The following is a 56,865-nucleotide window of genomic DNA, read 5'->3' as shown; positions in this document are numbered from 1 at the left end:
GCGGATAAGCTGTGGGCGGTGCACAGCAACGAATACGACTACGCCAGCCTCAAGCCGGATGTGGACCCGGCCAAGCTCGAACGCTACCGCCAGGTGTTCACCTCGACGGTGTACGAGACCGAGCACCCGGTGGTGCGGGTACACCCGATCAGTGGCGAGCGCGCGCTGCAGCTGGGGCATTTCGTGAAACGCATCAAGGGGTATTCGCTGGCGGATTCGCAGCACTTGTTCGCGGTGCTGCAGGGGCACGTGACGCGCCTGGAGAACACCGTGCGCTGGCGCTGGGAAGCGGGGGATGTGGCGATCTGGGACAACCGCGCGACGCAGCATTATGCGGTGGATGACTACGGTACCCAGCCGCGCATCGTGCGGCGGGTGACGTTGGCAGGTGAGGTGCCGGTCGGGATCGATGGGCAGTTGAGCCGGACGACGCGTAAAGGCTGATATTGCCGGGGCCGCTATGCGGCCCTTTCGCGACACAAGGCCGCTCCTACAGGACTGCGCGGTTTCTGTAGGAGCGGCCTTGTGTCGCGAAACGGGGGCAAAGCCCCCGCCAATCACACCTCGGTATCACAGGCAATCAACTGCCTGACCATCCCCTGCGCCAACGGCGACAACCCATACCCCACCCGGCTCACCACCCCATAGCGGGTATAGAACGACTCCTCCTGCTCCGGCGCCAGATCCGCCAGCTCCAGCGCCACCAGCCCCGCCTGATACGGCCGCAAGTTGGCGCCGCAAGCAATGCCGATGGTGTCCGAGTGCATCACCACATTCAGCAGCGCGTAGCCATGCTCGCATTCCACCGTCGGCAAAAAGTCCTGCCGGCCGCTGAGGTCGCTGAGCACCTTGCGGATGTTCGGCGGGCGAAAGGTGGTTGCCAGCGGGTAATCGAACAGGTCCCGTGCATTGACCTGGCTGCGCTCGGTCAGCGGATGGCCCGCGCGGCAGCAGAAATGCCAGCGCTGGGCGGCCAGCTTGTGCACCCGGTAGTCCGGGTCGGACTCGAACTGGCGGGTGTCGGCGACGAAGAACTCGATCTCCTCGGCGATCAGCTTGCGGTTCAGGGCCTGCCAGTTATCCACCTGAAAGCACGTGCGCGCCGCCGGGTACTCGGCGACGAAACGCGCCACGGCCCGAGGGACCAGACCGCCGGCCGGCGCCGGGCCGGAGCCGAAGCGCACCACCCCCGTGGTGGCGCCATTGAACTGGTGGATCTCGTTGACCAGGTTGTGCGCCCCATGCACCAGCCGCCGCGAGTGCTCCAGTACCAGCAAGCCCTGACGGGTGGGCGACAGCTCCTTGCTGGCGCGGTCGACCAGACGGCAGCCAACGTTGTGCTCCAAGGTCTGGATGCTGCGGCTGAAGGCCGATTGCGACAGGTTCACCGCGGCCGCCGCAGCGACAAAACTGCGGTGCTCGACAAGGGCGATGAAGTGGCGGAGCTGACGGAGATCTATATGCATTTTCTACATGAAAACTATCGGTCGAATGCAATTGATGAAGAGAGTGAGCCCCCTTATAAAGGGTGTTACTTATTCCACAAAATATGAATTATAAATATTTATATCGCTTAAAAGAATATAAGCCCGACTGACCGCGATTCGGTTCCGCCAACGGAAATGCTCGCCAGGGCCCATGCCTCAAGGAGCATTTGCATGTCCCGAACTTTCCGTTGGCCTGCGCACGTGTCGCGGTCCGTCTTGCAACCTCTGGCCGCTGGCGTGTTGCTGGCGGCTTCCGGTGCCAGCTTTGCCGAAGAATCCCCCAGCACTACCCCCGCCGTGGAACAGGACGCCAAGCTCGGCACCGTCACGGTCAACGCCCGCCGTCGCGAGGAAACCGCCCAGGACGTGCCCACGCCGATCAGCGTGCTCGACAGCGAAACCCTGGAAACCCAGCGCATCTACCGTGTGCAGGATCTGCAACAGCTGGTGCCCAGCACCAACGTGGCCTATGTGCATGCGCGCCAGTCGAGCATCTCGATTCGCGGCCTTGGCAACAACCCGGCCAGCGACGGCCTGGAAGGCAGCGTCGGCATCTACCTGGACAACGTCTACCTGGGAAGGCCGGGCATGGCGGTGTTCGATCTGCTCGACGTGGAGCAGCTGGAAGTGCTGCGCGGCCCGCAAGGCACCTTGTTCGGCAAGAACACCACGGCGGGGGTGCTGAACATCACCACGCGCAAGCCGACCTTTCACCGCGAGGGCAGCATTCAGCAGTCCATCGGTGAAGACGGTTACCTGCAAACTCAGGGCAGTTTCTCCGGGCCGATCAGCGAGACCTTGGCCGGGCGCATCAGTGCCTACCACACCGAAGACGACGGCTATGTGAAGAACATCCACAACGGCGAAGACCTCAACGGCGGCAAGCGCCAGGGCTTTCGTACCCAGCTGCTGTTCCAGCCCAGCGAAACCTTCAACCTGCGCTGGATCGGCGAGTACAACGAGGAAGACTCCAACAACGGCATCCTCAGCCTGTACAGCACCGGGCCGACCATCAATGGCGTCAACCGCTATGAAAGCCTGGCGGCCCAGGCCGGCGCGACGCTGGTCTCGGGCAAGGACCGCAAGGTCAATTTCGACGCCGAGCAACGGGTGACGGTGTTCCAGGGTGGCACCTCGGTGGAGGCCAACTGGACGTTGCCCAACGACTTCACCCTGACCTCGATCACCGCCTACCGCTGGTGGGACTTCACCCCGCGCAACGACGATGGCCTCAACGTGCCGGTGTTCTACAGTGCCGGGGTATCGGTGCGCGACAAGCAGTATTCCCAGGAGATCCGCCTGGCGTCGCCCACCGGTGGTGCCTTCGACTACGTGCTGGGCGCGTATTACTTCAAGCAGGATCTGGACAACAAGTCCTTCACCTATCACGGCCCGCAGGCAGACATCTGGAACCTCACCCCGGCCGGTGCCCTGAACAACGTCAACACCATTGGCGACGGGCACATCGACACCGACAGCTATGCGCTGTTCGCCCAGGGCACCTGGCACCTTACCGACCGCCTGGACTTCACCGCCGGCGTGCGCGGCACCTATGAAGAGAAGAGCGCCTGGGTGACCCGCGATGCGCCAACGGGCGGCGCAGCAGTGACCGGTGCCGCCGCGGCCGCGCGCCAGGGCAGGGTGGGGGCCTACGACTCGGGCGACCTCAACCAGTACAGCTTCAGCCCATCGGGCCTGCTCGGCCTCAGCTACCGCTTCAACGAACAGTTGCTCGGCTATGCCACGCTCACCCATGGCGAGAAGTCCGGTGGCATCAACCTGACCGTCGGTGCGGCGCCGCGCCTGGGCACCGACTCGCTGCTGGTCGGCACCGAGCGGGTCAACAACGCCGAAGTGGGCCTCAAGAGCACCCTGTTCGACGACCGCCTGCAGCTCAACACCAACCTGTTCTGGGCCGAGGTGCATGGCTACCAGGCCAACGTCTACGACCAGATCAACCGCGTGCAGTACCTGGCCAACGCCGGCCGCGTGCGCTCGCGGGGCCTGGAGTTCGAGGCCACGGCGCTGCCGATTCGCGGCCTGACGGTGAACTTCAACGGCTCGTGGAACGACGTGCGCTACACCGAGTACGACGACGCCCCGTGCCCACCTGAAGTGAGCCTGGCCAATGCCACCGCCACGTGCGACCTGTCCGGCCACCAGGTGGTCGGGGCCTCCAAGTACATCGCCAACCTCAACGGCCAGTACAAGTGGCAGCTGAGCCAGCACGTCGAGCCCTACGTCACCGCCAGCTACGCGTTCCGCTCCAAGGCGGTGGGCACCATCGACGATTCCGACTTCGGCCAGATCCCCAGCTACGCGCTGGTCAACCTGTCCACCGGCGTGCGCCTGGACCAGGGCGACGGCGTGCTCGACCTGTCGCTGTGGGTGAAAAACGCCGGCGACAAGACCTACTTCACCAGCCTGTGGAACTCCGCCAACGGTGGTTATGCCGGCGTGCTCGGTACCCCGCGCACCTACGGCGCCACCGCCCGTTACGACTTCTGAGCACAAGGAGCTTTGCCATGAATGCCAAGACCGAAACCCCTGCACTGCCTGAAGGCGCCTGCCTCACTGCCAAGGTGCCCGAGCGTGATGAAGCGCTGCTCGGCGATGTGCTGGTCAACCCGTATCGCCTGGCGCCGCTGACCGCCATCATTCGTGACGGCGGGCGCGCCCTGAGCGCGGCCCATGTCCGCGTGCTGGGCCGTGGTGAGCGCGGCGTGGACATCACCTACGAGGTGTCCGACCGTTCGCTGTGGACCTACGGCGGCATCCCGGTGTTCGGGCTGTACCCGGACTACGTCAACCAGGTGGAAGTGACCTACAAGCTGGACGGTGAGCGCATTCGCGAGCGCTACCAGATCTACGCCCCGGCCGTGCGCCTGCCGGTGGTGGCGAAGCAGACGGCTGCGTTGCCGGAGGTCGAGCCGGTCAAGGTCGCGCCTGGTTTCGAGAACCGCCTGTACCTGTTCAACCACTTGCAAGGTGACATTCCCGGTGGCCGTGCCTTCAAGTGGAACGGCCTGGGCGGTGCCGCCGAATGGGATCAGGTGGGCAACAACTGGATCGCCGACAGCAATGGCGACGTGCGCTGGTACCTGGATATCGAGCAGATCCACGACTCCAACCGCCGCGATGGCCTGGGCGGCACCATGGGCTTCCAGCAGACCCGTGACGGCAAGCTGATCTGGGGCCAGGGCCAGACCTATTCGAAGTACGACCTGCTCGGCCGGCGCATCTGGCAACGCAGCCTGCCGGACAAGTTCGCCGACTTCTCCCACGAAATCCGCGAGACGGCCAACGGCACTTACTTGCTGCGGGTCGGCACCAGCGACTACCGCCGACCGGATGGCAAGCGCGTGCGCTCGATCCGCGACCACATCATCGAGGTAAACGAAGCGGGGGATGTCCTGGACTTCTGGGACCTGAACCAGATCCTCGACCCTTACCGCGGCGACCTGCTGGAAACCCTGGGCAAGGCTGCGTTGCAGTTACCTGAGGGTGTACAGAAACAGGACGACCGGCTGGCCAACGAACTGGCCGAAGGCGACCTGCCGTTCGGCGACACGCCGGGCGTCGGCACCGGACGCAACTGGGCGCATGTGAATGCCATCGACTACGACGCCGATGACGACAGCATTATCGTTTCAGCTCGGCATCAAGGCGTGGCGAAGATTGGTCGTGACAAGCAGGTGAAGTGGATTCTGGCTTCGCCACAAGGCTGGCCGCAGCGCTTGCAGGAAAAAGTACTCAAGCCGATTGCCAGCGAAGGCTTCGACTGGTCGTGGACTCAGCACACCGCCTGGTTGACCGGCAAAGGCACGCTGACGGTGTTCGACAATGGCTGGGGGCGGGATTTCGCGCCGACCAAGCTGACCGGCAACTACAGCCGGGCGGTGGAGTACAGGATCGACGAGGCCAAGGGCACGGTCGAGCAGGTGTGGGAGTACGGCAAGGAGCGTGGCGACGAGTGGTACAGCCCGGTGACCTCGGTGGTGGCGTATCGGCCGGAGACCGATACCCAGTTCATCTATTCGGCTTCGGTGAATTTCCTGACGGCCGAGAAGCTGACCACCACGGTGCTCAACGAGGTGCGGCGGGGGACTCAGGAAGTGCTGGTGGAGTTGAAGGTGCATAGCCGCCAGCCGGGCAGCGTGGGTTATCGGGCGCTGGTGATCGACCTGGCCAAGGCCTTTTGAATCCATCGCTTCGGGAGGGCCGTCGGTCCTCCTTTCACATTCTCTTCAGTTCATTCGTCTAACCTGTACTGGCCCTATCGCCGGCAAGCCGGCTCCCACAGGTACTCCACCGAGCCTGAGAATCGTGGGGTCCCTGTGGGAGCCGGCTTGCCGGCGATAGGGCCAGTTGCTGCTACAAAAAACATGAAATCCCCACCGGCGTGTTCAACCATTCGTTCTTTTTTTCGAACAGCCTATTGTCCTACACCCCAGCAGCCGCTTAGCATTCGTTTGAGATTTCAAACGCTCGATGCCCTGTTATGGGCGCTTTTCAATAATTCAACAATTCGGGAAGCCGACATGCAGCTCAAAGACGCTCAGTTGTTCCGCCAGCAAGCCTTCATCAACGGTGAGTGGCTGGATGCGGACAGCGGCCAGACCATCAAGGTGACCAACCCGGCCACCGGTGAAGTCATCGGTACCGTGCCGAAGATGGGCACCGCGGAAACCCGCCGCGCCATCGAAGCCGCCGACAAGGCCCTGCCGGCCTGGCGTGCACTGACCGCCAAGGAGCGTTCGGCCAAGCTGCGTCGCTGGTTCGAACTGATGATCGAAAACCAGGACGACCTGGCTCGCCTGATGACCACCGAGCAAGGCAAGCCACTGGCCGAAGCCAAGGGCGAAATCGCCTACGCCGCCTCGTTCATCGAGTGGTTCGCCGAAGAAGCCAAGCGCATCTACGGTGACACCATCCCGGGCCACCAGGCAGACAAGCGCCTGATCGTCATCAAGCAGCCGATCGGCGTCACCGCCGCCATCACCCCGTGGAACTTCCCGGCCGCGATGATCACCCGTAAAGCCGGCCCGGCCCTGGCCGCCGGTTGCACCATGGTGCTCAAGCCTGCTTCGCAAACCCCGTACTCCGCCCTGGCCCTGGTCGAGCTGGCTACCCGTGCCGGCATCCCGGCTGGCGTGCTGAGCGTGGTGACCGGCAGCGCTGGCGAAGTCGGTGGCGAGCTGACCGGCAACTCCCTGGTACGCAAACTGTCCTTCACCGGCTCGACCGAAATCGGTCGCCAGCTGATGGAAGAATGCGCCAAGGACATCAAGAAAGTTTCCCTGGAGCTGGGTGGCAACGCCCCGTTCATCGTGTTCGACGACGCCGACCTGGACAAGGCGGTCGAGGGCGCGATCATCTCCAAGTACCGCAACAACGGTCAGACCTGCGTCTGCGCCAACCGCATCTACGTGCAGGACGGTGTCTACGACGTCTTCGCCGAGAAGCTGGCCGCTGCAGTGCGCAAGCTGAAGATCGGTAACGGCCTGGAAGAAGGCACCACCACTGGCCCGCTGATCGACGGCAAGGCTGTCGCCAAGGTCCAGGAGCACATCGAGGACGCCGTTTCGAAAGGCGCCAAGGTACTGGCCGGCGGCAAGATCATCGAAGGCAACTTCTTCGAGCCGACCATTCTGGTCGACGTGCCGAAGTCTGCCGCTGTCGCCAAGGAAGAGACCTTCGGCCCACTGGCGCCGCTGTTCCGCTTCAAGGACGAGGCCGAAGTCATCGCCATGTCCAACGACACCGAGTTCGGCCTGGCCTCGTACTTCTACGCCCGTGACATGAGCCGTGTGTTCCGTGTCGCCGAGGCCCTGGAATACGGCATGGTCGGCATCAATACCGGCCTGATTTCCAACGAAGTCGCGCCGTTCGGCGGCATCAAGGCCTCGGGCCTGGGCCGTGAAGGTTCCAAGTACGGTATCGAGGACTACCTCGAGATCAAGTACCTGTGCATCAGCATCTGATGCGCTAAAGGTTTTACCTCTGCCAGCGGGGCGCGAGAGCGACGTCTCGCTGGCCTTTTTGACATAGCAGTACCTGGTGGCCAGGGCGCCTTTGACAGTCGATCAACGAATACTGATCAAGGGCACTCCCAGCCACCCCCGAGTAAAGGCGCCGCTGACCGGCGCAAATGAGGGCATTATGAGCAAGACCAACGAATCCTTGATGCAACGTCGTGTCGCCGCCGTCCCACGTGGCGTTGGCCAGATCCACCCGATCTTCGTCGATACCGCGAAGAACTCGACCGTGATCGACGTTGAAGGCCGCGAACTGATCGACTTCGCCGGTGGCATCGCAGTACTGAACACCGGCCACCTGCACCCGAAAGTGGTTGCGGCCGTGCAAGAGCAGCTGACCAAAGTTAGCCACACCTGCTTCCAGGTTCTGGCCTACGAGCCCTACGTAGAGCTGTGCGAGAAGATCAACAAGCTGGTCCCAGGCGACTTCGACAAGAAGACCCTGCTGGTCACCACCGGCTCTGAAGCAGTTGAAAACGCCATCAAGATCGCCCGTGCTGCCACCGGCCGTGCTGGCGTGATCGCCTTCACCGGCGCTTACCACGGCCGTACCATGATGACCCTGGGCCTGACCGGCAAGGTCGTTCCGTACTCCGCTGGCATGGGCCTGATGCCAGGCGGCATCTTCCGCGCACTGTTCCCGAACGAACTGCACGGTGTGAGCGTTGACGACGCCATCGCTTCGATCGAGCGCATCTTCAAGAACGACGCCGAGCCTAAGGACATCGCCGCGATCATCCTCGAGCCCGTTCAGGGCGAGGGTGGCTTCATCCCTGCTCCGAAAGAGCTGATGAAGCGTCTGCGCGCCCTGTGCGACCAGCACGGCATTCTGCTGATCGCCGACGAAGTACAGACCGGCGCTGGCCGTACTGGCACCTTCTTCGCCATGGAGCAGATGGGCGTCGCGCCTGACCTGACCACCTTCGCCAAGTCCATCGCTGGCGGCTTCCCGCTGGCCGGTGTGTGCGGCAAGGCCGAGTACATGGACGCCATCGCCCCAGGCGGCCTGGGCGGTACCTATGCCGGTTCGCCGATCGCTTGCGCTGCGGCCCTGGCCGTGATCGAAGTGTTCGAAGAAGAAAAACTGCTCGACCGCAGCAAGGCTGTTGGCGAGCGTCTGGTTGCCGGCCTGAAGCAGATCCAAGCCAAAAACCCAATCATCGGCGACGTTCGCGCCATGGGCTCGATGATCGCTGTGGAAGTCTTCGAGAAAGGCACCCACACCCCGAACGCTGCTGCCGTCGCCCAAGTGGTTGCCAAGGCACGTGACAAGGGTCTGATCCTGCTGTCCTGCGGCACCTACGGCAACGTCCTGCGTATCCTGGTTCCGCTGACCGCCGAAGACGCACTGCTGGACAAAGGCCTGGCCATCATCGAAGAGTGCTTCGCTGAACTCGCTTGATGTGACGCGCTTCATAAAAAAACCCGCCTAGGCGGGTTTTTTTTGTGCCCAACAAAGGCCCGTGACGCTATGGTTGTGGCAGGACTTGCCTTGGAAGCTGCGACGGATTGCGTGTCAGGGATATTAGGAGTTGGCCATGAGCGCTGCAGACCCCACACCACCTAGCGTACTGATTGCCGAAGGCGATCCGTGGGTACGCGACATGCTTCGCGAAATGCTCCTCAGCGTACGCTGCGATGCCCGGCTACAAGTGTGTGCCGACGGTTCACAGGCGCTGACCGCCCTGGCCAGCAAACCCGACCTGATCATTGCCGCCCGTGAACTGGCGGGTGTCGATGGCCTCGACTTGCTGCGCAAGGTGCGCGCCAAGGGGCCGGGCCTGCCGTTCATCCTCATGAGCAGCCGCAGCGACAGTGCCAGCGTGCGCGAAGCGCTGCCGTTGCATCCCACGGCTTACCTGAGCAAGCCGTTGAACATGGACAACCTGCGCAAGCGTCTGGAAGAGCTGCTGCTGGCCGTAGGCGAACAGATCGCCTGCCCCGTGCCGCCCTTGAAACCGGATGCCAGCTTGCCGGCCTTCCTCGAACAGCGCCGGGCCAGCGCCGACGGTGGCCCGCTGTTTGCCGATGTGCAGCTGGCGATCAAGCGTGCGCTCAACCCCCAAGGCCTGAACCTCAAGGTGCTGGAGGAGGAAGTGCGCAACGACCCGCAGATCACTGCGGTTTTGATCGCGGCCGCCAACAGCGCCGCCCTGCACCGCGACGCGCCGGTGCAAACCTTGCTGCAGGCGCTGAACAAGCTAGGCAGCACCCAGAGCATGAACCTGATCCTGGGCCTGACCCTCAAGCGCAGCGCGCGCCTGAGTGACCCCTTGCTGGCGAAGCACGCCGCGCACTTCTGGAACCTGTCGCTGCATACCGCCGAGTACGCCCGTTCCCTGGCGCGCATGCTCGAACTGGATCAGGAGCGGTGCTATTGCGCGGGCCTTTTGCATTGCCTGGGTGACCTGGCGGTGCTGCGCTGCCTGCAGGAATGGCGCCTTGCCGGGGGAGAGCTGGACGAGGCGCGGGTGAAGTCGGCGTTGGATGAGTTCGGCGCAGCGTTCGGCTCGGCCTTGCGTACCCGCTGGCGCTTGCCGCTGAGCCTGCGTGAACTGATCGCGGCGATCTACCAGCTGGGCGGCGGGGTGTATTCGCGCGAGATCCTGGCCATGAACCTGGCTGGGCAATTGGCGCGGCTGCCGGCGGACCAAGGGCTGGAGAGGATGGCCGACAACAAGACGGCGCGGTTGCTCAAAGTAGGGTTGCCGGAGTTGAACCGGCTGCGCAAGGTGGACGCCAAAGAGCCACCGGTTTCTGAAGAAGATATTTCGACTTGAGACCCTGGGGCCGCTTTGCGGCCCTTTCGCGACACAAGGCCGCTCCTACCGAGGTACGCGATCTCCTGTAGGAGCGGCCTTGTGTCGCGAAAGGGGCGCAAAGCGCCCCCAGCTACCCCAGCACTATCTGATTCTTGCCCTGCCGCTTGGCCTGATACATCGCCGCATCGGCCCGGCCAAACAAGCTGTCCAGCGATTCGTCCTCACCGGTCAGCTCGGTCACCCCCTGGCTCACCGTCACCCCGTATTGCTGCCCGCCATGGCAGAAGCTCAATCGCTGAATCTCCCGCTGCAGCCGCTCGGCAATCTGCGCGGCAACCTGTGCAGTGCAACCGGGGAACACGGCGGCGAATTCTTCACCGCCAATGCGCCCGAACAAATCGCCGCGACGGAGCACGGCCTTGCCGGTGTCAGCGATGCGCTGCAGCACCTGGTCACCCTCCTGGTGGCCGTAGCTGTCGTTGATCTGCTTGAAGTCATCGATGTCCAGCAGCAGGAACGCCAGCGGCGTGCCACCCTCGCGGGCGCTGTCGAAGGCCTGGCGGGCGCAGTCGAAGAAGTACCGGCGGTTGCTGCTCTGGGTCAGCGCATCGGTGGTGGCCAGGCGCTGCAGTTCGCCTTCGAACTGCTTCTTCTCGGTGATGTCTTCGGCGATGCCGACGATGATCACCCGGTCGCCTTCGCGTTGCTGGTTGATGTAGCACTTGTCGCTCAGCCAGCGCACCTGGCCGCTGGCGTTGAGAATGCGGTACTCGCGGTCTTCCACCGCGCCCTTGAGCAGCACCTGGGCGAGGCTGCGCTCGGCATATTCCAGGTCGTCGGGATAGATGCTGTCGCGCCACTCGTTGTAGTCGGCCAGCACCAGGCTGGCCGGGCGACCGAAGATGCGCTCGTAGGCGGGGCTGACGTAGAGCACCTTGCGGGTTTCCCAATCGAACGCCCAGAGTACGGCGTTGACGCTGTCCAGCAGGGCGCTGTAGAGCTGCTCGCGTTCGCTGAGTCGGGCCACTTCGCCCTGGGCGTGGAGCAGGGCAAGCAAGGTCTGGGCGGCTACGGGTGGTGAATTGCCGGGCAGGGATGAATTGATGTTCTTGGCCATGTGCACGGAGCGGTTCTCGACGGGAAAGCGCGCGGCCACGAACCGGCCCGCCACGCAGGCGATGTGCCGAATTCGAGTGTGTTGGAGGGGCTGAAGTTCCGAAGCGGCACGCCCTGGAACGGGGCGTGCCGATCAACGGCTTCAGGCGCCGGTGGGGCGCAGGGAGTAGGTCTTGAGTTGCCCGGCGAAGTCGCGAAGGGCATGGATGCCGCTGGCCTCGGCCTCGTGTACCCAGTCTTTCATCGCCGCCAGCATGTCGTGGCCGTTGGCGCTGGTGCGGGCCCAGATCTGTTGCAGTGCCAGGCGTTTCTCGTAGATGGTCTTGAGCGCCTGGCTGTGGGCAAGCATGGACTCGATGCGCACATGGTGGCGGTCTTGCAGCAGGCTGGTTTCCCGCGACAGCAGGCGCTTGGCGCGGCGGAAACGGTGGCGCATCGAAGCGTCGACCTTGTCCAGCTCCTGCTTGACCAGCGGGCCGATCACCAGCTTGCGGTACTGGGCCATGATCTGGAAGCGGTTGTTGAGGATGGCCATGGCGGTGTCCATGTCCAGGTTGGCCTTGCCCTCGACGCGATGGGCGATGGGTGCCACGCGCTGCACCTTGGCCAGGCGCAGCATGCACAGGATGCGTATCCACGCCCAGCCCATGTCGAACTCCCAGCGCTTGACCGACAGCTTGGCGGAGTTGGGGTAGGTGTGGTGATTGTTGTGCAGCTCTTCGCCGCCAATGATGATGCCCCAGGGCACCAGGTTGGTGGCGGCGTCGCGGCATTCGAAGTTGCGGTAGCCGACCGCGTGCCCCAGGCCGTTGACCACGCCAGCGGCCCAGAACGGAATCCACATCATCTGGATGGCCCACACGGTGATGCCGAGGGTGCCGAACAGCAGCAGGTCGATGACCGCCATCAGGACGATGCCGCCGAGCTTGTAGCGCGAATAGAGGTTGCGCTCGATCCAGTCTTCCGGGCAGTTCTTGCCGTAGATGCGCAGCGTCTCAGGGTTTCGTGCTTCTTCACGGTAAAGTTCGGCCCCTTTGCGCAGCACCGTGCTCAAGCCTTTGTGCACCGGGCTGTGCGGGTCATCGGGGGTTTCGCACTTGGCGTGGTGCTTGCGGTGCACGGCAGTCCACTCGCGGGTGTTCTGCGCCGTGGTCAGCCACAGCCAGAAGCGGAAGAAGTGCTTGAGCGCGCCGTTGAGCTCCAGCGCTCGGTGGGCGGAGTAGCGGTGCAGGTAGATGGTGACGCTGACGATGGTCACATGGGTCATCAGCAGGGTGACGCCGACCAGTTGCCAGACCGACAAGTCGAGTAGACCGTTGTACCACATAGGTAAGGAAACCCTCGAAAATGCAGGGGAAGGTTCTGATTATCCCTTGGTAGGGAAATAAAACCAGTCACCCTTTCAGATAGGACGTCACGGTATGTTTCTGCCTTTATAATGCCCCATCCTTTTTCATGGGCTTTTCCCCCCGACATGTCTGTTTCCGTTCGCGACGCCTTGCGCATGGCCGCGCTTTACGTGGTGCTCTCGTTCCTGTGGCTGGTGCTGGCCGAGCTGGTGCTGCGCAGCCTGACCGATGACCCCCTGGCGCTGACCGTGGGCCGGCAGATCAATGTGGTGGTCTGGGTACTGGTCAGTGCCTTGCTGATCTTTTTTTCCCGTGCTCGCCTGCTCAATTTCATCGGTATCGGCGCGCGCCTGCGTCGCGATGATCGCGAGCGCCTGCGCATGGCCGCAGCGGTATTCGACAGCACCCTGGAAGGCGTGCTGGTCACCGACCGCCAAGGCGTGATCGTGCACGTCAACCGCGCCTTCATGCGCATCACGGGCTATCAGCAGGACGAAGTGCTCGGCCAGCGCCCGAGCAAGTTCAAGTCGGGCCGCCACGGGGTGGCGTTCTACCAGCAGATCTACACCACCCTGGCCGAGAAGGGCGAGTGGAGCGGGGAAATCTGGAATCGGCGCAAGAGCGGCGAGATCTACCCGCAGTGGCAGACCATCTGTGCCATCCGCGACGACAGCGGCGAGCTGACCCATTATGTGGCCGTGTTCAGTGACATCAGCGCAATCAAGCACTCCGAGCAGGAACTGGCCTTCCTCGCCCACCACGACCCGCTCACCGGCCTGCCCAACCGCCTGCTGTTCAACGATCGCGTCGAGCAGGCGCTGGCCGCAGCCGAGGCCAACAAACGTGGCTGCGCCTTGCTGCTGCTCGACCTGGACCATTTCCAGAGCATCAACGACGGCCTGGGCCACACCATTGGCGACCAGTTGCTCAAGCTGGTGGGCGACCGCCTGCGCGACCTGCTGGGCAACGGCGTGACCCTGGCGCGCCTGGGCGGTGACGAGTTTGCCATGCTGGCCGAGAACTGCCAGGAGGTCGGCCAGGCCGGCAAGCTGGCGCAGAGCATCATCGAGCGCCTGCGCGAACCGTTCGAGTTCGAAGGTCACCGGCTGTTCATCAGTGCCAGTGTCGGAATCAGCCTGTTTCCCAGTGATGCGCTGGGTGCCGAGCAGTTGCTGCGCAACGCCGATTCGGCTTTGTTCAAGGCCAAGACCAATGGCCGTGCCTGTTACGCGCTGTACACCGAAGAGCTCACCGCCCACGCCCAGCACCGAGTGGAAACCGCAGGCGAGCTGCGCCGTGCCCTGGAGCAGGATGAACTGCGGGTGTTCTACCAGCCGGTTTTCGACCTGTTCAGCACGCGCATGGTCGGGGTCGAGGCGCTGGTGCGCTGGCAGCACCCGCAGCGGGGCCTGGTGCCGCCGGGTGAATTCATCCCCATCGCCGAGCGGACTGGCTTGATCGCCGATATCGATGCCTGGGTGCTGCGCCGGGCGTGCCGGCAGATGGTCCAGTGGCAGGAGGAGGGGCGCGATCTGGCGTTTGTCGCCGTCAACCTGTCCAGCCGGCTGTTCGGTCAGCGCGAGTTGTATCGGCAGGTGGCCGAGGTGCTGCACGCAACCGGTCTGGACCCTGCATTGCTGGAGCTGGAAGTGACCGAAAGTGCGGTGATGGAAGATCCGGAGGTGGCGCTGGAGCAATTGCACCGCTTGCGCGAGTTGGGCCTGAGCCTGGCGATCGACGACTTTGGCACCGGCTATTCGTCGCTGCTGCGGCTCAAGCGCTTGCCGGTGCAGAAGCTGAAGATCGACCAGGGCTTCGTTGCCGGTCTGCCGCTGGATGACGACGACATCGCGATCGTGCGGGTGATCATTGCATTGGCGCGGAGCATGGGCATGCAGGTGCATGCCGAGGGCATCGAGCAGGCGGAGCAGGCCAGGTTCCTGCTGGAGCAGCAGTGCCAGCTGGGGCAGGGGTATTGGTTTGGGCGGCCGGTGCCGGCTGAGGATCTGCGTTGGGGTTGAGGCCCAATAGCCGGCAAGCCGGCGATAGGGCCAGTGAGTTATTCGGAAGCCGCAGTCCCGAGAAACTTGCGCAAGAACTGCCGGGTCCGCTCTTCCCTGGGACTGGCGAACAGCGCCTTGGCCTCGCCTTGCTCGACGATCACCCCTTTGTCGAAAAAGATCACCCGGTTCGCCACATCACGGGCAAAGCTCATCTCGTGGGTGACGATGATCATGGTGCGCTTTTCTTCAGCCAGCCCCCGGATGGTCGCCAGTACTTCACCGACCAGTTCCGGGTCGAGCGCCGAGGTGGGTTCGTCGAACAGGATTACCTCCGGCTCCATGGCCAAAGCACGGGCGATGGCCACGCGCTGCTGCTGGCCGCCCGAAAGACGCCGGGGGTAGGCGTCTTCCTTGCCCGCCAGGCCAACCTTGGCCATCAAGCGCCGGCCCAGCTCGATGGCCTGCTCGCGAGGGGTCTTCTTGACGATCACCGGCCCTTCGATGACGTTCTCCAGGGCCGTGCGATGGGGAAACAGGTTGAAGTTCTGGAACACGAACCCGGCCTGCTGGCGCAAACGGCGGATCGCACTTTGCTGCCCACCCAGCGGGCGGTTGGCATCGATGCTGATGTCGCCGATGCGGATGCGCCCGGCGTCCGGGGTTTCCAGCAGGTTCAGGCAGCGCAGGAAGGTGGTCTTGCCCGAGCCACTGGGGCCGATGATGGCCACCACTTCGCCGGGCTGCACGGTCAGGTCGATGCCGTTGAGCACGGTCTGGCCCTTGAACTGCTTGGACAGGCCTTCTACGACGATCATCTTCAGTGCTCCTGGTCGTGCTGGTTGACCCGCGCTTCCATGCGGTTCTGGAAGTGCGCGAGGATGCTGCAGAGGATCCAGTAGATCACCGCCACCGCCAGGTACATGGTGAACACTTCGAAGGTGCGCGCCGTAATCAGCTGCGCCTGGCGGAACAGCTCCGGCACCTGGATGGTTGCCGCCAGGGCGGTGTCCTTGACCAGCGAGATGAAGCTGTTGCCCAAAGGCGGCAGCGCGGTGCGCAGGGCCTGCGGCAGGATGGTGCGGCGCATGGCCTGGGTGCGGGTCATGCCGATGCTGGCACAGGCTTCCCACTGACCACGGTCGATGGAAGAAATCGCCGCACGGAGAATTTCGCAGATGTAGGCGGCCATGTTCAGCGACAGGCCGATCAGCGAGGCCGGGATCGGATCGAGCTCGATGCCGATCTGCGGCATGCCGAAGTAGATCACGAACAGCTGCACCAGCAGCGGCGTGCCCCGGAAGAACGAGACATAGATGCGTGCCAGCCAGTTCAGCGGCAGGATCTTCGACAGCCGCATCAGCGCCAGGGCAAAGCCCAGCACCAGGCCGAAGAACATGCCGCCGACACTCAGCAGCACGGTATAACCCGCGCCCTTCAGGAGGAAGGGCGTGGAGTCGACTACCAGTTGCAGGCTTTCAGCGATCATTGGGTGACATCGGCACCGAAGTATTTCTCGGACAGTTTGGCCAGCGTGCCATCAGCCTTGAGCTTGTCGATGGCCTTGTTGATGGCCGCCAGCAGTTCAGGCTCGCCTTTGCGCAGGGCCACGCCGCTTTCCAGGCGCGAGAAGGCATCGCCGGCCAGTTCGGTGTCCTTGGCTTTCTGCGCGTACTCCAGCGCGGCCAGGCGGTCGATCAGGATGGCGTCGATGCGGCCGTTGCGCAGGTCGGCGAACTTGCTCGGGTCATCCTCGTAGGTGCGCACTTCTGCTTTCGGTACGTCCTGCTTGACCCACTGTTCGTAGTTGGTGCCCAGGCCCACGCCGACTTTCTTGCCGGCCAGGTCTTGTGCTGTCTTGATCTTCAGCTCATCGGCCTTTTTCTTCAGGACCAGCGCCTGGATACCGGAAACGGTGTAGGGCTCGGAGAAGTCGTACTTCTTCTTGCGCTCCTCGGAGATGGTCACCTGGTTGACCACCACGTCCAGGCGCTTGGATTCCAGCGCGGCGAGAATGCCGTCCCACTTGGTCGGCTGGATCTTGGCCTCGACCCCCAGCTCCTTGGCCAGCAGCTCCGACAGCTCGACCTCGAAGCCGGCCAGCTTGCCGTTTTCATCCTGGAAGCTGAAGGGCGGGTAGGTGCCTTCGAGGCCGACGTTGATCACGCCTTTTTCCTGGATGGTCTTCAATTGCTCGCCGGCGAATGCCTGGCTGAGCAGGCCGGCGCCCAGAAGGATGGCCAGGCTGGCGTTGAGAAGCGGTTTGGCGAATTTCGACATGTCAGGCCCCGCGCTTGTTGTGGAAGTAGTGGGTGGCGACTATAGAGTTGGCTTCATAGGCCAGGAAATAATAAAAACTTATTTTCTTATGCGTTTTTGAAAATATTCAGGATTCGGCTGTTTTGAGGGTAGGCGAGGATGCCCGGTTCGTCATCGCCGCTTATGCCTGACTTAGCGCAGGATGGAATAAAGCGTTGTTTTTTCCAAGGGACGGATTTGCCGTAGAGTGGATTGCAAAACCACAGATTGCCCCACTGGCAGGAGAACCCCGTGAGCGAACAACCATCATCCGCGCATTGGCAGTTGCACAGCATCGTCAGCGGCCTGCGCGGTGCCCGTGAGCAGTGGCGCAGCCGCAATGGCCGCAGCATTGGCGAGCAGGGCGGTCGCGAGTTGCCCTCGCGCGAGGCGATGCGCCAGATCCTCGAGCAACTGTGCGGGGCGCTGTTCCCGATGCGCCTGGGCCCGGTGGACCTGCGCGAGGAGAGCGAAGATTTCTACGTGGGCCATACCCTGGATGCGGCGCTGACCGCCTTGCTGGCCCAGGCACGCCTTGAGCTGCGTTACGCCGCACGCCAAAGCAAGGGCGACTCGGTTGCAGTCGATGGCCAGGCCCTGCGCCTGATCCAGGATTTCGCCGCGGCGCTACCGGGCCTGCGGGTGCTGCTCGATACCGACGTGCTGGCGGCTTACCACGGTGATCCGGCGGCGCGCAGCGTCGATGAAGTCCTGCTGTGCTACCCGGGGATTCTGGCGATCATCCATCACCGCCTGGCCCACCACCTGTACCAGGCCGGTTTGCCGTTGCTGGCGCGGATCAGTTCGGAGCTGGCGCACTCGGCCACGGGCATCGACATTCACCCCGGCGCGCAGATCGGCCAGAGTTTCTTCATCGACCATGGCACCGGCGTGGTGATCGGCGAGACCGCGATCATCGGCGAGCGGGTGCGCATCTACCAGGCGGTCACGCTGGGTGCCAAGCGCTTCCCTAGCGATGAGTCGGGGACGCTGCACAAGGGCCTGCCGCGCCACCCGATCGTCGAGGACGATGTGGTGATCTATGCGGGGGCGACGATCCTGGGGCGTATCACCATCGGCAAGGGCTCGACCATTGGCGGTAACGTTTGGCTGACCCGCAGCGTGCCGGCGGAGAGCAACATCACCCAGGCGAATTTGCAGCTGGATTGCCAGGACAAGAACTGAGCTGAGGGCTGTACTGGCTTCATCGCGGATAAATCCGCTCCTACAGTTTCACCTCCGCTTGTAGGAGCGGATTTATCCGCGATGAGGGCAGACCTGCCAGGCACCGATCAGCCCCCCGGTTCGCATTGAAATCCAATCCATGTTTAACTTGAACGCTTGTTCAACGAAAAACGCTGGTCCGCTGCCGGTGTTCAACAGGAGGATTCCTTTGCTGAACCCGTTCAACCCGAACCTCACGTCAATCGACGAGGTGCATGCAAAATGAGTGCACCGAACCCCTCTCTTGCCACCGGCAAGATGCGCATGAACCCCCCGGTTTTCTACTTCGCGGCAAGTTTCATCCTTCTCTTCGGCCTGGTGGTCATCGCCTTCCCGCAAGCCGCCGGCGAATGGCTGATGGCGGCGCAGAACTGGGCGGCCAACACGGTCGGCTGGTACTACATGCTGGCCATGACGCTGTACCTGGTCTTCGTGGTGGTCACCGCCTTGTCCGGCTACGGCAAGATCAAGCTCGGTGCCGACCACGACGAACCCGAGTTCAGCTACCTGTCGTGGGCCGGGATGCTGTTCGCCGCCGGCATCAGCATCACCCTGTTCTTCTTCTGCGTCTCCGAACCGCTGACGCACATGCTGCAGCCGCCGCAAGGCGAGGCCGGTACCGCGGAAGCCGGGCGCCAGGCGATGCAGATCCTGTTCCTGCACTGGGGCCTGCATGGCTGGGGCGTGTTCGCCTTCGTCGGCATGGCGCTGGCCTATTTCGCCTACCGCCACAACCTGCCGCTGGCCTTGCGCTCGGCGCTGTACCCGCTGATCGGCAAGCGCATCAACGGGCCGATCGGCTACGCGGTGGATGGCTTCGGCATCATCGCCACGGTGTTCGGCCTGGGGGCCGACATGGGCTTCGGCGTGCTGCACCTCAATGCCGGCCTCGATTACCTGTTCGGTATCAGCCACAGCCAGTGGGTGCAGGTGATGCTCATCGCCTTGATGATGGGCGCGGCGGTGGCCGTGGCGGTCGCCGGGGTGGAGAAGGGCGTGCGGGTGATGAGCGACATCAACCTGTTCTTGGCCTGCGCGCTGCTGCTGTTCGTGCTGTTCGCAGGGCCCACCCAGCATTTGTTCAACACCTTGATCCAGAACCTCGGCGATTACCTGGGGGCCTTGCCGCGCAAGAGTTTCGACGTGTACGCCTACGGCGAGAATCGCGACTGGCTGGGTGGCTGGACGGTGTTCTACTGGGCCTGGTGGATTGCCTGGGCGCCGTTCGTGGGGCTGTTCATCGCGCGTATTTCCCGTGGCCGCACCATCCGTGAGTTCGTCTTCGGCGTGCTGCTGATTCCGCTCGGCTTCACCCTGGCGTGGATGTCGATCTTCGGCAACAGCGCGCTCGACCAGGTGATCAACCACGGCATGACAGCCCTCGGGCAGTCGGCCTTGGACAACCCCTCGATGAGTTTGTACCTGCTGCTGGAAACCTACCCGTGGAGCAAGACAGTCATCGCGGTGACGGTGTTCATCAGCTTCGTGTTCTTCGTCACCTCGGCCGACTCCGGCACGGTGGTGCTGTCGACCTTGTCGGCCAAGGGCGGTGACGCCGACGAAGACGGCCCGAACTGGCTGCGTATCTTCTGGGGCGTGATGACCGCGCTGATCACCAGCGGCCTGCTGTTCGCCGGCAGCATCGATTCGCTGAAATCGGCGGTGGTGCTGACGTCGCTGCCGTTCTCGCTGATCCTGCTGTGCATGATGTGGGGGCTGCACAAGGCCTTCTACCTGGAGAGCCAGCGGCAGATCGCGCAGATGCACTCGCTGGCGCCGTTCGCCCAGTCCCGTCGCGGTCGTGGTGGTTGGCGGCAGCGCTTGAGCCAGGCCGTGCACTTCCCGTCACGGGATGAGGTGTACCGCTTCATGGACGACGTGGTGCGCCCGGCGATTGCCGACGTGCGCGAAGTGTTCGAGCAGAAGGGGTTGGTGCTGGTGACCCAGGATGACCCGAGCCATGACAACGTCAGCCTGAAGGTCGGCCATGGCGAGGAACAGCCGTTCATCTACCAGGTGCAGATGCGTGGCTACTTCACGCCGTCGTTCGCGCTGGGTGGGTTGGGGACTCAGGAGTTGAAGAACCGTCGCTATTACCGGGCGGAGGTGCACTTGAGCGAAGGCAGCCAGAATTATGATCTGGTGGGCTACAGCAAGGAGCAGATCATCAACGACATCCTCGACCAGTACGAGCGGCACATGCAGTACCTGCATCTGGTCAGGTAGATCGCTGGGGCCGCTTTGCGGCCCTTTCGCGACACAAGGCCGCTCCTGCAGACCACGCGGTCACCTGTAGGAGCGGCCTTGTGTCGCGAAAGGAGGCCAAAGGCCTCCCCAAGGCCCTTCAGAACGGCGCATCCCCAAGGATGGTCGCCCGATGCATCACCCGCCGATTCGGCCGGTAGTCATCCACCGCAAAATGCTGCGTCACGCGGTTATCCCAGAACGCCACGTCATTCTCCTGCCAACGCCAGCGAATGCTGAATTCCGGCCGCGTCGCATGGGCGAACAGCAGCTTCAGCAGCGCCTCGCTCTCCAGCTCGCTCAATTCGTTGATCCGCGTGGTGAACCCTTCGTTGACGAACAGCGCCTTGCGCCCGCTCACCGGGTGGATGCGCACCACCGGGTGCGACAGCGGTGGGTTCTTGCGCCGGGTTTCTTCCCAGCGCGCGAGGTCCTCTGGGGTGGTACCGAAACGCTCCAGCGGGAATGATTTGGTGAAATCATGCGTCGCGCTCAGCCCGTCGAGCATCTCGCGCAGCGGCGCCGACAGCGCCTCGAACGCGGCGATGCCGCTGGCCCACAAGGTGTCGCCACCGTAGGCCGGCAGCTGCTTGGCGCTGAGCACCGCACCCAGCGCAGGGGTGGGCAGGAAGGTCACGTCGGTGTGCCACACGGCGTTGTCGCGCACGTCGGTGACGGCGGTATCGAGCACCAGCACCTGTGGGGTTTCCGGCACGTTGGGGTAGATCGGGTGAATGTGCAAATCACCGAAGCGGGCAGCGAAGCGCGCTTGCTGCTCAGGCGTAATCGGTTGGTCACGGAAGAACAGCACCTGGTGCTGGAGCAGCGCCTGCTCGATGGCGTCGCGCTGCTCGGCGGTGATCTCGCGGCTGATATCCACGCCGCTGATCTGGGCGCCAAGCGCCGGGCTGAGTGGGGTAATGGTCAGGCTCATGGCATATCTCGTGCTAGGCGCCGGGTTGCCGGCGTGGTCAGTCCAATTCAGTGGCTTTGCCCGTGCCAGGGCACCAGCTTGCGTTGCAGGGCGCGCAGGCCCATCTCCAGGGCAAAGGCGATCAGGGCGATCAGCAGGATGCCCAGCACCACCACATCGGTGACCAGGAACTGCGCCGCCGACTGCACCATGAAGCCCAGGCCGCTGGTAGCGGCGATCAGTTCGGCGGCGACCAGGGTCGACCAGCCGACCCCCAGGCCGATGCGGATACCGGTGAGGATGTCGGGCAGCGCGCTGGGCAGGATCACATGGCGAATCAGTTGGGCCCGGGTGGCGCCCAGCGACTGGGCGGCGCGCAGCTTGGCCGGGTCGACGGTGCGCACGCCGGTGGCGGTGGCGATGGCGATCGGGGCGAAGATCGCCAGGTAGATCAGCAGCACCTTGGACAGCTCGCCGATCCCGCACCAGATGACGATCAGCGGCAGGTAGGCCAGCGGCGGAATCGGCCGGTAGAACTCGATCAGCGGGTCGAGGATGCCGCGTGCCACGCGGTTGTAGCCAATGGCGATGCCGACCGGGATGGCAGTCAGGGTGGCGGCGGCCAGGGCCAGGCCGATACGGCCCAGGCTGGCGCCCAGGTGCTGCCACAGGCTGGCGTCCATGTAGCCCTGGGTGAGCAGGGTCCAGCCCTTGGCCAGGATATCGCTGGGCGAGGGCAGGAACAGCGGTTCGATCCAGCCGGCAGCGGTCACCAGCCACCAGACCAGCAGCAGGCTGGCCAGGGTCAATGTGCTGATCCAGCGGGTGGAAAGCGGGCGGCGGGCCCTGATGGCTGGCCGGGTATGGGCGTCGCGCTTGCCGGCGGCCGGCAGATCGATGCTGCTCATGCGGGCTCCTGCAGGCTTTGGCGTTGGGAGAACACCCGCGCCAGCACATGCTCGCGGGTTTCGATGAAGCGTGGATCGGACTTGATCGCCCGAGCCGGCTCGCCGGCGGCGTAGCGCTGGCCGAAGTCCAGTTGCAGGCGCTCGACCACACGGCCCGGGTTGGGCGCCAGCAGTACCAGCTCGCTGGCCAGGAACACTGCTTCTTCGATGTCGTGGGTGATCAGGAACACCGGCTTGGCTGTGCGCTGCCACACCTGCAGCAGCAGTTCCTGCATCTGTTCGCGGGTAAAGGCGTCGAGTGCGCCGAACGGCTCGTCCATCAACAGCACCCGTGGGTCGGCTGCCAGCGCGCGGGCCAGGCCCACGCGTTGCTTCTGACCGCCGGACAATTGCCAGATGCGCCGCTCGCCGAAACCGGCGAGATCGACCAGGGCCAGCATTTCGCGCGCCTTGGCTTCACGTTCTGCGCGTGGCACGCCGGCAAGTTCGAGGCCGAAGGCAACATTGCCCAGCACGTTCTGCCAGGGCAGCAGGGCGTCGTCCTGGAACACTACGCCGCGTTCGGCGCCGGGGCCTTGCACCGGCACGCCATCGAGGCTGATGCGCCCGCCGCTGGGGGCGACGAAACCGGCGATCAGGTTGAGCAGCGAGGTCTTGCCGCTGCCCGATGGCCCGAGGGCCACCAGCAGTTGCCGAGGCCCCAGGCTCAGGTTGATGTCGGCCAGCACCGGGGTGTTGGCGCCGGGGTACTGTGCGCTGATGCGCTCCAGTTCGAGCAAGGCCATGACGGGCTCCGGATCAGGTTCAGTTAGGCAGGAATTTGGCGCTGACGTAGGGCGAGTAGTCCGGCAGTACCGCGTCGACCTTGCCTTGTTGCTTGAGGAACGTGGCGGTGTCGGTCAACGCCTTGGTGGTCGGGGCGCCCAGGGCATTGGCCTGGTCGGCGGCCAGCGGGTAGACGTTGCCTTCCAGCAGCACCGGGATGTCGCTGGCCTTGGCGCCGGACAGCTTCACCAGCTTGGCCACGTTGCCTTGGTTGGCCAGCCAGGCTTTGGGGTCTTTGCGGTAGTCGGCGTAGGCGTCGAGGGTGACCTTGGCGAAGGCTTTGACCACGTCCGGGTGCTTGTCGGCGAAGTCCTTGCGCACGATCCAGGCGTCGAAGGTCGGTGCGCCTTTGTTGGCCAGTTCGCCCGAGGTGATGAGCACCTTGCCGTTTTCCTTGGCCACACCCAGGGCCGGGTCCCAGACGTAGGTGGCGTCGATGTCGCCGCGCTTCCAGGCGGCGATGATCGCCGGTGGCGCAAGGTTGAGGATCTGCACCTTGGACGGGTCGATGTTCCAGCTTTTCAGCGCGGCCAGCAGGCTGTAGTGGCCGGTGGACACGAACGGCACGGCGACTTTCTTACCGATCAGGTCTTGTGGCGTCTTGATGCTGTCACGGGCGACCAGTGCTTCGCCGGCGCCAATCTGGGTGGCGATCAGGAAGGTTTCGACCGGCAGCTTGCGGGTGGCGGCTGCGGCCAGTGGGCTTGAACCCAGGTAGCCGATCTGCACGTCGCCGCTGGCCACCGCCGTGATGACATCGGCGCCGTTGTCGAATTTGCGCCAGGCGATGTCGGCCTTGCTGGCTTTTTCATAGGCACCATCGACTTGAGCCACCTTGGCCGGGTCAACGGTGGTCTGGTAGGCGACCGTGAGGTCGGCGGCCTGGGCCAACCCGCTGGCGCTGGCGAGAGACAGGGCGGCGAACAGGCGCAGCGGGGCATGCGGGATCATGGTGAACCTCTCGTCAGGCAATTGGGCTTTGATGGCGAGAAGACTAGATGATCTAAGAAATCAAAAATAAATAACTTTTTAGAATTAGCTTAGGAGCCAAACGCTTTAACCCACGGAAGGTGTCGAAGATGACGACTGGCAGATCACTGGACCGCTGCTAGCCTTTGATCCCTCGTCATAAGGTGGCTTGGCGCGTAGCGGGTCAGCAAACGTTTGCACATAACCTAAAGGTATGATTGACGGCGTCGATACAACTTTTCGCAGTGAAGGTTTCATTGATATTCCTTAAAGGTCTTACAAATTCATAAAACAGTCATTTTGGATTTATAGAATTGTCATTATCCTGTAGCGCAGGAGATGTCCTTAGACCAAAGTCGCGAAACGTTTAGAAACGATTGACTTATTGGTCACGCTTTGGGACTAAATCGCCCATCCACGGTGAGCGGGGCAGCAGATCCCGCCGCCAGAGATACACAAGAATTAGAACGTAGAGGAGCAAAACATGTACAAGTCCAGCCTGGCTCTGGCCGTGGCACTGGGGGTTTTCGCCCAACAAGCAGCTGCTGCAGGTTTCGTTGAAGACAGCAAACTGGCGCTGAGCTCGCGCACCATGTACTTCAACGACGATAACCGTGAAGGCGGCGCTGACCAGAACGAAACCGGTCAGGGCTTCAAGCTCGACTACCTGTCCGGCTTCACTGAAGGCACCGTTGGTTTCGGCGTCGATATCCAGGCGCTGTGGGGTATTCATCTGGATGGCGGTCGTGGCAGCCGTCCGGATGCCAACAACACCTTCTTCCCTAGTGACTCCGATGGCTCCGCCGTCCACGACTGGGCACGCATTGGCGGTAACGCCAAGGCTCGCTTCTCCAAGACGGAAGCTCACTTCGGTAGCGCCCTGGCGCCGAACCTGCCGATTCTGGTAGCCAACGATGGCCGTCTGCTGCCGCAGACCTTCGAAGGCGGCACCATCCAGAGCAAGGAAATCGACAACCTGACCCTGAACGCCGGTCAGTTGACTCACGCCATGGGCCGTGCTTCGAGCAACCGTACTGGCCTGTCTGTCGCAGGTTCCGCAGTCGACAGCAACAAGTTCTACTACGGCGGTCTGGACTACAAGCTCACCCCGGACCTGACCCTGCAGTACTACTACTCGAACCTGAAGGACTTCTACAAGCAGCACTTCCTGGGTGCGACCCACGTCTACAAGATTTCCGACGACTCTTCGTTCAAGACTGACCTGCGCTATTTTGACAGCAGCAGCGACGGCAAGAACGGTGACGGCGGCGAGTACTTCTTCAACAACAACGGCGGTTATGCCAAGCATGCTGGCGAGATCGACAACAAGACCTGGTCTGCCATGTTCACCTACGCCCTGGGTGGCCATGCGTTGATGCTCGGCCACCAACAGGTCAGCGATGACGGTGGTTTCGTCTGGCTGAACCAAGGTAACGTCGAAGACGGCAATGGCAACCTGGAAGGTGCTGGCGGTGCAAGCTTCTACCTGTTCACCGACAGCATGATCAACCAGTTCGCCCGTGCCGGCACCAACACCACCTTCGGTCAGTACAGCTATGACTTCGCCCGCATTGGCGCGCCTGGCCTGAAGGCTTCCATTGCGTACCTGCGTGGTACCGATATCCGCAATACTTCCGGCAACGGCACCTACCACGAGTGGGAACGTGATGCCCGTATCGACTACGTGATCCAGGAAGGCACCCTCAAAGGTCTGGGCGCCAGCCTGCGTCATGGTGTCTACCGCGGTGAAGGCCAAGCGCCGGCCGACAAGGATCAGACCCGTCTGATCTTCAACTACACTTACAACTTCCTGTAAGCCGTAGCTGATCGAAAAGCCTCGCCTAGTGCGAGGCTTTTTTGTGCCTGCAATTCCGTATGCCGTATGGTTATAAGTAAATCAGTATTTATTCTTTTTATTTTGATCAGGATGCAGGCACATTGAACCCCACAAGGCCAGAACACAGCACAGGAGCCGCACCCCATGAGCCTCAAACTCGGCGACATCGCCCCGGATTTCGAACAGGACTCCAGCGAAGGCAAGATTCGCTTCCACGAATGGCTGGGCAGCAGCTGGGGTGTGCTGTTCTCCCACCCAGCCGACTTCACTCCGGTGTGCACCACCGAGCTGGGCCTGACCGCCAAGCTCAAGGACGATTTCGCCAAGCGTGGGGTCAAGGCGATCGCCCTCTCGGTGGACCCGGTCGACTCCCACCACCGCTGGATCGATGACATCAATGAAACCCAGAACACGGTGGTCAATTTCCCAATCATCGCCGACGCCGACCGCAAGGTGTCCGACCTGTACGACCTGATCCACCCGAACGCCAGCGACACCCTGACGGTGCGCTCGCTGTTCGTCATCGACCCGAACAAGAAAGTGCGCCTGACCATCACCTATCCAGCCAGTACCGGGCGCAATTTCAATGAAATCCTGCGGGTCATCGACTCGCTGCAACTGACCGACAACCACAAGGTCGCAACGCCAGGTAACTGGCAGGACGGCGACGAGGTGGTGATCGTGCCTTCGCTGAAGGACGAGGACGAAATCAAGCAGCGCTTCCCCAAAGGTTATCGGGCGGTCAAACCCTATCTGCGGCTGACCCCGCAACCTAACCGCTGACGCATTCCTCGTTGCATTGCTCTTAGCCATAGCAGGGATATTCGGGCCGTTTCGACGGCCCTTTTTTATGCCAGCCAGGGCCTCATCGCCGGCAAGCCGGCGCCCTCAGGCGGCGATGAGGCCCTTGATAATAGAAAGGCAAAAATGGAATAAACAAATGAAAAAATATGATTTCTAGGTATATGAGAACGCTGGTACTGTCACTTCCACAGATCGTTTGATCCCCGTCCTACCGCTGTATCACCTTACTCGCCCGCCAACGAGGCAAGCAGGTGCAACCCGAACCCAATCGCACAGGAGAGCGCCATGCGCACAGTCTTCTTGCGTCGTGGTCTGGTCGCCCTGTTTGCGGCGGCTGTGTCCTTCGGCGCCATTACCCAAGCCCAGGCCGAGAGCCTGCGTATCGGTTACCAGAAATACGGCACCCTGGTGCTGCTCAAGGCCAAAGGCACGCTGGAAAAGCGCCTGGCCGAGCAGGGCGTACAGGTGCAGTGGACCGAATTCCCCGGAGGCCCTCAGCTGCTCGAAGGGCTGAACGTCGGCTCCATCGACTTCGGTGTCACCGGCGAGACCCCGCCCGTGTTTGCCCAGGCCGCCGGTGCCGATCTGCTCTACGTTGCTTATGAGCCGCCTGCGCCGCACAGCGAGGCCATTCTCGTGCCGAAGGGTTCGCCGATCCAGTCGGTTAAAGAGCTCAAAGGCAAGAAAGTCGCCTTCAACAAAGGCTCCAATGTCCACTACCTGCTGGTCCGCGCCCTGCAGGACGCCGGCCTCACCTACAGCGATATCCAGCCGGTGTACCTGCCACCTGCCGACGCTCGCGCCGCCTTCGAGCGTGGCAGTGTCGATGCCTGGGTGATCTGGGACCCGTACCAGGCCGCCGCCGAGCAACAGCTGCAGGCTCGCACCCTGCGTGATGGCAAGGGCCTGGTCGACAACCACCAGTTCTACCTGGCCACCCGCAACTACGCGACCCAGCACCCGGCTGTGATCAACACCCTGATCGAAGAGGTACGCGCCGTGGGTGAATGGTCCCAGGCCAACCCACAGCAGGTGACCGACCAGGTTTCGCCGCTGCTCGGTCTGCCCGCCGACATCACCCTGACTTCGGTCAAGCGCCAAGGCTACGGTGCCGCCCCGCTGACCCCTGAAGTCGTGGCTGCACAACAGAAAATCGCCGACACCTTCCAGGCGCTCAAGCTGATTCCCAAGCCGCTGAGCATCAAGGACGTGATCTGGACACCCCCGGCCAAGGTCGCCAGCGCGCCTTGATTGATTCGCCTGCGCCGGGGCGCCGCTCCGGCCTGAGCCACCCTTGAGGAGACAACTCCAATGAGCCTTAACATTTTCTGGTTCCTCCCGACCCACGGTGACGGCAAGTACCTGGGCACTTCCGACGGCGCCCGCGCGGTCGATCACGGTTACCTGCAGCAGATTGCACAGGCCGCCGACCGCCTTGGCTTTGGTGGTGTGCTGATCCCTACCGGGCGCTCCTGCGAGGATTCCTGGCTGGTGGCGGCGTCGCTGATTCCTGTGACCCAGCGCCTGAAATTCCTGGTCGCCCTGCGACCCGGCATCATTTCGCCGACCGTGGCCGCGCGCCAGGCCGCCACCCTGGACCGCCTGTCCAACGGCCGTGCGTTGTTCAACCTGGTAACCGGTGGCGACCCGGACGAGCTGGCCGGTGATGGCCTGCACCTGAACCACCAGGAACGCTATGAAGCGTCGGTCGAATTCACCCGCATCTGGCGCAAGGTGCTGGAAGGCGAAAACGTCGACTACGACGGCAAGCACATCCAGGTGAAGGGCGCCAAGCTGCTCTATCCACCGATTCAACAGCCACGTCCGCCGCTGTACTTCGGTGGCTCGTCCGAAGCTGCCCAGGACCTGGCTGCCGAGCAGGTCGAGCTGTACCTGACCTGGGGCGAGCCGCCCGCCGCGGTTGCCGAGAAAATCGCCCAGGTGCGCGAAAAAGCCGCCGCCCAGGGCCGCGAAGTGCGCTTCGGTATCCGCCTGCACGTGATCGTGCGCGAAACCAATGAAGAAGCCTGGGCCGCTGCCGAACGCCTGATCTCGCACCTGGACGATGACACCATCTCCCGTGCCCAGGCCTCGCTGGCGCGCTTCGACTCGGTCGGCCAGCAGCGCATGGCGGCCTTGCACGGTGGCAACCGCGACAACCTGGAAGTCAGCCCCAACCTGTGGGCCGGTGTAGGCCTGGTACGTGGCGGCGCCGGTACCGCACTGGTAGGCGATGGCCCGACCGTTGCGGCGCGGGTCAAGGAATACGCCGAGCTGGGCATCGATACCTTCATCTTCTCGGGTTACCCGCACCTGGAAGAGTCATACCGCGTCGCCGAACTGCTGTTCCCGCACCTCGACGTGCAGCGCCCGGAGCCGCCGAAAACCGGCGGCTACGTGAGCCCGTTCGGCGAGATGGTGGCCAACGACATCCTGCCCAAGTCCGTGTCGCAGAGCTGAGGACAGGACCATGAGTCGTGCAACGTCCTCCACCCTGACCCAGCGCCTGGCGCCGTGGGCACTGCCGCTGGCGCTGCTGGCGGTCTGGCAGCTGGCGGTCAGCGCAGGCTGGCTGTCCACGCGCATCCTGCCGGCGCCGAGTGCGGTGGTCAGCGCAGGTGTCGAGCTGGTGCGCAGTGGCGAGATCTGGTCACACCTGGCCATCAGTGGCTGGCGTGCCGGCCTGGGCTTCCTGATCGGTGGCAGCATCGGCCTGGTGCTGGGCTTCATCACTGGCCTGTCGAACTGGGGCGAACGCCTCCTCGACAGCTCGGTGCAGATGATCCGCAACGTGCCGCACCTGGCGCTGATCCCGCTGGTGATCCTGTGGTTCGGTATCGATGAGTCGGCGAAGATCTTCCTGGTCGCCCTTGGCACGTTGTTCCCGATCTACCTGAACACCTACCACGGCATCCGCAACGTTGACCCGGCGCTGGTGGAGATGGCGCGCAGCTACGGCCTGTCGGGCTTCGGGCTGTTTCGCCAGGTGATCCTGCCAGGTGCGCTGCCGTCGATCCTGGTCGGGGTGCGGTTCGCCCTGGGCTTCATGTGGTTGACCCTGATCGTCGCCGAAACCATTTCAGCCAATGCCGGCATCGGCTACCTGGCAATGAATGCCCGTGAATTCCTGCAAACCGACGTCGTGGTCCTGGCGATCGTGTTGTATGCCGTGCTCGGCAAGCTCGCCGACCTCGCCGCCCGCGGCCTGGAACGTGTGTGGCTGCGCTGGCACCCCGCCTACCAAGTGGCGAAGAAGGAGGGCGCATGACCGTGCTCAAGGAACAACCGCCGCGCCTGTTGCGGGGCATCCCGCTGGCGTGCAACGGCCTGCGCAAGACCTTCGGTCAGCGCGAAGTGCTGCGCGGAATCGACCTGCACATTCCGGCCGGCCAGTTCGTCGCCATCGTCGGCCGCAGCGGCTGCGGCAAGAGCACCTTGCTGCGCCTGCTGGCCGGGCTCGACCAGCCGAGCGCCGGTGAATTGCTGGCCGGTGCCGCACCACTGGCCGATGCCCGTGAGGACACCCGCTTGATGTTCCAGGACGCACGTCTGCTGCCCTGGCGGAAGGTGATCGACAACGTTGGCCTGGGCCTGCGTGGTGACTGGCGCCAGCGTGCGCTGGATGCCCTGGAGGCGGTCGGCCTGGCTGACCGCGCCAATGAGTGGCCGGCGGCGCTGTCGGGTGGCCAGAAGCAGCGTGTGGCCCTGGCCCGCGCACTGATCCACCAGCCGCGCCTGTTGCTGCTGGATGAGCCGCTGGGGGCGCTGGATGCGCTGACCCGGATCGAAATGCAGCAACTGATCGAACGCCTGTGGCGTCAGCACGGCTTCACCGTGCTGCTGGTCACCCATGACGTCAATGAAGCCGTTGCGGTGGCCGACCGGGTGATTCTGATCGAGGACGGTGAAGTCGGCCTGGATCTCAATGTCGAGCTGGCACGGCCAAGGGCGCGGGGTTCGCACCGCCTGGCCGCGCTGGAAAGCGAAGTGCTCAACCGTGTTCTGTCGGCCCCGGGCACACCGCCCGAGCCGGACCCTATAGCCCCTTTGCCCACGCAACTGCGTTGGGCGCACTGAAACCAGACTGAAGCCAAAGAGAAGGAATCAAGCCATGACTATCAAAGCGATCAACGTACGTAACCAGTTCAAAGGCACCGTGAAGGAAATCCTCGAAGGCCCGGTGCTGTCGGAAATCGACGTGCAGACGGCCTCGGGCATCGTCACGTCGGTGATTACCACGCGTTCGGTGAAGGAGCTGGAGCTGCAGGTGGGCAGCGAGGTGATTGCCTTTGTGAAGTCGACTGAAGTGTCCATCGCCAAGCTGTAAGCCGCGAGTGCCTGGGTTGCGGTGCAGCCCAGGCGCGGGTGCAGCCTCAGTCGCTGGCCGGACGCAGATTGCCGAACATCCTGGTGGCTTGTGCTTCACTCAGGCTGCCTCGCCAGGCGCCAGCACCGAGGTCTCGCTCGCTGGGCCGCTTCAAATGGCCTGCCTCCAGCCGTGTAAAGCCCTGAGTCGGTCGTTGTTTGAAGTGGAAGTGGGCATACCAGACAGGCTGCTTGGTCCGCTTGTCATCCACCCGATACTCTTCCAGGTATTCGATAGGTTTACCTTTGCGATCCACTTTCGGTTTCAGAATACGCGACCAGACTATTTCAACTTCCTCCTGTTCCAGCAGGTAATCCAAGTGCCAGACTGAGGGCCTGCCGGTCGCCTTGGTTTGCTCGATGCGCAGCCTGCGCCCCAGTGCGTCCATTTCGTCGGCGTTCGAGCCCAGCCTATTGACCAAGGCATCATGCTCAGGGGTGATCGATGGGCCAGCGTTCTCTCGGATCCTTTTTGCAAGGTGACGCAATTGCTGCGCGTAGCCCTGTGCGATGTCTTCAAGATCAATGGGGATCACATCCGGTGTTTTGTATTGGGGCAACCTGGCCTGTTGCCTGGGAAGGTCGCTCAGTCGAGCTGTCGCAATGTCCACAAGTTCCGGCAATGACTGCGTCGTGGCCGTGCGTGCGGGCCGGATGACCTGCCATTTTTCCGCCCCGTTCTTGGCGTAGGTGGTATGCGCCTGTTCCGAATAGGGTTGGTTGATACGCATGCGTATCTGCCCTTGATCGCTGAACTCGCTGCCGATCAGTGGTCCCTCCACCGTTTCGAACAGGCGCGGGCGGCTGGGGCCGCGATCGGGTTTGATGGTGGGGCGTTGGACAACGTTGGTGAGGTTGTCGTCGATACCCTTGATCAATTTAGCCATGAGTTGGCGGAACGCGTCAGCTCGGTCTTTTACGATCAGGGTTTGGAACGTGTCTTCCCAGGCAGTGAGTTGGTTGAGATAACTCTGGTAATGCCTTTGAGCACTGTTCAGGAAATGCCGATCCTGAGCACGGGTGAGGCCCGCCTTGGGCAATGCGATATGGCTATATAGCTTGCTGCGCAGGGCAACGCCCTGATCGTGGAAAAGCTCCATGAAGATGCCCAGGTGCACATGCTCGACAGCGCTGGCGTTGAACAAGGTCGTTGAGAGAATCGATGCCCGAGCAAGTTGTGCGCCAGCCTCATCAAACATCAAACCCGAGGCATCGGCGTTGGTTTGGTACCTGGTCAGTACGTTGCCCTGCAGCTGCTTGCGCCGGTTGTGGTGGCGAATGGCGATGCGCTCGACCACCTCCAAGGTGTCGGCCAGCTCTTGGTTCGCCGACTGCATGTCTTGCGCCAGGCGCTTGACCACTGAGGCGGGAGCCGCCTCCCCAGGCAGTGCCCGGATAGCTTCGGCTGCCTGCAGCACACGATCTTTGGCCATGAGGAAACGTCCGGCCGCCAGGTTCATGTCGAGGACACTCATTTCATTGATGTTTTCCTCGCACAGGGCAACGAACCTGGTGTAGTCCGCCCTGTTCAGCGTTGCACGTTGCTCCTTGAGGCGCGCAATGCTGCGGGCGTTGAAATCGATGTTCAGGTTGAGCTCTGCGCTCAGTTGCTGACGGGCATTGGCAATGGCGACACTTTGCGAGGTGGTCAGTTCTTGTCCATCGATGTAGGGCTGCATGGCAGACCGGTAGGCAGTCTGCTTTGCCTTCATGCGTACAACGATGCGCTTGAGCTCGTCGTTTATGTCGTGCGCCAGTTCCAGCCCGGTCAATTGTGGCGGCTGCCGGCGAAGTGCAGTGCGCCAGATCGCAATACCGTGGTCATAGAGGCTGGTAAGCACACCGCCGCCGCCTGCTAGGCCGTTTTCGACCAGCAGGCCGGTGAGCCTGCCAGGTGTTTCCCAAGTGCCCGACTCACTGAACTGCACTGCCTGACGGTAGGCGCGGGAGCCTTGTGGTTTGAGCCTCCAGGTCGCGTAGGTCGAGTCCCACTCCACGGCATACCAGATGTTGTTTCGCGAAATGTAGTGCTGTTCGGTTCCTGCAAGCTTGAGCACACCTGTGCCTTTCGCATGGGTGGAGGGCTGTAGCGACCCCATCGGTGGTTCGGCCTCGTATCCGGTGAATGGGTTAGGCCGCTGCTTGCGAATCCCACCCATCGGGCGAAGCGGGTCGACCCGCTGGCGCCGGAGCGTCAACTGGCGTGCCGAGGGCGCGGGTATGGTAGTGGCAGCCAGTGGTGCGAGCGAAAGGATGGCGTCGGTCAAGGACTGCAGCACGCTGACCAGGTGCTGGAGCCCTTCCTCCGCGTCGCCACGGCCAAAGGCTCGGACTGCGGCGTTCGCGGCATGCCAGCCATCGTATGCCGCGATTGCCGTTCCCGCGCCAGGCAGGAAGCAGAGCGCCAGTTTCAACCCCATGAAAAAATGATGATCGAAGGTGCCCGGTGCCGACAGCGTCAGGTCGGCCTGGCTACGTGAGGTGGCGCGGTGATTGCGGATGCGCTCGCCCATGTCGAGCCGATACTGATGCGTGGGCATGGGGTCGGTGTGTGCCGGGCCGAGCACGATGAACGTGTGGAAACCCTCTGTCAGCGCAGTCTTGATGTAGCCTTCAAGCTGGGCCGGGTCGCCAGCGTCAGCCTGCAGCGCCAGAAACTGGGCCATCTTGCCGTCTACCGCCATGCGCTGCAGCGCCTCGCAGGCCTCCTCTGCGTTTTCGTATTGGCTGATGACCTGCGCCACGGGGGCGTTCGGTAGGTAGAGCAATACGGGGCCGGTGTGGCCCTTGATCACATAAGTGTCCGAAAGCCCTACGCTATGGTTCGTGCCGTCCGCTGCCGTGCCAGGTCTGAGCATGACGGTATGGTATGCGAGGGTTCTGGGAGCCAAGAAATCGACCTGTTCCTGGCAGAATCTTTCCAGCATTTGCTGGCCATTGACGCGCAGGCTGGTCGGCCTGCTCATCACTAGCACCTTCAAGCAATTCTCATAGGGCGCACGAAGGGTTTCCTGGCACAGTTGGACTTCCCAGTCCGAGGCATCCTTGGCGCCCTGGAACATATCGACGATACGCCTTTCATAGCTGCCGGCCACGTCCAACTGCTCAATCAGCTCGGCGATGTAGGACGGCGTTACGGAAGCCTGCAGCAGGCTGTTGTCTGCGGGTTCGAACTTCACATTGGCGTTTTCCAACAGCAAGCGCCGATCATCATCCAGCGCCCAAAGCATGATTTTTTCCAGAACAACATCACGGCGTGCCTTGCTGTAGACCGGCTTGTCTCTGGAACCGGCCCCGATGAAGCCCGATTGCCCGGTAATTTCCTTCTCGACGGTGACGCTGTCGGCGATGTCGAGGATGATCTTCGGCAGCGCCTGCACCGTGAATGCGTTGCGCAAATGCTGGTGCAGCATGGTTCGCGAGAATGTTTGCTGCTCAGGCAGGTCTTTGAGCCATTTGCCCGATGCGTGCAGTGATGCCTGCAATGCTTCTATTTGTGTGGCAAGTTCGGCCCGCTGTTCGCGGTCAAGGTGCTGCAGCAGCGCCAACAGTTGCTGGATATGGTCAGTACGGTTTTGCTCCGCGAAGCGTGCCATGGCCAGTGCCCTGGCGCGGTTTTCGCTGATGCACAGGCGTTGCCTGGTTTGCTCCCGGGTCGCAACGTCAGGCAGGGCAGCGACGACAGCTTTCACGCAATCGCGCATGAAATGCGAAAGTATAGGGGTATGCTCTAACGTGACCGCAGTTGAGCTGGGCAAGGCGTCGAGCAGCTTTACATGGTCTGACGCAACGACAGACTCCAGCGGGGCGTCGGGCCATGCTCCCTGGAGCGTGGTCACCAGTTTCCGGGCAAGCTGCCACTCGTCATCGAAGGCCATGAGCCCGCCGCGTTGGCCGGGCCGGTAGAGCAGCAGCGAGTCATCCTGGGTTTCGTCATCGTCGGGGGTGGCGCGAAACGCCATGTAGCCGCACAGCTGCCACGAGTGATCACCAGCGACCAGTGTGAGGGTACTGGCTTGCACCGGGCGCAGGAGACTAGGCTCAGGTCTGTCGACGAGCTTCTCGATCCACCCCAGGTGAGTGGCCGAAAGTTCACCCAGGGTGCTCTGCAAACCCGCCTCCTTCAGCAGGGCCTGGCACAGCTTTTCGCTGATCTGCTCTTCCAGCGTTTCTTCTGCCTTGAGCACCTGCAGCTGCGCCGAGGTTACCTGATCGGGTAGTTCAAGCAGCAGGAGGTCCAGTTCGTCCTGCAACTGGTCCAGCTGTTCCTGGCATTCTCGCAACAGGGTGAACTTGGTCGAGGCAGGTGTTGTTTCCTCCTCCAGGTACTGCTTCAGCAGCGTCTCCTGTTGCGCGATCTGTTCCTGCCGCCAGGCCGATGGCAGGTATTGCGCCAGATGGGCGAAGTGGACCTCCTCTTGCGCCATTGCAGTATCAGTCGCGGTCACGGCCTCGATGTCAGCTTCTGTCGTGGGCGGGAGGGTTTCCAGAATGATCGAACTGCGCTTGGCCTCCCAGTGCTGCAAGTCGCTCCAGTCCAGCGGGTCGGTTTCACTTTTCTCACAGGCCTGGACCAGCAGGTGGTCGGAAATTGCCTGGCATTGTCGTACATGGTCTTCCAGCAGCGCGTTGAAGCCATCGGCTTCAATCTGGGTGACGATCACGTTGTCGCGTGTGCCGGTGGCGATGGGCGACCTTGGGTCCGACCAGAACCAGGAACGATTGAGCAGAATCCAGTCGCGCATAGGCTCAAGGCCGTCGAAGCGCAGGATGGCGTTGTTGATACCCGGTATATAGATCAGCCAACGTGAATCACCGGGTTGCGGCGCCAGCGCCAGTGCAACGGTACTGGTCAGCAGGGTTCCGGTCGGCAGTCGCCATTGCAGTTGCGCGTGGCTGAGCTCAGGTCCTCGGCCTTGGGTCCAGGTGTCGATCCCCAGCTTGCCGATGCCGAACGCGATATCCAGGCTGCTCAGGAAGTGTTGGCGCAGCAAGCCACTTGCGTGTTTTTGCCGCGAGATGGCGGTACCGGGCATTCGACCTTCCCAGTACTTGCGGTCGGCCTGCAGGCTTAGCGCATTCACGACCGGGTTGAGGTCGATGATCCAGTCTGTAGCGGTCCATTCAGAGCGTTGCGTCGAGTCGTCGAAGCCCCAGGTGGACCACGCGGAGAAGGCATTGCCGAGCGCCGGGCTGGCAAGCAGGCGAGCGGCGAAGGTCAGCAGGGTCACTTGCCGGCCATCGTGGCGCAGGCCGCAGGCTTCGGGGTCGGTGTCGAGGTGGGCGTGCAAGGTGGCACGCAGCGCATGCTGCAAGGTGGGGGCGCCAGCCAGCAGCCGGCGCAGCTCTTTGGTAGCCTGCTGCAATGCTGGCTTGGCAGCCTCCAGCAGATTACTCCTGCCGGCCAGCTGTTGCTCGACAGTATCCGAATCGGTTAGCGCTAATGCCTGGACGTTGGCGATTTGACTGCTTTCGGGAGTGGGCATGGGCAATGGTCTCTTTGAGGTTGCACGGTTGCAGATGCCTCATTGAAACGGTTGCCGAGTGTTGCCCGGTGGTAGATCTTTGTGTTCAGCCGATGGTGCGTTTGGGCAGGAAGGGCGGTAGGTAGAGTGCGAGGTAGGCTTCGAAAACGCGCATGCCTTCCTCTGCCATGCGAGGTGTGATCTGTTCGAACAACTGCATCGAGCGCGCATACACCCTGTCGCTCAGCTCCATGGCCAATGCGAACACATCCACATCGTCCGGCATGGCCGGTAACTGGAAATGTCGATCGAACAGGCTGTGCATGAGCTCACCCAGTTCCATGTCGTGCTGGCGGTCGGCCTGTACCACTTCGCTTAGTCCATGTTGAGCCAGGATCAACTGACGCGCTGCGGTGTCCTGGTTGTAGATGGCCAGCATGCGTTGCTCGATGAGGCGAGACAGCTCGTGCCAGGTGGTGAACGCGCGGCTATCGATGGGCGCGCTCAGGGCTTCGCGAAACGCCCGGTGCACATCCGCAGTTAGCGCTTCGAGCAGGGCCGGCACGCTGGCGAAAAAGTGGTACACCGACGAAGGCGGAATCTGCGCCCGCTCGGCCACGCTGTAGATCGACAACGCGGCCACCCCTTGCCCCGCCAGCAGCTCGCGTGCCGCCGCCAGGATCGCTTCGATCCTGGCCTGGCTGCTGGCGCGCGGCTTGCGCGGGGTGGCGCTGCGGGTCATTAGTTGCTGATCGCCAGGATGCTGGCCTGGTAGGCACCCACGAACAAGTCGAAGTCGCCGACCTCTTGCTGCTCCAGGCGCGATTGCTCGGCCAGCGAGTCGCGGGCCAGGGTCTCGTAGGCCTGCTGGCGCTCGGCGGGCAGCGGTTGCTCGCGGAAGGTCTGGGCATGAATGCGGCTCTGGCGCAGCGAGAACTGCACGAAGCTTTCGTCATGCTCGGTCATGCGGGCCAGTACCTGGGCCGATGGGGTCAGCGAGGCGTCGTCGACCTTGGCCTGTTGCGCCTCCAGGGCCTTGGCATGTTCATCGCTGCCGTGGGCCTGGTCGAGCAACTCGGCCAGCTGGCCAATGCGTCCGATCAGTTCGGTGGCCCAGGCTTTCAGTGTGATCGGCTGGCCATCACGGTGCAGTTCAAGGCCGGGGCGACGGCCTTCCTTGACCACGGTGAGGAAGTTGCTGGTGCACTGGCCGCATTCGCCGTTGTCCAGTTGCGGGCTGTCTTCCAGCGCGCAGAACAGCAGGAACGCATCGAGGAAACGCGCCTCGGCCAGGTCGATGCCGACCGGCAGGAACGGGTTGATGTCCAGGCAGCGCACTTCCACATACTGCACGCCGCGCGAGGTCAGGGCCTGGATCGGTCGCTCGCCGGTGTAGGTGACGCGCTTGGGGCGGATGTTCGAGTAGTACTCGTTCTCGATCTGCAGGATGTTGGTGTTCAGTTGCACCCACTCGCCATCGACATGGGTGCCGATCTCGACATAGGGCGGGTAGGGCGTACCGACGGCCTTGCGCAGGCTGTCGGTGTAGCTGTCCAGGTTGTTGTAGCAGGGCGTAAGGCCCGCCTGGGCGTTGCTCTGGTAACCCAGGTCGCTCATGCGCAAGCTGGTGGCGTAGGGCAGGAACAGGGTGTCGGCATCCAGCTCTTCGAGCTGGTGCGGGCGGCCGCGCAGGAAGCCTTTGTCCAGTGCCGGCGAAGCGCCGAACAGGTACATCAGCAGCCAGCTGTAGCGGCGGAAGTTGCGGATCAGCGCGATATAGGCCGAGGACTGGTAGTCGCGGTCGCCTTCGGTGCTGCCTTCGGCATCGCGCAGCAGTGGCCACAGCGCTTCGGGCAGCGAGAAGTTGTAATGGATACCGGCGATGCACTGCATGGTGCGGCCGTAGCGCAGGGCCAGGCCCTTGCGGTAGACGTGCTTGAGCTTGCCGATATTGGACGTACCGTACTCGCCGATCGGGATGTCCTCCTCGGCCGGCAGCGTGCACGGCATCGACGGGCTCCACAGGTATTCGTCGCCCAGCTTGCTGTAGACGAAGCGGTGAGTCTGTTCGAGGTTCTCGAGCACCTTGGCCGGGTCGGCCAGGGCCGGGGTGATGAACTCCAGCAGCGACTCGGAATAATCGGTGGTGATCTGCTCGTTGGTCAGCGCCGAACCCAGCGCTACCGGGTGTGGAGTCTGAGCCAGGCGACCTTCGTCGGTTACGCGCAGGCATTCGCGCTCAATACCGTGCAGGCACTGCTCGAGCAGGGGAAGATTGGCGCCGAGCAGGCTCAGGCGGCGGTTGAGGAGGTCGCTCAAGATGGATTCCTTCACGCGTCAGTCGCCCCAATATGGGGGTAGCGTTGACGGTCTACAAGGGTAGTTGGAAAAGGAACTGGCGTTGTCGCCTGGGTTACGCGGTTCCGGCGCCGAATTCGGGGCCGCTTTGCGGCCCATCGCCGGCAAGCCGGCTCCCACAGGAGGTCAGCGGTCAACCTTGTGGGAGCCGGCTTGCCGGCGATGGGACGCAAAGTTGCCCCCAGATGCTGCCAAAAATACCGTAGATAACGCTTGGTGGGCTAGAGAACCGCGAAGGTTCCTTGTGCTTTTGCCACCAGTTTGTCGCCTTGGACTACGTCGGCGTCGACCACCAGGGTGCGGCGCCCGGCGTGCAGCACGCGGGCGTTGCACAGCACGTCGCCTTCGCTGACGGCGCGCAGGTAGTTGATCTTGCACTCGATGGTCACGCTCTGTTGGTCGAAGCCATGGCTGGCCGAGCAGGCCAGGCCCATGGCGATGTCCACCAGGCTGAAGATCGCCCCGCCGTGCAGCTTCTGGCCGCGGTTGCGCAGATGCGGCTCGAGCGCCAGGGCCACCTCGGCAACGCCTGTGTCCAGGCGTTGCACGCGGCAGCCAAGCAGCTGGCTGTAAGCGCTCTCGACAAGTTCCTTGGGGATTTCCATCATTTCTTCTTCAGCTGCTTGGCGTTGGCGAACAGCGAGGCCATGGCATTGTTGGCCGGTGCTGCGGGGGCTGTTTCACGCTGACGCGGCGCCTGCTGCGCGCGGTTGCCACCGTTGCCACGGTTGCCGCCGCGGTTACCTTCGACCTTTTCGCCCGGCGTGTCGCTCATGCGCATGGACAGGCCAACGCGTTTGCGCGCAATGTCCACTTCCATGACCTTGACCTTGACCACGTCACCGGCCTTGACCGCTTCGCGTGGGTCCTTGATGAACTTCTCCGACAGCGCCGAAATGTGCACCAGGCCGTCCTGGTGCACGCCGATGTCGACGAAGGCACCGAAGTTGGTGACGTTGGTGACCACCCCCTCGAGGATCATGCCCGGTTCCAGGTCCTTGAGGTCTTCGACGCCGTCCTGGAAGGTGGCGGTCTTGAACTCGGGACGCGGGTCGCGGCCAGGTTTGTCCAGTTCCTGCAGGATGTCGGTGACAGTCGGCAGGCCGAAGGATTCGTCGGTGAAGCGTTTCGGGTCGAGTCGCTTGAGGAAGCCGCTGTCGCCGATCAGCGAGCGGATGTCACGCTCGGTATCGGCGGCGATGCGTTGCACCAGCGGGTAGGCCTCCGGGTGCACGGCCGAGGCGTCCAGCGGGTTGTCGCCGTTCATCACGCGCAGGAAGCCTGCAGCCTGCTCGAAGGTTTTCTCGCCCAGGCGGCTGACTTTCTTCAGCGCGGCGCGGGTGGCGAACGGGCCGTTGGCGTCGCGGTGGGCGACGATGTTCTGCGCCAAGGTGCTGTTGAGGCCGGAGATGCGGGTCAGCAGGGCCACCGAGGCGGTATTGACGTCCACCCCCACGGCGTTCACGCAGTCCTCGACCACGGCGTCCAGGCCACGGGCCAGCTTCATTTGCGACACGTCGTGCTGGTACTGGCCGACACCGATGGATTTCGGGTCGATCTTCACCAACTCGGCGAGCGGGTCCTGCAGGCGGCGGGCGATCGACACCGCGCCACGGATCGACACGTCCAGGTCCGGGAACTCGCGGGCGGCCAGTTCCGACGCCGAATACACCGATGCGCCGGCTTCCGAGACCATGATCTTGGTGATCTTCAGGGCTGGGTACTTCTTCACCAGCTCAGCCACCAGCTTGTCGCTTTCACGGCTGGCGGTGCCGTTGCCGATGGCGATCAGCTCCACCGAGTGCTTGGCGCACAGGGCGGCGAGAATGGAAATGGTGCGATCCCAGTCGTTTTTCGGCGCGTGCGGGTAGACCGTGGTGTAGTCCAGCAGCTTGCCGGTGGCATCGACCACGGCGACCTTGCAGCCGGTGCGCAGGCCCGGGTCGAAGCCCAGGGTGGCGCGCGGGCCGGCCGGTGCGGCCAGCAGCAGGTCGTGCAGGTTGTGGGCGAAGACGTTGATCGCCTCGCCTTCGGCGTTGTCGCGCAGCTCGCCGAACAAGTCGGTTTCCAGGTGGGTGTACAGCTTGACCTTCCAGGTCCAGCGCACCACCTCGGCCAGCCACTTGTCAGCAGGGCGGCTGCGGTTTTCCAGGCCGAAGTGGCCGGCGATCATCACCTCGCACGGGTGCAGGGTGCCAGGCAGCTCTTCGCCGACTTTCAGCGATGCGCTCAGCACGCCTTCGTTGCGCCCGCGGAAAATCGCCAGGGCGCGGTGCGACGGCGCGTTGCGCAGCAGCTCGTCGTGGGCGAAGTAGTCGCGGAACTTGGCGCCTTCTTCTTCCTTGCCAGCCACCACGCGTGCGCTGAGCACCGCATCGTGCTTGAGGAAGCTGCGCAGCTTGTCGAGCAAGGCGGCGTCTTCGGCGAAGCGCTCCATGAGGATGTACTTGGCACCCTCCAGCGCGGCCTTGACGTCGGCCACGCCCTTGTCGGCGTCGACGAAACGCGCGGCTTCGCTCTCCGGGGTCAGCTGCGGGTCGTTGAACAGGCCGTCGGCCAGCGCGCCAAGGCCGGCTTCCAGGGCGATCTGACCCTTGGTGCGGCGCTTTTGCTTGTACGGCAGGTAGAGGTCTTCGAGGCGGGTCTTGGTGTCGGCCAGCTTGATCTCGCGGGCCAGCTCCGGGGTCAGCTTGCCCTGTTCCTCGATGCTGGACAGGATGCTGGCGCGGCGGTCGTCGAGCTCGCGCAGGTAGCGCAGACGCTCTTCCAGGTGGCGCAGCTGGGTGTCGTCCAGGCTGCCGGTCACTTCCTTGCGGTAACGGGCGATGAAGGGCACGGTCGAGCCTTCGTCCAACAAGCCCACGGCCGCTTCGACCTGCTGCGGGCGAACGCCCAGTTCCTCGGCGATACGGCTGTTGATGCTGTCCATGTGAACCACCTGACAAGGATTGAAAACCGCGCATTATACCGATCGAAACCGGCTTGCGGTGATAGCGCCAGGCCAGCGCCCGTGGCCAGGAACTGGCGCCCGGGGAAAAATCTGCTAACAATGCTCACGTCACGCAGGGTAATGGCTACGCCATAATGCGCGGCGATATCAGAGGAGTTATTCATGACTGGCACCCCCAACACCGCTGAAGGTGACAAGATTCTCATCGTCGACGACGACCCGGGGCTCAGCAGCCTGCTGGAACGTTTCTTCACCAGCAAGGGCTATCGCGCCCGTGCGGTCCCCAACACCGAACAGATGGACCGCCTGCTGCAGCGCGAGGTGTTCAACCTGGTGGTGCTCGACCTGATGCTGCCGGGTGAAGACGGCCTGTCCGCGTGCAAGCGTCTGCGCCAGTCGAACAACCAGATCCCGATCATCATGCTCACCGCCAAGGGCGACGAACTCAGCCGTATCAAGGGCCTGGAACTGGGCGCCGACGATTACCTGGGCAAGCCGTTCAACCCCGACGAGCTGATGGCGCGGGTCAAGGCCGTGCTGCGTCGCCAGGCGCCCAGCGTGCCGGGGGCTCCGGGCAGCGAGGACGAATCGGTCACTTTCGGCGACTACGAACTGTCCCTGGCCACCCGCGAACTCAAGCGCGGTGACGAAGTGCACATGCTCACCACCGGTGAGTTCGCCGTGCTCAAGGCGCTGGTCATGCATGCCCGCGAACCGCTGACCCGCGACAAGCTGATGAACCTGGCCCGGGGTCGCGAGTGGGACGCGCTGGAGCGCTCCATCGACGTCCAGATTTCGCGCCTGCGCCGCATGATCGAGCCGGACCCGTCCAAGCCACGCTACATCCAGACGGTCTGGGGCGTGGGTTATGTGTTCGTCCCAGACGGTAACGCTGGCAAATGATGCTGCACCGTCGATGAAGACACCGCTGTGGTTCCCGCAGAGTTTCTTTGCCCGCACCTTGTGGCTGGTGCTGATCGTCGTCCTGTTTTCCAAGGCGTTGACCCTGGTCTACCTGTTGATGAACGAGGATGTGCTGGTCGATCGTCAGTACAGCCACGGCGTAGCGCTGACCTTGCGCGCCTATTGGGCCGCCGATGAAGAAAACCGCGACAAGATCGCCGAGGCCGCGGGCCTTATCCGGGTGACCGGCTCTGGCGTACCTGAAGGCGAGCAGCACTGGCCATACAGCGAGATCTACCAACGGCAGATGCAGGCTGAGCTGGGTGAAGACACCGAAGTGCGTCTGCGCATTCACGCGCCGCCCGCATTGTGGGTCAACGCACCGAGCCTGGGGCCTGGCTGGCTGAAAGTACCGCTGTATCCCCATCCGCTGCGCGGGCAGAAGATCTGGAACGTACTGGGCTGGTTCCTGGCCATCGGCCTGTTGTCCACCGCCTCGGCGTGGATCTTCGTGCGTCAGCTCAACCAGCCGCTCAAGCGCTTGGTGTTCGCCGCTCGCCAGTTGGGCCAGGGGCGCAGTGTGCGTCTGCCGATCAGCGACACGCCCAGCGAGATGACCGAGGTTTACCGGGCCTTCAACCAGATGGCCGAGGATGTCGAGCAGGCCGGGCGTGAGCGAGAGCTGATGCTGGCTGGGGTTTCCCACGATTTGCGCACACCCCTTACGCGCTTGCGCTTGTCCTTGTCCTTGCTGGGCAGCGACAGCGAGCTGAGCGACGACATGGTGCGCGACATCGAGGACATGGACGCCATTCTCGACCAGTTCCTGGCGTTCATCCGCGATGGCCGTGACGAACCGGTGGAGGAGGTCGACCTGGCCGACCTGGTGCGTGAAGTGGTAGCGCCCTTCAACCAGCCGCACGAACGTGTGCGCCTGTGCTTGGAGCCGATCCCGCCGTTCCCGCTGCGCCGGGTGTCGCTCAAGCGCATGCTGGGCAACCTGATCGGCAATGCCCTGCACCACGCGGGCAAGGGTGTCGAGGTGGCGGCCTATGTGTCGGGTGACGAGAGTGCGCCGTATGTGGTGCTCAGTGTGCTTGACCGGGGCGCTGGGATCGACGAGTCGGAGCTGGAGACCATCTTCAACCCGTTCATTCGCGGGGACCGTGCCCGGGGTGGCAAGGGCACCGGGCTGGGGCTGGCGATCGTCAAGCGGATTGCGGCGCAGCATGGCGGCAATGTGGAGCTGCGCAATCGGTCCGGTGGTGGGATCGAGGCGCGGGTGAGGTTGCCGTTGGGGTTGCTGCTGCCGCGCAATGCTGTGTGATTTCTGGGGCCGCTTTGCGGCCCTTTCGCGACACAAGGCCGCTCCTACAGGTTTGCGCGATCCGGGTAGGAGCGGCCTTGTGTCGCGAAAGGGCGGCGGAGCAGCCCCAGAGTCTCAGCCTTTACCCTTGGTCCGTGTCTGATTCGGCCCGCCATTCTTCTCCAGATGCTCGATGATCATCCCAGCCACGTTCTTGCCGGTGGTCACCTCGATCCCCTCCAGCCCCGGCGAGGAGTTCACCTCCATCACCAACGGCCCATGGTTCGAGCGCAGGATATCCACACCCGCCACGCTCAAGCCCATCACCTTTGCCGCACGAATCGCAGTGATCCGCTCTTCAGGGGTGATCTTGATCAGGCTGGCGACGCCGCCCCGGTGCAGGTTCGAGCGAAACTCCCCTGGCTTGGCCTGACGCTTCATCGAAGCAATCACCTTGTCTCCCACCACGAAGCAGCGAATGTCGGCACCGCCGGCTTCCTTGATGTACTCCTGAACCATGATGTTCTGCTTCAGGCCCATGAACGCCTCGATCACCGACTCGGCCGCCTGGGTTGTCTCGCACAGCACCACGCCGATGCCTTGGGTGCCTTCGAGCACCTTGATCACCAAAGGCGCGCCATTGACCATCTGGATCAGGTCCGGGATGTCGTCCGGCGAGTGGGCAAAACCGGTTATCGGCAGGCCGATACCGCGCCGCGACAGCAGCTGCAACGAGCGCAACTTGTCCCGGGAGCGGGCGATGGCCACCGACTCGTTGAGCGGGTACACGCCCATCATTTCGAACTGGCGCAACACCGCGCAGCCGTAGAAAGTCACCGAGGCGCCAATACGTGGAATCACCGCGTCGAAGCCCTCGAGCGGCTTGCCCCGGTAATGGATCTGCGGCTTGTGGCTGGCGATGTTCATGTAGGCCCGCAGGGTATCGATCACTACCATTTCATGGCCACGCTGGATACCGGCTTCGACCAGGCGGCGGGTGGAATACAGACGCGGGTTGCGCGACAGCACAGCGATCTTCATGCAGCACCTGTGACAGGAGAAAGAGTGGCCGGAAAAGCCGGTTTGTCTTGAACGTACTTGAGGCCAGGGTTGACTACCAGCTGGCCGTGAATCAGCGCCTTGGAACCGAGCAGCAGGCGATAACGCATGCTCTTGCGACAAGCGAGGGTAAATTCGACTTCCCACACGCGGTCGCCCAGCGCCAGCGAGGTGCGGATGACGTAGCGGGTCTGGGCCTGGCCATTGGAGCTCTTGATGGTCTTCATGGTGACCAGTGGGGCCTCGCAACGACGATGCCGTAACTGCACCACCGAACCCAGGTGGGCGGTGAAACGCACCCAGGCTTCGCCGTCGCGCTCGAACGGCTCGACCTCGGTGGCGTGAAGGCTGGAGGTGCTGGCGCCGGTGTCGATCTTGGCGCGCAGGCCCGCCACCCCGAGGTCGGGCAAGGCGACCCACTCGCGCAGGCCGATCACAGTCAGATGGTCAAATGTCTTCACGAAGCACACCCTGAGAATAAGGTGGTGAACTGTAAGCACGGCGCGATCTTTTTGCATCCGATCGTTACGGTAGTACAGTTCGATGAAAGACAGTGTTCGAGGTAACGGGATGGCACAAAAAGCCGAAGACGACGACAAGGTTCGCCTGGATAAGTGGCTGTGGGCGGCGCGCTTCTACAAGACGCGAGCGCTGGCCAAGGCGGCGATCGAAAGCGGCAAGGTGCATTGCCGGGGCGAACGTTGCAAGCCTGGGAAGGAGCCGCGGGTAGGTGACGAGTTCGTCCTGCGCACCGGCTTCGACGAGCGCACGGTGGTGGTCAAGGCGCTGTCGGTGGTGCGCAGGGGCGCGCCGGAGGCCCAGACGCTGTATGTAGAAACCCAGGACAGTGTGCGCCGCCGTGAGCAGGCGGCAGAGATGCGCAAGGCCGGCGCCATGGGTGTGACGACCGATGGCCGGCCGAACAAGAAGCAGCGGCGGCAGATCCATCAGCTGCATGGCAGTTTCGATTGAGCGGGCGCCCACACTACCCGCGTCGCCCTCGATCCCTGTGGGAGCCGGCTTGCCGGCGATAGGGCTGCAGCGCAGCCCCGACGTTGATGCCACTTGGAAAACAGCGCATCAACCACCACATAGGCATCAGGCCTGTGGCACAGCCACTCGTCGAAAGTCATGCGCAACATCTGGCCAAATGGCCATAACCAGAAACACTGTAGAGCGATGGTTGCCGCGTGCGGTATCTCGCATGTCCGTGTAATCATTTAGACACCCTTTTCAGATAGCCGAAACCTATGAGCGACTTGCCGGATACCGATTTCACCCAACGTTTCATCTTCGACGACCGCGACATCCGCGGCGAGTGGGTGGCACTCGATGACAGCTACGCTGCGGTGTTGGCGCGTCACCAATACCCGCAGCCAGTGGCTGCACTGCTCGGCGAGCTGATGGCCGCTACGGCTTTGCTGGTAGGCGCGATGAAGTTCGACGGCCTGCTGATCCTGCAGGCGCGGTCGGCCGGGCCGGTCCCGCTGCTGATGGTGGAGTGCTCCAGCGAACGCGACATCCGTGGCATGGCCCGCTACGAAGCCGAGCAGATCCCTGCCGATGCAACGCTGGCGCAGCTGATGCCCGACGGTCACCTGACCCTGACCATCGACCCGGTCAAAGGCCAGCGCTACCAGGGTACTGTCGACCTCGACGGCGCCAACCTGTCGGAATGCTTCACCAATTACTTCGTCCAGTCGCAGCAGACCAATACGCGCTTCTGGCTCAATGCCGAAGGCGGAAAGTCGCGCGGTCTGTTGCTGCAACAGCTGCCGATCGATCGCGAGCGTGACGAAGAAGACCGTGAAAACAGCTGGCAGCACGTGGTTGCCCTGGCCAGCACGTTGAAGGCCCAAGAGTGGGCCGAAGACAACGAAACCCTGCTGCACCGCCTGTACCACGAAGACGCCGTGCGCCTGTTCGACATCCAGTCACTGCGCTTCAATTGCAGCTGTTCGCGCGAACGTTCCGGCAATGCGCTGGTCAGTCTTGGCGAACACGATGCCAAGCAGCTGGTGGAGGAGTGTGGCGGCAAGGTGGAGATCGATTGTCAGTTCTGCAATGAGCGCTATTTCTTCGATGCCAACGATGTTGCGCAACTCTTTGCCGGCGGCGGCACAGACACGGCCTCAGAAACTCGCCACTGAAACGGTTAATCACAGGTAAATCTCCTGTCTAATTGCGCAAAAGCGCGGTTACGACAGGAGGGGCCTACTTTTTTTGGGCGTTTCTGGCATAATCCGGCCACTTTTTTCGCTGTAGTAGTTTTTTTTAGACAACTACAAAACGTTTGGAGCACTCGGCCTCGGGCCGGATGGGGTATCTCATGACGCAAGCCAACAACACCGTGTACACCGACCTGAGCGTCGATGAGCTGGTAAAAGAAGCGCTGCAACGCGGTGAAGGCGTGCTCGCCGATACTGGCGCGCTGGTAGTCGAGACTGGCCACCGTACTGGCCGTTCGCCGGCTGACCGTTTCATCGTCGAAGAACCGTCCACCCAGGACGCCATCGCCTGGGGCCCGATCAACCGCAAGTTCCCGGCCGACAAGTTCGATGCCCTGTGGGACCGCGTCGAGGCGTTCAACAACGCCCAGGATCACTTCGTTTCCTACGTTCACGTAGGTGCTGCCGCCGAGCACTACCTGCCGGTGAAGATGACCACCCAGACCGCCTGGCAGAACCTGTTCGGCCGTTGCCTGTTCATCAACCCGGAGCAGTTCAACCCGGCTGGCCGCGACCAGTGGCAGATCCTCAACGTCGCCAACTTCGTGTGCGAACCTGAGCGTGACGGCACCAACTCCGATGGCTGCGTGATCATCAACTTCGCCAAGAAGAAGGTGCTGATCGCTGGCATGCGTTACGCCGGTGAAATGAAGAAAGCCATGTTCTCGGTGCAGAACTTCCTGCTGCCGGCCGCTGACGTGCTGCCAATGCACTGCGCAGCCAACATTGGCGAAGAAGGCGATGTAACCCTGTTCTTCGGTCTGTCCGGCACCGGCAAGACCACCCTGTCGGCCGACGAAAGCCGTTACCTGATCGGTGACGACGAGCACGGTTGGGGCGAAGGCGTTGTCTTCAACATGGAAGGCGGCTGCTACGCCAAGTGCATCGACCTGTCCGAGAAGAACGAGCCGGTCATCTGGAAAGCCATCAAGCATGGCGCAGTGCTGGAAAACGTCGTCCTCGACGGCAACAAGCACGCCGACTACGCCGATGTCAGCCTGACCCAGAACAGCCGCGCTGCCTACCCACTGGAGCACGTCGCCAAGCGCGCCGAAGCCAACCTGGGCGGCGAGCCGAACGCAGTCATCTTCCTGACTTGCGACCTGACCGGTGTTCTGCCTCCGGTTTCGATCCTGAACAACGAGCAGGCGGCCTACCACTTCCTGTCCGGCTACACCGCGCTGGTCGGTTCCACTGAAATGGGTTCGGGCGGCGGCATCAAGTCGACCTTCTCCACCTGCTTCGGCGCACCGTTCTTCCCGCGCCCGGCTGGCGAGTACGCCGAGCTGCTGATCAAGCGTATCAACGCCTTCGGCTCCAAGGTCTACCTGGTCAACACCGGCTGGACCGGCGGTGGCTACGGCGTCGGCAAGCGCTTCAGCATCCCGACCACCCGTGGCGTGATCGCGGCGATCCAGAGCGGTGCTCTGATCGGTGCCGAGACCGAGCACCTGGACATCATCAACCTGGACGTGCCGAAGGCCGTTCCGGGCGTCGAGACTGAGCTGCTCAACCCGCGCAACACCTGGGCTGACAAAGCTGCCTACGACGAAGCTGCCAAAGGCCTGGCCAAGCTGTTCACCGAGAACTTCAAGAAGTTCGACGTGTCCGACGCCATCAAGGCCGCTGGCCCACAGCTGTAAGCTGAGCCAGTTGCAACGAGAAAGCCGCCCCTTGGGGCGGCTTTTTTGTGTGCTCAAGGCCATTGCTGTCTGGCGTGCAGGATGCGGATGACTTCTACGTATTCCTCCATAACCCGAAAGACCATCACGTAGTTGGGATGAATTACAATTTCCCTTGTTCCGGGAAATCTGCCCGCTCTGTACAGGTAAGGACTGAGGGCTGCTCGCCTGGCCTTTTCGTCGAAGCGTTCGTCCTCTGCCAGAGCGGCCTGGGGATTGTCTTGGGCAATATGCTCCATGATGCGCAAACGGTCATTGCACGCCATGGCGCGCCACGTCAGGCGCATCAGCGGATTCTGGCTTTGAGTTCGGCACGGCGGGCTGCGAACAACTGCTGTACCTCCTCATCCTCCAACGAGGGCGTTGGGTCTTGCAGGCTGGCGTCGACCTGTTCGGCAAACCAGGCATCGTAGGCAGCTGCTTCATGGGCTCGCCTCAACGCCTGTGCACGATCGGGACGCTGGTAGGTACTTGTCTGATCGCGGTCGAAGGCAGAGGTATCGACTTCGAAGTGATCAATACCGATGTCGAGCAGATAGGTCACCAGCGTTTCGAACTTTTTGAACAGCCGCACGTTTCCACTTCGCTGGGCAACGAGCACATGTTCCTGATGGTTGACGTCAACCTGGATTGCCCATCCTCCAGGTTGACCAACGATGTGGGTGGCAAGGACACTGCCGCATGCCACCATTCGGCTCAGGTTGGCATGGTCTAATTGATGGGTTGGCATCGGGGCATTTCTCGGTTTCATCGGGATGCACCATGCTATGCAATCTATAGTTGATTGCGACTATAGTTCTTCCTGTCTTGCTGTGGGAAGCTTCCTCACGGTGTCACCAATTGTGGAACTATCATGATCGAATCCCCCGACCGCACAGCCTTCTCCCACTTCCACCCCATCCTCACCCGTCCCCAGGACAACGACCACAACGGCCACATCGCCGGTGCCACGGTGCACGGCTTCTTCGAAACCGCCATCCAGGCGTTTCTGGTCGAGCAAGCCGAGTTCGACCTGCGCGAGGGTGAGTTGGCGGCCTTCGTGGTCAGTTCGGCGGCGGACTTCTACGCGCTGCCGGGCTTTCCGGATTTGCTGGAAGTGGGCCTGGGCGTGACGCGCCTGGCGGGGAGTACGGTGGAGTACCGGTTGGCGCTGTATCGCCCGGGTGAAGCGGATGCCTGTGCGGCGGGATCGGTGGTGCAGGTGTTCATCGAACGCGCTACCGGCAGGCCCGTGCCGCTGCCAGAAGCGCTGCACACCATCCTGTCCGGCCTGCAGCTCGACGCGCAGGCATGAAAAAGCCCCGCCGGTGAGGGCGGGGCTTTTGCTGCCGAGGTGCTAGCCCCGGTATCAGTGATGGTGGTGCTTGTGCTTGCGGTGGCCGTAGTGGCGACCACGGTCATAGTGACGACCATCTCTGTAGCCACGGCTGTAGTACTTGCGCTCGTCATGGCGCTCGTCTTCATCGGCCTTGTTGCCCAGGTAGTTACCTGCCGCGCCACCGATACCGCCGCCCGCGGCTGCACCAATGTAGCTACCGGTGGTACCGCCCATCGAGCGACCGACCACGTTGCCGCCTGCGGCGCCCAGCGCGCCACCGATGGCGGCCTCGCCACGTTGGCGTTTGTCGGCGCCCAGGGCACCACCTGCTGCACCGCCCAGACCGGCACCAATGGCGCCGCCGGTGCTACCACCGATGGAGTTGCCCACTACGGAGCCGAGTACCCCACCCAATGCGCCGCCAATGCCAGCCTCGGTATTGCCGCCTGCCATGGCAACGCCGCTGAGCAAGCTGAAAGACAACAACAGAATCGAGGAGTACTTCTTCATCAAGAGAGCCTCATAGGGATGACGAGGCGAATTTGAGGCTCTGGGATGCCCGTGGCAATTGAAATCCGACGAGTAACACGGGTTGTACACAATTTTCTAAGTTATTGTTTTTGTGATGAAACTTTCTCGAATATTGCAGGTCTGAAACATTTGTGACGAAGCCCTGACCCCCGTGGATCAGGGCTTTTTTCGTTTTTGGCGATGGGGCCAGTGATCGATTAAAGAATGCGCCCGTCGTCCCGCGCCCGCTCCAGCTTGATGGCAACGAACTTGGAAGTCGGTGTATGGCTGCCCTCGCCAATGCTCTCCAGCGGGATCAGCGGGTTCACCTCGGGGTAGTAAGCCGCCGCCTGCCCAGCCGGAATATCGAACGCCAGCAACGTGAAGCCATGCACACGGCGCACATGCTCATCCCCCCACAACGAGACGATGTCGACCTTCTGCCCCGGCTGGAAGCCCAGGCGGATGATGTCTGCCTCGTTGGCGAACAGCACGTCGCGTTGCCCGCGCACGCCGCGGTAGCGGTCGTCCAGGCCGTAGATGGTGGTGTTGTACTGATCGTGTGAACGCATCGACTGCATGATCAGGTCAGGCAGCTGGCCACTGGCGCGCACGCGCTCGTCGAGCAGGGTGTCCGGCAGCAGGTTGGCCTTGAAGTTGGCCCGCCCTGAGGCGGTCTTCCACTCACGGTTGGCGGCGCTGTTGCCCAGGTAGAAACCGCCGGGTTGGCGCAGGCGCTGGTTGAAGTCGCTGAAACCGGCAATGGTGTCGCCGATCAGGTCGCGAATGCGGTCGTAGTCGGCCACCAGCCAGTGCCAGTCCACCGGCTGCTTGCCCAAGGTGGCGGCCGCGATTCCGGCGATCACTGCCGGCTCTGAGCGCATCTGCGTCGAAAGCGGTTTCAACTGGCCATTGGAAGCGTGGACCATGCTGAACGAGTCTTCCACGGTGACCGCCTGGGGCCCCTCGGCCTGCAGGTCGATGTCGGTGCGCCCCAGGCACGGCAGAATCAGCGCCTGCTGGCCGTGAATCAGGTGGCTGCGGTTGAGCTTGGTGCTGATCTGTACGGTAAGCGCGCAGTTGCGCAGGGCCTGGGCAGTACGTTCAGTGTCCGGGGTAGCCTGGGCGAAGTTGCCACCCAGGCCGATGAATACCTTGGCGCGGCCGTCGAGCATGGCATGGATGGCCTCGACGGTATTGTGGCCGTTGTGCCGCGGCACCGGGAAATCGAAGCGGCGTTCAATGGCCTCGAGCAGGGCCAGCGGCGGGCGTTCGTTGATGCCCATGGTGCGGTCGCCTTGCACGTTGCTGTGGCCTCGCACCGGGCACAGGCCAGCGCCGGGCGCACCGATGTTACCGCGCAGCATCTGCAGGTTGACGATCTCCTGGATGGTCGCCACCGAATGGCGGTGCTGGGTGATGCCCATCGCCCAGCACATGATCACCCGGCGGCCACGGCAGTACATGCGTGCGGCCAGCTCGATGTCGGCCAGCGCCAGGCCGGATTGTTCCTCGATGTGCTGCCACGGGGTGGCGTCTACCGCTGCCAGGTACTCATCGACACCCTGGCCATGCTCGGCGATGAACCCATGGTCGAACACGGCAGGCTCGCCCTTGGCCTGGGCATCACGCTCCCACTGCAGGACGAACTTGGCCATGCCGCGCAGCATCGCCATGTCACCGCCCAGCGCCGGGCGGAAGAACGCGGTGTTGGTTGGTCGGTCGCTGTTGGTGAGCATTTCCAGCGGATTCTGCGGGTGCTGGAAGCGTTCCAGGCCGCGCTCCTTGAGCGGGTTGACGCACACCACCTGCGCCCCACGCTTCACCGCGTCTCGCAGCGGGTCGAGCATGCGCGGGTGGTTGGTGCCGGGGTTCTGGCCCCAGACGAAGATCGCGTCGGCGTGCTCGAAGTCGTCGAAGGTGACGGTGCCCTTGCCGACCCCGACGCTTTGCCCCAGGGCCACGCCGCTGGCTTCGTGGCACATGTTCGAGCAGTCGGGGAAATTGTTGGTGCCGTAGGCACGCACGAACAGCTGATAGAGGTACGCCGCTTCGTTGCTGGCGCGCCCCGAGGTGTAGAACTCGGCCTGGTCCGGGCTGGTCAGTTTGTTCAGTTCGCGGGCGATCAGGGCAAAGGCGGCGTCCCAGGCGATGGGCTGATAGCGGTCGCTGGCCGGGTCGTAGACCATCGGTTCGGTCAGCCGGCCCTGGTATTCGAGCCAGTAATCGCTCTGCTGGCGCAGCGCGCTGACGCTGTAGCGGGCGAAGAAGGCCGCGTCGACGCGGCGCTTGGTGGCTTCCCAGTTGACCGCCTTGGCGCCGTTCTCGCAGAACTTGACCATGCCGCTTTCGGGCGAGTCGCCCCAGGCGCAGCCCGGGCAGTCGAAGCCGCCATTCTGGTTGGTCTTGAGCAGTGCGCGGATGTTCTTCAGCGCATTGTCGCTGCCGACCCAGGCCTTGGCCACGCTGCGCAGCGCGCCCCAACCACCGGCGGGGCCGTGGTAGGGCTGGTAGCGAGGGGAGGAGGCTGGAGCGTTGTCCGGAAGGTTTTGGTACGAGGTCACGGCTGTTACGACTCCGCCGCTGGGCTATAGACCCGCGGTGCACTGTGTTTGGGCAGGTGAATGAGGTTGAGGTTGTGCTTGCGCGCCCACTGCAGGGCAAGGCCGGTAGGTGCCGACAGGCTGACCAGGGTCTGGATGCCGGCGCGCAGGACTTTCTGGATCAGCTCCAGGCTGCAGCGGCTGGTGACGATGGCCAGGCCGCCTTCGCTGCTGATGCCTTGGCGCAGCAGGGCGCCGATCAGCTTGTCGAGGGCGTTGTGCCGGCCGATGTCTTCGCGGCCCATCAGCAGTTCGCCCTGCGCATTCATGAACAAGGCTGCGTGCACCGCACCGCAGTGCTGGCCCAGCGGGGTGAACGCGTCGATGCGCTCACGCAGGCCCGCAAGCCACTGCACGGGAGGCAAGGGCGCGCCAGGCAGTGCCGTGAGTTCTGGCAAGGCCTGTTCCAGGGCCTCGACCCCGCACAGGCCGCAACCGCTGGTGCCGGCCAGTTGGCGGCGTTGATTCTTCAGGTTCCAGAACGCACGGCTGGAAATCTCAAGGTCCGCGTACATCGCCGAACCACTGCCGGAAAGTTTCAGGTCGTAGATTTCCGCCGTGCCCTCGACAATGCCACTGCCGACGCTGAAACCGACCGCGAAGTCTTCCAGGTCAGTGGGGCTGACCAGCATGACGGCCTGGTTGAGGCCGTTAAAGGCGATGGCCAGGGCGACTTCTTCGGCCAGCGGCGTGCAGGCGCGTTCGCCATCGCTGAGTTGTACGTAGTCGTAAGTATTGCTGGCGGCGGGCAGCTCCAGGGGCGTGGAGACCGCGCAGACCGGGGGTTTGCTTTGCATCGGAGGGCTGACCGGCGGCTTTTCGATAGCACCAGCCTAGGCCCGTGTGCCGGCCACGTCTAATCGCTAGGGTCTATGCCTTGATAGACCGCGTCGATTGGTCGCAGTGGGGCGGAGAGGGCAATCCTGGCCTAGACTCCTTGCTCCGAGGTTAACGTCAACAAGGAGCGCGTCATGAGCCTGTTCAGTTTCGTGAAGGAAGCCGGCGAGAAGTTGATCGACCTGCTGACCCCCGGCAATGCCAATGCCGAGGAGCAGCTGAAGGAGCACGTGAACAAGGTTGGTTTGGGCAACCCGAACATCACCGCCACTGTAGAGGGTGACAAGATCATCCTCAAGGGCGAGGTGGCCAGCCAGGAGGAAAAGGAGAAGATCATTCTGGCGGCGGGCAACATCAATGGTGTGGCCAGTGTCGATGACCAGATCACCGTGACCGGGCCGGTCGTTAAGGCTGCGCGGTTCGTGACGGTGAAGAAGGGTGACACACTGTCAGCCATTTCCGTGGTCGTTTATGGCAACGCCAACCAGTACAACAAGATCTTCGAGGCGAACAAGCCGATGCTGTCGCACCCGGACAAGATCTACCCGGGGCAGGTACTGCGTATTCCTGACTGATAGATCTTCATAGGCTTCATCGCCGGCAAGCCGGCTCCCACAAGGTCGGAGGTGATGGGTGTGGGAGCCGGCTTGCCGGCGATGAGGGCCTTACAGACCCACCAACAATTCCCGGTAATCCTCGACCGCCGCGAACTCCTGGGTATCGCGCGGTGCCGCCTGGCTGTCCGGCTGGCGCACCGCCAGCAGATGCGCCACACCAAACCGCCGCGCACTGCGCAGGATGGCCAAGGTATCGTCGATGAACAGGCTGCGCCCCGGCTCAAAGCCGATATCCGCCTGCAACGCATCCCAGAACTGCGGGCTTTCCTTGGGATAACCGTAATCATGCGAACTGATCAGCCGCTCGAAATACGGCGCCAGTTCCACCCGCTCCAGCTTCAGCGACAGCGAATCACGGTGGGCATTGGTGATCATCACCACGCGCTTGCCCGCCTTGCGGATCGCCGCCAGGAACGTATCGGCATCGGGGCGCAGGGCAATCAGGTCGGCGATCTCGCGCTTGAGCTCGCGGATCGGCAGCTTCAGTTCGCGGCTCCAGAAGTCCAGGCAGTACCAGTTCAGGGTGCCGGCATTGCGCTCGAACAGCGGCTGCAGCTCCATTTCCGCCATGGCCCGGCTCACCCCGTGCAGCTCGGCGTAGCGCTGGGGCAGGTGTTCGAGCCAGAAGCGGTTGTCGTAGTGCAGGTCGAGCAGGGTACCGTCCATGTCCAACAGGACAGTATCGATGGCAGACCAGGGAAGAACAGGCATGGGAAACTCTCGTTCAGTCGGCAAGCCACGGTATAGTAACCCGTTCACGCCAAGGAGCCGCCCCATGCGCCAGAAACCCACCGTCCTCAGCCGAGAGATCGTCGCCAGCAGTCGTCTGTTCCGCGTCGAAGCCGTACAGCTGCGCTTCAGCAATGGCAACGAGCGCACCTACGAGCGTCTGGTCGGCCGCGGCAATGGCTATGGCGCTGTGATGATCGTGGCCATGCTCGACGCCGAACATGCCGTGTTGGTCGAGGAATACTGCGGCGGCACCGATGAATACGAGCTGTCGCTGCCCAAGGGCCTGATCGAGCCGGGCGAGGACGTACTGGCGGCGGCCGACCGCGAGCTCAAGGAAGAAGCCGGGTTTGGCGCACGCCAGCTGGAGCACCTGACCGAGCTGTCGCTGTCGCCGGGCTACATGAGCCAGAAGATCCAGGTGGTCTTGGCCAGCGACTTGTACGAAGAGCGCCTGGAAGGCGACGAGCCCGAACCGATGCGGGTAGACAAGGTCAACCTGCGCGAGCTGTCGGCCCTGGCCATGCACCCGCAATTCACCGAAGGGCGGGCGCTGGCGGCGTTGTACCTGGCCCGCGATCTGCTGGTCCAGCGGGGGCTGCTCGACGTATGAATGACCTGCAACTGATGCATGAAGTGGTCAAGCTGGCCCGTTTGGCTGGCGAGGCGATCCTGCCGTTCTGGCGCGCCGATGTCGCCGTGACCAACAAAGCCGACGATTCGCCAGTGACAGCCGCCGACCTGGCAGCGCACCGGGTGATCGCCGACGGCCTGCAGGCGCTGGCGCCGCAGATCCCGGTGCTGTCCGAAGAAGACTGCAATATCCCCCTGGCCACGCGTCAGGGCTGGCAGCGCTGGTGGCTGGTCGACCCGCTGGACGGCACCAAGGAGTTCATCGCCGGCAGCGAGGAATTCACCGTCAACATTGCCCTGATCGAGAACGGTGAAGTGCTGTTTGGCGTGGTGTCGATGCCGACCAGTGGGCGCTGCTATTTCGGTGGGCGCGGTCTGGGTGCCTGGCGCGCCGAAGTCAGCAGCGAAGCCCTGCCGATTCAGGTGCGCAATACGCCGCCTGCCGATGGCCGCTTCACCGTGGTGGCCAGCCGTCGCCATTCCAGCCCGGAGCAGGAGGCGTTGCTGGCAGGTCTTAAGGCTGCGGTG

At 62.9% G+C, this 56,865-nt stretch carries 48 protein-coding genes (2 of these 48 cut by a window edge); 25 read left to right on the top strand and 23 right to left on the bottom strand.

The features are described 5' to 3' along the window. Positions 1-444 carry the end of a TauD/TfdA dioxygenase family protein gene (locus tag ACIPZG_RS11235; protein ID WP_400713516.1) on the top strand. 462 nt of this gene lie to the left of the window's left edge, so the window shows 444 of its 906 coding nt (coding positions 463-906); the start codon falls outside the window, past its left edge; its stop codon occupies positions 442-444. A gap of 113 nt (positions 445-557) precedes the next feature. Here ACIPZG_RS11235 and ACIPZG_RS11230 read toward each other — a convergent pair whose 3' ends face one another. Then, positions 558-1,466, bottom strand: coding sequence for a LysR family transcriptional regulator (locus tag ACIPZG_RS11230; protein ID WP_400713513.1), 909 nt, complete (start codon positions 1,464-1,466; stop codon positions 558-560). A 156-nt stretch (positions 1,467-1,622) separates the two neighbouring features. Here ACIPZG_RS11230 and ACIPZG_RS11225 point away from each other — a divergent pair, with 156 nt between their 5' ends. From ACIPZG_RS11225 to ACIPZG_RS11205, 5 genes are all read left to right on the top strand, one after another. Beyond that, positions 1,623-3,995, top strand: a complete 2,373-nt coding sequence (locus ACIPZG_RS11225) for a TonB-dependent receptor (protein ID WP_400713510.1) — start codon at positions 1,623-1,625, stop codon at positions 3,993-3,995. A gap of 17 nt (positions 3,996-4,012) precedes the next feature. Then, entirely contained in the window at positions 4,013-5,689 is a 1,677-nt protein-coding gene (locus ACIPZG_RS11220; protein WP_400713507.1) for an aryl-sulfate sulfotransferase, read from the top strand. A gap of 339 nt (positions 5,690-6,028) precedes the next feature. Further along, positions 6,029-7,471: an NADP-dependent succinate-semialdehyde dehydrogenase gene (gabD, locus tag ACIPZG_RS11215; protein WP_008096617.1), complete on the top strand. Its 1,443-nt coding sequence runs from the start codon at positions 6,029-6,031 to the stop codon at positions 7,469-7,471. A gap of 178 nt (positions 7,472-7,649) precedes the next feature. After that, positions 7,650-8,927 carry a 4-aminobutyrate--2-oxoglutarate transaminase gene (gabT, locus tag ACIPZG_RS11210; protein ID WP_400638753.1) on the top strand — a complete coding sequence of 426 codons (1,278 nt, stop codon included), beginning with the start codon at positions 7,650-7,652 and terminating at the stop codon, positions 8,925-8,927. 136 nt (positions 8,928-9,063) lie between these two features. Beyond that, positions 9,064-10,305, top strand: a complete 1,242-nt coding sequence (locus tag ACIPZG_RS11205) for an HDOD domain-containing protein (RefSeq protein WP_400713504.1) — start codon at positions 9,064-9,066, stop codon at positions 10,303-10,305. A gap of 112 nt (positions 10,306-10,417) precedes the next feature. On the opposite strand, the gene ACIPZG_RS11200 is transcribed toward ACIPZG_RS11205, so the two are convergent. Then, positions 10,418-11,404, bottom strand: a complete 987-nt coding sequence (locus ACIPZG_RS11200; protein ID WP_400714078.1) for a GGDEF domain-containing protein — start codon at positions 11,402-11,404, stop codon at positions 10,418-10,420. A gap of 141 nt (positions 11,405-11,545) precedes the next feature. Next, positions 11,546-12,730 (bottom strand): delta-9 fatty acid desaturase DesA, encoded by a 1,185-nt coding sequence (gene desA, locus ACIPZG_RS11195; RefSeq protein WP_400713501.1) that lies wholly within the window; start codon positions 12,728-12,730, stop codon positions 11,546-11,548. A 147-nt stretch (positions 12,731-12,877) separates the two neighbouring features. Between desA and dibA the strand changes: the two genes are divergently transcribed. Beyond that, a complete protein-coding gene (gene dibA / locus ACIPZG_RS11190) occupies positions 12,878-14,773 on the top strand; it encodes a phosphodiesterase DibA (RefSeq protein ID WP_400713498.1) in 1,896 nt (631 codons plus the stop codon). Positions 14,774-14,811: 38 nt separating this feature from the next. Here dibA and tcyN read toward each other — a convergent pair whose 3' ends face one another. The 3 genes from tcyN to tcyJ are packed head-to-tail and all read right to left on the bottom strand — an operon-like array spanning position 14,812 to position 17,032. After that, complete coding sequence (gene tcyN, locus ACIPZG_RS11185) at positions 14,812-15,570, bottom strand: L-cystine ABC transporter ATP-binding protein TcyN (protein WP_400713495.1); 759 nt, start codon at positions 15,568-15,570, stop codon at positions 14,812-14,814. 2 nt (positions 15,571-15,572) lie between these two features. After that, entirely contained in the window at positions 15,573-16,241 is a 669-nt protein-coding gene (tcyL, locus tag ACIPZG_RS11180) for a cystine ABC transporter permease (RefSeq protein ID WP_008094850.1), read from the bottom strand. Next, positions 16,238-17,032, bottom strand: coding sequence for a cystine ABC transporter substrate-binding protein (gene tcyJ, locus ACIPZG_RS11175; protein WP_400713492.1), 795 nt, complete (start codon positions 17,030-17,032; stop codon positions 16,238-16,240). Before tcyJ ends, tcyL begins: the two co-directional genes overlap by 4 nt. 270 nt (positions 17,033-17,302) lie before the next feature. Between tcyJ and epsC the strand changes: the two genes are divergently transcribed. Further along, on the top strand, positions 17,303-18,235 hold the full coding sequence (gene epsC, locus ACIPZG_RS11170) for a serine O-acetyltransferase EpsC (protein WP_008094852.1): 933 nt from the start codon (positions 17,303-17,305) through the stop codon (positions 18,233-18,235). Positions 18,236-18,538: 303 nt separating this feature from the next. Next, the gene (betT, locus tag ACIPZG_RS11165; RefSeq protein ID WP_400638947.1) at positions 18,539-20,500 is read left to right on the top strand and encodes a choline transporter BetT; all 1,962 of its coding nucleotides are present in this window, start codon (positions 18,539-18,541) and stop codon (positions 20,498-20,500) included. Between the two features lie 118 nt (positions 20,501-20,618). On the opposite strand, the gene tauD is transcribed toward betT, so the two are convergent. Genes tauD through tauA form a run of 4 tightly spaced genes read right to left on the bottom strand, consistent with a single transcriptional unit; the run spans position 20,619 to position 24,115 of the window. Continuing rightward, positions 20,619-21,452, bottom strand: coding sequence for a taurine dioxygenase (gene tauD, locus ACIPZG_RS11160; protein WP_400713489.1), 834 nt, complete (start codon positions 21,450-21,452; stop codon positions 20,619-20,621). A 47-nt stretch (positions 21,453-21,499) separates the two neighbouring features. After that, complete coding sequence (tauC, locus tag ACIPZG_RS11155) at positions 21,500-22,339, bottom strand: taurine ABC transporter permease TauC (protein WP_400713486.1); 840 nt, start codon at positions 22,337-22,339, stop codon at positions 21,500-21,502. Next, positions 22,336-23,124: a taurine ABC transporter ATP-binding subunit gene (gene tauB / locus ACIPZG_RS11150; RefSeq protein WP_008094856.1), complete on the bottom strand. Its 789-nt coding sequence runs from the start codon at positions 23,122-23,124 to the stop codon at positions 22,336-22,338. The genes tauC and tauB overlap by 4 nt, the downstream gene beginning before the upstream one ends. A gap of 19 nt (positions 23,125-23,143) precedes the next feature. Continuing rightward, positions 23,144-24,115, bottom strand: a complete 972-nt coding sequence (gene tauA, locus ACIPZG_RS11145; RefSeq protein WP_400713483.1) for a taurine ABC transporter substrate-binding protein — start codon at positions 24,113-24,115, stop codon at positions 23,144-23,146. A 502-nt stretch (positions 24,116-24,617) separates the two neighbouring features. Here tauA and ACIPZG_RS11140 point away from each other — a divergent pair. The 7 genes from ACIPZG_RS11140 to ACIPZG_RS11110 all read left to right on the top strand — a co-directional run bounded on the left by ACIPZG_RS11140 (position 24,618) and on the right by ACIPZG_RS11110 (position 31,101). Continuing rightward, positions 24,618-25,949, top strand: coding sequence for an OprD family outer membrane porin (locus ACIPZG_RS11140; RefSeq protein WP_400713480.1), 1,332 nt, complete (start codon positions 24,618-24,620; stop codon positions 25,947-25,949). 165 nt (positions 25,950-26,114) lie between these two features. Further along, a complete protein-coding gene (locus ACIPZG_RS11135) occupies positions 26,115-26,753 on the top strand; it encodes a peroxiredoxin (protein WP_400638770.1) in 639 nt (212 codons plus the stop codon). 306 nt (positions 26,754-27,059) lie between these two features. Beyond that, positions 27,060-28,025 (top strand): sulfonate ABC transporter substrate-binding protein, encoded by a 966-nt coding sequence (locus tag ACIPZG_RS11130; RefSeq protein WP_400713477.1) that lies wholly within the window; start codon positions 27,060-27,062, stop codon positions 28,023-28,025. 60 nt (positions 28,026-28,085) lie between these two features. Next, positions 28,086-29,234 carry an FMNH2-dependent alkanesulfonate monooxygenase gene (ssuD, locus tag ACIPZG_RS11125; protein ID WP_400713474.1) on the top strand — a complete coding sequence of 383 codons (1,149 nt, stop codon included), beginning with the start codon at positions 28,086-28,088 and terminating at the stop codon, positions 29,232-29,234. 10 nt (positions 29,235-29,244) lie between these two features. Further along, a complete protein-coding gene (gene ssuC, locus ACIPZG_RS11120; protein WP_008095167.1) occupies positions 29,245-30,042 on the top strand; it encodes an aliphatic sulfonate ABC transporter permease SsuC in 798 nt (265 codons plus the stop codon). Next, positions 30,039-30,851 (top strand): aliphatic sulfonates ABC transporter ATP-binding protein, encoded by an 813-nt coding sequence (ssuB, locus tag ACIPZG_RS11115; RefSeq protein WP_400713471.1) that lies wholly within the window; start codon positions 30,039-30,041, stop codon positions 30,849-30,851. The genes ssuC and ssuB overlap by 4 nt, the downstream gene beginning before the upstream one ends. A gap of 34 nt (positions 30,852-30,885) precedes the next feature. Next, on the top strand, positions 30,886-31,101 hold the full coding sequence (locus ACIPZG_RS11110) for a molybdopterin-binding protein (RefSeq protein ID WP_008095172.1): 216 nt from the start codon (positions 30,886-30,888) through the stop codon (positions 31,099-31,101). Between the two features lie 46 nt (positions 31,102-31,147). On the opposite strand, the gene ACIPZG_RS11105 is transcribed toward ACIPZG_RS11110, so the two are convergent. The 5 genes from ACIPZG_RS11105 to ACIPZG_RS11085 all read right to left on the bottom strand — a co-directional run bounded on the left by ACIPZG_RS11105 (position 31,148) and on the right by ACIPZG_RS11085 (position 41,891). Further along, on the bottom strand, positions 31,148-36,625 hold the full coding sequence (locus ACIPZG_RS11105; RefSeq protein WP_400713469.1) for a hypothetical protein: 5,478 nt from the start codon (positions 36,623-36,625) through the stop codon (positions 31,148-31,150). Between the two features lie 85 nt (positions 36,626-36,710). Then, the gene (locus ACIPZG_RS11100) at positions 36,711-37,346 is read right to left on the bottom strand and encodes a TetR/AcrR family transcriptional regulator (protein ID WP_400713467.1); all 636 of its coding nucleotides are present in this window, start codon (positions 37,344-37,346) and stop codon (positions 36,711-36,713) included. Next, positions 37,346-38,923 carry a glutamate--cysteine ligase gene (gene gshA, locus ACIPZG_RS11095; protein WP_400713464.1) on the bottom strand — a complete coding sequence of 526 codons (1,578 nt, stop codon included), beginning with the start codon at positions 38,921-38,923 and terminating at the stop codon, positions 37,346-37,348. Before gshA ends, ACIPZG_RS11100 begins: the two co-directional genes overlap by 1 nt. A gap of 260 nt (positions 38,924-39,183) precedes the next feature. After that, on the bottom strand, positions 39,184-39,567 hold the full coding sequence (locus ACIPZG_RS11090; protein ID WP_400713461.1) for a PaaI family thioesterase: 384 nt from the start codon (positions 39,565-39,567) through the stop codon (positions 39,184-39,186). Further along, a complete protein-coding gene (locus ACIPZG_RS11085; protein ID WP_400713458.1) occupies positions 39,567-41,891 on the bottom strand; it encodes a Tex family protein in 2,325 nt (774 codons plus the stop codon). Before ACIPZG_RS11085 ends, ACIPZG_RS11090 begins: the two co-directional genes overlap by 1 nt. A 183-nt stretch (positions 41,892-42,074) precedes the next feature. Here ACIPZG_RS11085 and ompR point away from each other — a divergent pair, with 183 nt between their 5' ends. Together ompR and ACIPZG_RS11075 are read left to right on the top strand one after the other, a co-directional pair. Continuing rightward, positions 42,075-42,815, top strand: a complete 741-nt coding sequence (gene ompR / locus ACIPZG_RS11080) for a two-component system response regulator OmpR (RefSeq protein WP_008099008.1) — start codon at positions 42,075-42,077, stop codon at positions 42,813-42,815. A gap of 13 nt (positions 42,816-42,828) precedes the next feature. Then, positions 42,829-44,142 carry an ATP-binding protein gene (locus ACIPZG_RS11075; RefSeq protein ID WP_400638779.1) on the top strand — a complete coding sequence of 438 codons (1,314 nt, stop codon included), beginning with the start codon at positions 42,829-42,831 and terminating at the stop codon, positions 44,140-44,142. A 114-nt stretch (positions 44,143-44,256) separates the two neighbouring features. Here the strand turns inward: ACIPZG_RS11075 and rimK are convergent, their stop codons facing one another. Both rimK and ACIPZG_RS11065 read right to left on the bottom strand, forming a co-directional pair. Beyond that, a complete protein-coding gene (gene rimK / locus ACIPZG_RS11070; protein WP_008099005.1) occupies positions 44,257-45,162 on the bottom strand; it encodes a 30S ribosomal protein S6--L-glutamate ligase in 906 nt (301 codons plus the stop codon). Next, positions 45,159-45,641, bottom strand: coding sequence for an ATP-dependent zinc protease (locus ACIPZG_RS11065; RefSeq protein WP_400713455.1), 483 nt, complete (start codon positions 45,639-45,641; stop codon positions 45,159-45,161). The genes rimK and ACIPZG_RS11065 overlap by 4 nt, the downstream gene beginning before the upstream one ends. A 109-nt stretch (positions 45,642-45,750) precedes the next feature. On the opposite strand from ACIPZG_RS11065, the gene ACIPZG_RS11060 reads away from it, so the two are divergent. From ACIPZG_RS11060 to ACIPZG_RS11050, 3 genes are all read left to right on the top strand, one after another. Further along, positions 45,751-46,152: an RNA-binding S4 domain-containing protein gene (locus ACIPZG_RS11060; protein ID WP_400713452.1), complete on the top strand. Its 402-nt coding sequence runs from the start codon at positions 45,751-45,753 to the stop codon at positions 46,150-46,152. A gap of 278 nt (positions 46,153-46,430) precedes the next feature. Beyond that, the gene (gene hslO, locus ACIPZG_RS11055; protein WP_400713449.1) at positions 46,431-47,330 is read left to right on the top strand and encodes an Hsp33 family molecular chaperone HslO; all 900 of its coding nucleotides are present in this window, start codon (positions 46,431-46,433) and stop codon (positions 47,328-47,330) included. A 179-nt stretch (positions 47,331-47,509) separates the two neighbouring features. Then, positions 47,510-49,051, top strand: a complete 1,542-nt coding sequence (locus ACIPZG_RS11050; protein WP_008099000.1) for a phosphoenolpyruvate carboxykinase — start codon at positions 47,510-47,512, stop codon at positions 49,049-49,051. 53 nt (positions 49,052-49,104) lie between these two features. Here ACIPZG_RS11050 and ACIPZG_RS11045 read toward each other — a convergent pair whose 3' ends face one another. Continuing rightward, positions 49,105-49,377, bottom strand: a complete 273-nt coding sequence (locus ACIPZG_RS11045; protein WP_400713446.1) for a type II toxin-antitoxin system RelE/ParE family toxin — start codon at positions 49,375-49,377, stop codon at positions 49,105-49,107. After that, on the bottom strand, positions 49,377-49,820 hold the full coding sequence (locus tag ACIPZG_RS11040) for a hypothetical protein (RefSeq protein ID WP_400713443.1): 444 nt from the start codon (positions 49,818-49,820) through the stop codon (positions 49,377-49,379). The genes ACIPZG_RS11045 and ACIPZG_RS11040 overlap by 1 nt, the downstream gene beginning before the upstream one ends. A gap of 123 nt (positions 49,821-49,943) precedes the next feature. Here ACIPZG_RS11040 and ACIPZG_RS11035 point away from each other — a divergent pair, with 123 nt between their 5' ends. Continuing rightward, on the top strand, positions 49,944-50,384 hold the full coding sequence (locus ACIPZG_RS11035) for an acyl-CoA thioesterase (protein WP_400713441.1): 441 nt from the start codon (positions 49,944-49,946) through the stop codon (positions 50,382-50,384). 54 nt (positions 50,385-50,438) lie between these two features. Here the strand turns inward: ACIPZG_RS11035 and ACIPZG_RS11030 are convergent, their stop codons facing one another. From ACIPZG_RS11030 to fdhD, 3 genes are all read right to left on the bottom strand, one after another. Continuing rightward, on the bottom strand, positions 50,439-50,918 hold the full coding sequence (locus ACIPZG_RS11030; protein ID WP_400713439.1) for a glycine zipper domain-containing protein: 480 nt from the start codon (positions 50,916-50,918) through the stop codon (positions 50,439-50,441). A gap of 218 nt (positions 50,919-51,136) precedes the next feature. After that, positions 51,137-53,482, bottom strand: a complete 2,346-nt coding sequence (locus ACIPZG_RS11025; RefSeq protein WP_400713437.1) for an FdhF/YdeP family oxidoreductase — start codon at positions 53,480-53,482, stop codon at positions 51,137-51,139. 5 nt (positions 53,483-53,487) lie between these two features. Then, complete coding sequence (fdhD, locus tag ACIPZG_RS11020; protein ID WP_400713435.1) at positions 53,488-54,318, bottom strand: formate dehydrogenase accessory sulfurtransferase FdhD; 831 nt, start codon at positions 54,316-54,318, stop codon at positions 53,488-53,490. A gap of 174 nt (positions 54,319-54,492) precedes the next feature. Here fdhD and lysM point away from each other — a divergent pair, with 174 nt between their 5' ends. Then, positions 54,493-54,933, top strand: coding sequence for a peptidoglycan-binding protein LysM (lysM, locus tag ACIPZG_RS11015; RefSeq protein ID WP_400713432.1), 441 nt, complete (start codon positions 54,493-54,495; stop codon positions 54,931-54,933). A 90-nt stretch (positions 54,934-55,023) separates the two neighbouring features. On the opposite strand, the gene yrfG is transcribed toward lysM, so the two are convergent. Beyond that, a complete protein-coding gene (yrfG, locus tag ACIPZG_RS11010) occupies positions 55,024-55,686 on the bottom strand; it encodes a GMP/IMP nucleotidase (protein ID WP_400713429.1) in 663 nt (220 codons plus the stop codon). A gap of 64 nt (positions 55,687-55,750) precedes the next feature. Here yrfG and nudE point away from each other — a divergent pair, with 64 nt between their 5' ends. After that, positions 55,751-56,317, top strand: a complete 567-nt coding sequence (gene nudE, locus ACIPZG_RS11005) for an ADP compounds hydrolase NudE (protein WP_400713426.1) — start codon at positions 55,751-55,753, stop codon at positions 56,315-56,317. Next, positions 56,314-56,865, top strand: the 5' portion of a protein-coding gene (gene cysQ / locus ACIPZG_RS11000) for a 3'(2'),5'-bisphosphate nucleotidase CysQ (protein ID WP_400713423.1). The gene runs 276 nt beyond the window's last position; only the first 552 of its 828 coding nucleotides appear in the window; its start codon is at positions 56,314-56,316; the stop codon falls past the right edge of the window. Before nudE ends, cysQ begins: the two co-directional genes overlap by 4 nt.

It is taken from the genome of Pseudomonas sp. NPDC089395 (assembly GCF_044749525.1).
Lineage (GTDB): Bacteria > Pseudomonadota > Gammaproteobacteria > Pseudomonadales > Pseudomonadaceae > Aquipseudomonas.
The sequence above is the reverse complement of the archived record's forward strand: the minus strand, read 5'-3'. Positions and strand labels throughout refer to the sequence as shown.

What these genes read in the sequence shown, in the direction of transcription:
- ACIPZG_RS11230 (WP_400713513.1), bottom strand. Translation starts at nt 1,466, where the DNA reads ATGCATATAGATCTCCGTCAGCTCCGCCACTTCATCGCCCTTGTCGAG.
- ACIPZG_RS11225 (WP_400713510.1), top strand. Translation starts at nt 1,623, where the DNA reads ATGCTCGCCAGGGCCCATGCCTCAAGGAGCATTTGCATGTCCCGAACT.
- ACIPZG_RS11220 (WP_400713507.1), top strand. Translation starts at nt 4,013, where the DNA reads ATGAATGCCAAGACCGAAACCCCTGCACTGCCTGAAGGCGCCTGCCTC.
- gabD (WP_008096617.1), top strand. Translation starts at nt 6,029, where the DNA reads ATGCAGCTCAAAGACGCTCAGTTGTTCCGCCAGCAAGCCTTCATCAAC.
- gabT (WP_400638753.1), top strand. Translation starts at nt 7,650, where the DNA reads ATGAGCAAGACCAACGAATCCTTGATGCAACGTCGTGTCGCCGCCGTC.
- ACIPZG_RS11205 (WP_400713504.1), top strand. Translation starts at nt 9,064, where the DNA reads ATGAGCGCTGCAGACCCCACACCACCTAGCGTACTGATTGCCGAAGGC.
- ACIPZG_RS11200 (WP_400714078.1), bottom strand. Translation starts at nt 11,404, where the DNA reads ATGGCCAAGAACATCAATTCATCCCTGCCCGGCAATTCACCACCCGTA.
- desA (WP_400713501.1), bottom strand. Translation starts at nt 12,730, where the DNA reads ATGTGGTACAACGGTCTACTCGACTTGTCGGTCTGGCAACTGGTCGGC.
- dibA (WP_400713498.1), top strand. Translation starts at nt 12,878, where the DNA reads ATGTCTGTTTCCGTTCGCGACGCCTTGCGCATGGCCGCGCTTTACGTG.
- tcyN (WP_400713495.1), bottom strand. Translation starts at nt 15,570, where the DNA reads ATGATCGTCGTAGAAGGCCTGTCCAAGCAGTTCAAGGGCCAGACCGTG.
- tcyL (WP_008094850.1), bottom strand. Translation starts at nt 16,241, where the DNA reads ATGATCGCTGAAAGCCTGCAACTGGTAGTCGACTCCACGCCCTTCCTC.
- tcyJ (WP_400713492.1), bottom strand. Translation starts at nt 17,032, where the DNA reads ATGTCGAAATTCGCCAAACCGCTTCTCAACGCCAGCCTGGCCATCCTT.
- betT (WP_400638947.1), top strand. Translation starts at nt 18,539, where the DNA reads ATGAACCCCCCGGTTTTCTACTTCGCGGCAAGTTTCATCCTTCTCTTC.
- tauD (WP_400713489.1), bottom strand. Translation starts at nt 21,452, where the DNA reads ATGAGCCTGACCATTACCCCACTCAGCCCGGCGCTTGGCGCCCAGATC.
- tauC (WP_400713486.1), bottom strand. Translation starts at nt 22,339, where the DNA reads ATGAGCAGCATCGATCTGCCGGCCGCCGGCAAGCGCGACGCCCATACC.
- tauB (WP_008094856.1), bottom strand. Translation starts at nt 23,124, where the DNA reads ATGGCCTTGCTCGAACTGGAGCGCATCAGCGCACAGTACCCCGGCGCC.
- tauA (WP_400713483.1), bottom strand. Translation starts at nt 24,115, where the DNA reads ATGATCCCGCATGCCCCGCTGCGCCTGTTCGCCGCCCTGTCTCTCGCC.
- ACIPZG_RS11140 (WP_400713480.1), top strand. Translation starts at nt 24,618, where the DNA reads ATGTACAAGTCCAGCCTGGCTCTGGCCGTGGCACTGGGGGTTTTCGCC.
- ACIPZG_RS11135 (WP_400638770.1), top strand. Translation starts at nt 26,115, where the DNA reads ATGAGCCTCAAACTCGGCGACATCGCCCCGGATTTCGAACAGGACTCC.
- ACIPZG_RS11130 (WP_400713477.1), top strand. Translation starts at nt 27,060, where the DNA reads ATGCGCACAGTCTTCTTGCGTCGTGGTCTGGTCGCCCTGTTTGCGGCG.
- ssuD (WP_400713474.1), top strand. Translation starts at nt 28,086, where the DNA reads ATGAGCCTTAACATTTTCTGGTTCCTCCCGACCCACGGTGACGGCAAG.
- ssuC (WP_008095167.1), top strand. Translation starts at nt 29,245, where the DNA reads ATGAGTCGTGCAACGTCCTCCACCCTGACCCAGCGCCTGGCGCCGTGG.
- ssuB (WP_400713471.1), top strand. Translation starts at nt 30,039, where the DNA reads ATGACCGTGCTCAAGGAACAACCGCCGCGCCTGTTGCGGGGCATCCCG.
- ACIPZG_RS11110 (WP_008095172.1), top strand. Translation starts at nt 30,886, where the DNA reads ATGACTATCAAAGCGATCAACGTACGTAACCAGTTCAAAGGCACCGTG.
- ACIPZG_RS11105 (WP_400713469.1), bottom strand. Translation starts at nt 36,625, where the DNA reads ATGCCCACTCCCGAAAGCAGTCAAATCGCCAACGTCCAGGCATTAGCG.
- ACIPZG_RS11100 (WP_400713467.1), bottom strand. Translation starts at nt 37,346, where the DNA reads ATGACCCGCAGCGCCACCCCGCGCAAGCCGCGCGCCAGCAGCCAGGCC.
- ACIPZG_RS11090 (WP_400713461.1), bottom strand. Translation starts at nt 39,567, where the DNA reads ATGGAAATCCCCAAGGAACTTGTCGAGAGCGCTTACAGCCAGCTGCTT.
- ACIPZG_RS11085 (WP_400713458.1), bottom strand. Translation starts at nt 41,891, where the DNA reads ATGGACAGCATCAACAGCCGTATCGCCGAGGAACTGGGCGTTCGCCCG.
- ompR (WP_008099008.1), top strand. Translation starts at nt 42,075, where the DNA reads ATGACTGGCACCCCCAACACCGCTGAAGGTGACAAGATTCTCATCGTC.
- ACIPZG_RS11075 (WP_400638779.1), top strand. Translation starts at nt 42,829, where the DNA reads ATGAAGACACCGCTGTGGTTCCCGCAGAGTTTCTTTGCCCGCACCTTG.
- rimK (WP_008099005.1), bottom strand. Translation starts at nt 45,162, where the DNA reads ATGAAGATCGCTGTGCTGTCGCGCAACCCGCGTCTGTATTCCACCCGC.
- ACIPZG_RS11060 (WP_400713452.1), top strand. Translation starts at nt 45,751, where the DNA reads ATGGCACAAAAAGCCGAAGACGACGACAAGGTTCGCCTGGATAAGTGG.
- hslO (WP_400713449.1), top strand. Translation starts at nt 46,431, where the DNA reads ATGAGCGACTTGCCGGATACCGATTTCACCCAACGTTTCATCTTCGAC.
- ACIPZG_RS11050 (WP_008099000.1), top strand. Translation starts at nt 47,510, where the DNA reads ATGACGCAAGCCAACAACACCGTGTACACCGACCTGAGCGTCGATGAG.
- ACIPZG_RS11045 (WP_400713446.1), bottom strand. Translation starts at nt 49,377, where the DNA reads ATGCGCCTGACGTGGCGCGCCATGGCGTGCAATGACCGTTTGCGCATC.
- ACIPZG_RS11040 (WP_400713443.1), bottom strand. Translation starts at nt 49,820, where the DNA reads ATGCCAACCCATCAATTAGACCATGCCAACCTGAGCCGAATGGTGGCA.
- ACIPZG_RS11035 (WP_400713441.1), top strand. Translation starts at nt 49,944, where the DNA reads ATGATCGAATCCCCCGACCGCACAGCCTTCTCCCACTTCCACCCCATC.
- ACIPZG_RS11030 (WP_400713439.1), bottom strand. Translation starts at nt 50,918, where the DNA reads ATGAAGAAGTACTCCTCGATTCTGTTGTTGTCTTTCAGCTTGCTCAGC.
- fdhD (WP_400713435.1), bottom strand. Translation starts at nt 54,318, where the DNA reads ATGCAAAGCAAACCCCCGGTCTGCGCGGTCTCCACGCCCCTGGAGCTG.
- lysM (WP_400713432.1), top strand. Translation starts at nt 54,493, where the DNA reads ATGAGCCTGTTCAGTTTCGTGAAGGAAGCCGGCGAGAAGTTGATCGAC.
- yrfG (WP_400713429.1), bottom strand. Translation starts at nt 55,686, where the DNA reads ATGCCTGTTCTTCCCTGGTCTGCCATCGATACTGTCCTGTTGGACATG.
- nudE (WP_400713426.1), top strand. Translation starts at nt 55,751, where the DNA reads ATGCGCCAGAAACCCACCGTCCTCAGCCGAGAGATCGTCGCCAGCAGT.